This is a genomic window from Metabacillus bambusae (assembly GCF_017497975.1).
In the GTDB taxonomy this organism is placed as follows: Bacteria; Bacillota; Bacilli; order Bacillales; family Bacillaceae; genus Metabacillus; species Metabacillus bambusae.
In genome coordinates this window covers 1-41,038 of sequence record NZ_JAGDEL010000038.1, presented here as the reverse complement: position 1 = coordinate 41,038, position 41,038 = coordinate 1, and the positions used below count along the sequence as shown (strand labels likewise).

Sequence of the window (41,038 nt, the reverse complement as noted above, 5' to 3'; positions counted from 1 at the left end):
CCCAGTGTGGCCGATCACCCTCTCAGGTCGGCTACGCATCGTTGCCTTGGTGAGCCGTTACCTCACCAACTAGCTAATGCGCCGCGGGTCCATCTGTAAGTGATAGCTAGACGCCATCTTTCAATTTCGAACCATGCGGTTCGAAATGTTATCCGGTATTAGCTCCGGTTTCCCGGAGTTATCCCAATCTTACAGGCAGGTTACCCACGTGTTACTCACCCGTCCGCCGCTAATCTCAGGGAGCAAGCTCCCATTGATTCGCTCGACTTGCATGTATTAGGCACGCCGCCAGCGTTCGTCCTGAGCCAGGATCAAACTCTCCAATAAAGTGTTTGACTAGCTCGTGTTGCTGACTTCTGCGTTCGTCACAGGATGTGACAGAACTTAGCAGAAGTTCCTTAGCTTTTTTGTACTATATAGTACGTTGTTTTGTTAATTAAAAATTAACGTTGGCACGCTTGGTTTTGTTTAGTTTTCAAAGATCATTTGTTTGTGTCATTCCACTCAGAAGCGACTTTTATAATATATCAAATTTAAAATATAAAGTCAATACATTTTTTTAATCACTTTGGAAGACATTTGCCTATCAATTCGACAGGAATTTAATAATATAACAGAATCAAATTAAAGTCAACAAATAAATATAAAATAATGATTTTGATAAAGCTCACTGTTGATTTTAGCAATTTGTCGATTGAAACGGATATTAAGACTCCTCTCTGCGGGGAACTCCGGACTGCCTACGGAAAGCGAACATCTGTAGCGGACATCAACTCCCCATTTTAACAGAGCCAAAATAATTAACACCTTTGCAATCGATATTTATTAGCTGTTGGTAATTATCTTTCTATACAAAATAAGAAGAGTCTTGTATAGACCCTCCTTATCGGAAATGATTTAAAGTGTATTTAAATGAAATTAGAATGACTTTTTATATGCATACCACTTTTGTAAATAATATCTACTAATTTACGAGTTTCTTCTATAATATAAGTATTTCTACACTCTTTCTGGTTTAATCTGCATATTTTGCTTTAATAGGCGTTTTTGCCAGACCATTGCAATTGATAGTGTTACAACTAAAAGGATAAGCCCTAAAATGAACGGGTAGGTTATTTGAACATCATATAACATCCCCGCTAATGTTGGTCCTAACACATTTCCGATACTCATATAGGCATTATTCATTCCCATAGCGAACCCCTGCTCGTTCCCTGCCATTTTCGAGATAAGGGTATTCAAAACCGGACGAAGTATGGACGTTGCAAGGAATATTAATAATGAGATTCCAAAGAAAAATCCATAACTTGTAGCAAAGAGCGAAAGAAGAAAGCCAACAGCGGCTACTCCTAAAAAGATATTTAGCACATTACCTTCTCCAAAACGACGTACAATTCGATCTACAACAAAAAGTTGCACGATGACACTAACAATACCTGTTGACGTAATCATAAGTGCAATCTCTTGTGGAGTTGCCCCGAACTGGTTATCAACAAAGAGACCTATAACTGATTCATATGCCATTAAGCCAAAACTCATCACGAGGGTAATAATAAGCGGAATGAAGAATGGCATCTTAACAGATCGAACTATTTTTCTTGCCATTGATTCGTCATCCTTTGGTAAATTAGCCTTTGTAGTAGTTTTTTGTATTTCACTTTCCTTCAGAACAAGAACAGAGAATGCCACTGCAAAAAGTGAAACAATTGCAGAAACTAAAAATGGGATTTTTAATCCAAAATCCGCTAAGAACCCACCAATCCCGGGTCCAACTACGATCCCTAGTGACATTGCTGCAGATACTAAGCTATTACCTTTAGCACGTTGCTCCATCGTCGTTATATCTGCTACATAGGCAAAAATCGCTGGTATTAGTAAGGCTGCTCCAATTCCTCCAATAACACGAGAAGCATATAACAACCAAATAGAATTTACCGCATAAAAAACAAACATTGATAACGTTAAACCTATTAGCCCGTATATTATCATCTTTCTACGGCCATATTGATCAGCCCATTTACCAGCAATTGGAGAAAAGATCAGTTGAGCTCCTGCAAAAATAGCAATCATAAGCCCCGCAGCTGTTCCCCCTTGATTAATTGACTCTAAATATGCTGGTAAGATCGGGATTATAATACCGAAACTTCCTATCGCAATAAACATGTTAATCATTAATATGATCATCTTTTTCCTTTGTTCTGCTGACATGTGTGACAGCCTCTCTTTCTATAATGAATTCTAATCCGGGATATGATCTTTGATTAATATACTTCAAAAGAAACATAAAAAACCTCCCATCCAAATCTGAACAGGAGGCAATGTCATACATCAAAAGAAATAAAAAATAAATTTCATTTTGTCTATATATGCACACTACTAATCCTATCCAGAAAAGATATCGCCAAAACAGATTGATTTTCTGAACAGGAAAAGAGCACTTAAAATCTTATTCCGCATTAAGGGTTATTATCGACCTTAAAAAGTACAGATTATCCCATTCAAAAAACACCAATACAACTTATAACGAATGTTTTTCTTGAAAATAGGATTATAAAATCATGTACTTACTACACCCTTCCGCTTTTAATAACTCTATACTAATCAATATGCTCAACAAAAGTCAAGATAATAATATTGTCAGTCTAACGATAATCATTTCTTAAGTGACCCATCCATTGCTTTTTAAGATTTTACCTATTCGGATTCATGTAAACCTCTTCATAAGGCTGAACAACAACAAAGCCATCCCCCTCAAATTTCATTTGAATCGATTCACCGCTTCCCCGTCCAAAAAATGTTTTTAACGTGATATCTGTTTGAAATTCAGGTTGTAAATTCCCTGACCATGCCACCGTCGCATTCGGATCAGTGATAACAGGTCTTCCTGGTGTTACCTTTAAAGTGAGCGGCTCATAATGGGAGGTAATAGCGACCATCCCTGTTCCCTCACATCGGACATTGAACAAGCCACCAGCCATCATACCTGCAATACGTTTCATAAGTTTAATATCCCATTGTATGCTTTGTTCGAATGCGAGTAGATCATTACCGTTCACAAAGATTACATCGTTTTGTAATTGAAGTATAATCACTTTTTTTCCTTCATCCGCAAGATATAACTTCCCTGATCCAGTTGCTTTCATTAAAGAGGTACCTTCACCAGTAAGCGCCTTTTTAAATGATTTTCCTAGGCCATGCTCTAAAATACCTTCACGTTCAAATTTAATTCTTCCATTATACGCGATCATCGATCCAGCTTTAGCCCAAACTTGACTTTCCAGGTTCACTTCGAGAATACGAGGACTCTCTAATTCAAACAATCCTTCACCTTTATCCTCTTGTTCGGTTTGTTTAATAAATTGATCAATTGAATATTTAGTCAATGCTTACACGTCCTTTCTATACTTGTGTATACGTGTAACCTTCTACTATGTTTCATTTATTTACCTACAATTAACAATTAAATCCACCTAAAAAAATGCTTAACTCCTCTGAAAGCTCGATCCAAGCGAAAACAACAATCATCGTTAAAACATCCTCGTTCTAAATACAAACAGCCCCACCAATTCAGCAAGACTGTTTAGAAAGAGGCTTCACTTTTTTACATTAATCTTAACTACTAATTACTTAACCCCTCATATTCTAGGAGTTCAGTTACCGTTTTAAATTCATACCCCTGTTCATGTAACTCTTTGATAATCCCCTCAACTGCTACCAGTGATTCTTTTCGACTTTCATACATAATATGTAATAAGATAATTGAGCCATTTTCCACATTGGAACGAACATGATCAATGATTTTTTCAGAATCAGCTCCAATATTTTCATCCGTTTCTGGCGCTATATTCCATACGATTGAGGGTCGATTATGTTCTGCTAGGTATTTTGGTAGAAAGATGAACTTTTTCCCATAAGGTGGTCTAAATAGAATCTCTCCTTGATACCCCGCTTCCCTAATCAGTTTATCCGTCTTTTCTATTTCTTCTTTAACAAAGGATGGTGATTTGAATACCATTCTTTGATGGGAATACGTATGATTTCCGACTTCATGTCCTGCTTTTACAATTTTCTGAGCCTCTACGAAATTTTCTTCAATTTCACTTCCAGTTAAGAAAAAGGTAGCCTTTATCTCATTTTTATCGAGTATTTCCAATATGTCATTTGTTTTATCTGTTGGTCCATCATCAAATGTTAAAGCAACAACCTTCTCATTTGTGTCTACCTTATTTACAATTTCACCAAACAATTGATAGCTTGTCGAGTTTATTACTTGCAAAAAGCAATAGCCCAATCCAATGAGTATTCCAAAGACAATGATGGTACCTATTATGCTTTTCTTCATTTTCCCCTCCCATGATGATTTTTCTTACAAAAGAATTAAAGGCTAAGAAAGCACAATGTTTGCGCAAAACTTAGCCTTTAGACATTAAAAATAAACGATATAAATAACAAACACTAATACAATTCGGTAAATTGCGAATGGAACAAGCTTAATTTTGTTAATCAGCTTCAGGAAAAAGCGGATAGAAATTAACGCAAACACAAACGCACTAATGAACCCAGCGATGAAAAATGGCATTGCATCAAGCGTAAAGTACTGCCAGTTTTTCAACAATGATATACCACTTGCACCAGCCATAATTGGAACTGCCATAATAAATGTAAAATCAGCAGCTGCGCGATGACTCATTCCTAATAAAACCCCGCCTGAAATGGTTGAACCTGATCTAGAGAACCCTGGCCAAAGCGATAAGCATTGGATGAATCCAACGGAGAGCGCTTGTTTATAAGTGATTTGGTCAACTGTTTCAATCTTAGGTTGCTTTGGACCAAATATATCTGCTAAAATCATTAAAATTGCCCCCACCACTAAACCTACTAATACTGTTTCGATTGAAAATAAATGTTCATCAATATAATCCTCGAAAAGTACGCCTAATACACCTGCTGGAATCAAACCTACGATAACCTGTGTAAGCTTAAGACGATTTTGATTTGAACCTGATTTTTTGTTTATACGTCCTAATCCTAGTAAATCAATAAATCGATCCCTAAAGACAACAACAACAGCTAATATCGAACCAAGTTGAATTACAATTTTAAATGTATTTGCTACATATTTCGTCAAAAACTCTTCTGACTGTAACCACATATCATCAACAATAATCATATGACCTGTTGAAGAAACTGGCGCAAATTCCGTCAATCCTTCTACTAATCCTAGGATGACTGCTTTTAAAAGTGTTAGAAAATCCATAAATTATTCTCCCTTATAAGTATTTCTTTTTTTTATAAATAGTAGCAGGGCCACAATCATCCCAACCCCTATCAAAACATAAATGATATTTGAGTAAATGTCCATAAAATGAACGATTTCTTCCCATGACTCTCCAAATTTAGCACCAACTGAAACTAAAATGATATTCCATACTAATGTACCAATTGTAGTAAAGAGAAGAAACAACCAAAAGTTTAAACGTGACATTCCAGCTGGAATCGAAATAAGACTTCTTATTAATGGAATGATCCTACAAACAAGCACTGTCCAGTACCCATATTTATCAAACCAGTGATCCGCTCTATGGATATCTTTCTTTTTCACTCGAAGAATATGTCCCCACCGATCTACAATTTTTTCAAGTCTCTCTACATCCAGTAGATTACCAATCTTATACAGGATAGCTGCCCCAACAAGTGAACCAGCTGTTGCAGACAAAACGACCCCTGGTATTGATAAATTTGTAAAGTTCGTCGACATTCCCCCGAATGTAAGTATAACTTCAGATGGAATCGGAGGAAATACATTTTCTAAAGCAATCATAAGAAAGATGCCCATATAGCCAAATTGTTCAATAATATCTGTAATCCAGTTTTCCATTTTAACCTCCTATAGTGGTTGATCAAATCAAGGATTTTTTCAACTTTCTTACATACATTTTTCGGATAAAGAAAAAATAAATAAGCTGCGCGAGAAAGAAACAAACAAGTACAACAATTGTTTCATTTGCAATAGATAAAGTGAAATAGCTTTGTAGAGCTCTAAAAGCAAAAATACTGTGAATAGCTGCGACAATAATAGGGATAAAAAATAATAAAAGTAGTTGTTGTGTGACAATTTTAGTTAACTCTTGATCAGTTAGCCCTACTCGCATAATCGTCAAATATTGTCGTACATCATAATCCATATCTGCATATAAACGGAAGTATAAGAAGCTTCCTGCAGCTATGAAGAAGACTGCTCCAATTAATAAAGCAATAAATAACATCATGTTAAACAAGCTCATTTGTTTATAAAGTAACGTTCCACTAACAGTCATCGCATATGACATGTTTTCTTCATACATGACCTTACCTTCATTTACGAATCTCTCAAGCATACCATTTGTATCCTTGTAATCTTTTATAAAGTAACCAGTAAATAATTCTTTCTTTTCGTTTCCTATTAATTTTCTATATAGTTCATCATTTACGATAAGACCTTCATTTTCAACAAGTTCCCTCGGAATAACGACATGTTCTGTGAAATCGTTTCTTTGCACCTTTATGTTGTTTTGTCCTAATGTATAGGTATAATGGCCAATGTCATTTTCAAAACGATGTGTCGTCATTCCTAATACTTTATTATCTGCTGGTGGCTTCTCATGGAATTTAAATCCTGCCAATAAAGCTACCTTTTTATAATCAGAAAATGAAATCACAGGAAGCTTTTCAAGTGTAGTTCGATCAGACGCTGAAACAACCTCAACGTAGATAATCGGAAATTGTAACGTTGAATAAGTAAACTTGTTTTCATTTAATTCTGTTTCGATTTTTTGTAAATTTTGTTGGTGAGCTAGTTGCCCATCTTTTTCTACATAGCTGATGGCTGCCGGATAATCCACTTCAAATTGTTTATTAATCACATTCATCGATGCTAATGTTCCCACCGCACAAAAAGCCACCGTTGAAACAATTGTTACCATAAAAAACATTCTAGCATTATCCTTCATCCGGTACGCTAAGTTAGAAATGGTGATCATATTTGTTTTCTTCCTGAATATTCCTTTCCTTTTCTGGAACCATTTAATAATAAACACAGATAACTGTGTGTAGAAAAAATACGTTCCAACAATTGTCATGCCTATAACAGGAAGCATTCGATATAACAATGACTCCATTGTCGCCGTAGCGGATAAATAATAACTAGCAAAAAGAAGAACTGCTGCTCCGAACGACAGGAACGAAGAAACCTTCAATTCCTTTTTTGGTTTTTGTCCTGCTTGGAATAAATCGATTAACTTATTTGTCCGAACAAGAATCGTTGTAAAGAGAGAGATGCACAGAAATAGCAACAAAAAAGCGACTATTGTTAAAATTAATGCTTGATAGGATAAATGAAAGGAAAGCAACTTAATATTTAGCATTACAGAACTGATCATTAAAAACAGTTTACCAATTATTAATCCTGAGCCGATTCCTACTATAATTGCCCCTATACCAATAAGCATGTTTTCTAAAAATACGAGCCAATTAAGTTGCCTTTTAGTCATTCCATGCATCATTAAAATTCCAAATTCACGTTTTCTTGTTTTTAAAAAAGTCCCTACAGAATAAAAGACAAAAAAGAAGGAAAAAAAGTACATTATAAATTCAGCTGCTGTCATCAATTGAACAGCAACAGAATTGGTAACCCCTTTCTGGATGTCAGGATGAAAAATGAAGAGTGCATAGACAAAAAAGATCATAACTGAGAAAGCACTACTTAAAAAATAGGCAGCATAGGTACGTTTATTTCGAATGACATTTCTATAAGCGAATTGTGGAAAGGTCATGACTGTTTCCCCCTAACAAAGAAAGCATATCAATAATTTTTTGAAAGAAGGTTTGTCTGTTATCACCACAATAAATTTCGTTATAAAGTTTTCCGTCCTTTATAAAAATTACTCGATTGCAATAACTCGCTGCCACTGGATCATGCGTGACCATTAAGGTTGTTGCACCTTCCTCTTTATTAAGGGAAGATAACGTATCCATCACATCTTTAGATGCTTTTGAATCTAAATTACCTGTTGGTTCATCAGCTAAAATAAGCGACGGTTCGTGAATAATAGCCCGTGCGATCGCCGTTCGCTGCATTTGGCCTCCGGAAATCTCATACGTTCGCTTATCCTTAATTTGCTCGATCCCTAATTTCCTAGCTAAATAGGTAACCTTTTTATCCATCTCTTCAACCCGTACACCATCTAATGTAAGTGGTAAAACAATATTTTCTTCAACTGTTAATGTATCTAACAAATTATAATGCTGAAAAACAAATCCAAGTTCATGCCTTCTAAATAATGCTGTATCCTTACGATTCAGTTGATGAGGATTTTTGCCATTGATTAAAATTTCACCAGATGTTGGCTGGTCAATCGTTGCGATTAAATTTAGTAAGGTCGTTTTCCCACTTCCTGAGGGTCCCATAATCCCAACAAATTCTTCATTTTCAATTGAGAAACTAATATTATCTAAAGCAGTCTGCGCAATATTACCTTCATATATTTTCGTTAAGTGGCTTACTTGTAATATCGACAATTCTTTCACTCCCTGTTCATTCTACCTCATATATTATCTAGAATGGAATGACTCTACCATGTCGTTATATTACAGTTACCTTACAATATTGTAAGAAAAGCGGAAGCGCCTGGTCAGCGGCGTATGAACTAAGAGCACTACTAATCTAGCTCCGGCTTCTTGCATTAGACATCAATACTTTACAATCTAGAACACAATCCGAACAGTCGTACCTGAATTCACATCTGATTCTATTTCTACTCGATGACCTAATTTATCACAAATTTGTTTTACAAGATAAAGTCCCATTCCTGTAGACTCTTGAAACTCTCGACCATTTTCTCCAGTAAAGTATGGATCGAAAACACGTGGGAGGTCACTTTTAGGGATACCAACGCCTTGGTCAATCACCTCTAAAACGGTTTTATTTTCATGCCGACTACCTCGAAACACAATTTTCTTCCCTTTTTCTACTGTATACCTTACAGAATTGGTGATAAGTTGTGAAATAAGAAAAGAAAGCCATTTTTCATCTGATACAACTTTTAATGAAGGATCGATAGTAAGTTCTGGATAGACTCTATTGCGAATAAATAGACGTTTTTGACTGGAAGTTAATTTCCGAACTAACTCTTTCAATTGAATGGTCTCGACATGAAAATCTCTTTCAAACATATCTAGTCTTGAACTAAACAAGACCATTTCAAGCCCCTTTTTTAGACGATCAAGCTCCTCATCAATCGATTCCAAAAGCTCATCATCTAAATCTTGAATACTTAAATGAATAACAGAAATGGGTGTTTTCATTTGATGAACCCATTGATTTATAAATTGGATATGATGATCGAGTTTGTGCTTGTAAGTATATAGCTCTTGTTTATAACTTTGCATTTGTTGTTTTTGAAATCGATCCAAGCTTTCAGGTAATGGTGCTGATTGTAATTGGATATTTACATCACTAAGTGAAGAAAGCGGAGTTGATAATCTCTTGTAAAAAGACCGATTCGTTATATATCGAAGGAATAGGTATCCAATAAATAAACTCGTACTCAAAAAACAAGCGTAAACCATTGTCGCCAGATGATTAAAACCTTCTAACAAAAAAAGAAGGAGCACAACACCAAGTTGAACAAAATAAAAGAAGGTTAATAGAAGGTGATCACGAATAAACAATTTCATGACTCTTTGCTCCAATTCGCTTTCAATTGATACCCTTTTCCTCTAACAGTTTGCAATGCATCATCAATATGACACTGAGCAAGCTTCTTACGTACTCTTGTTATGTAAACATTTAACGTATTATCATCGACAAAGGCTTGATCATCCCAAATTTTTTCTAGCAAACGGTCACGACTAACTACACGATCTGCTTTCTTCATTAATTCTTCAAGTATTCTTGTCTCAGTATGGCTCAACTCGATCTTTTGTTGCCCAAGACGTAATTCGAGCCTTTCTACATCTAAAACCAAACCATTAATATTCACATTCCACCCATTTTGATTTGTTGCATATGAACCATATGCTCTTCTTAAATGGCTTTTTATTTTCGCAAGAACAATTTCATAATCAAATGGTTTTGTAATATAATCATCTGCCCCATTCTCCAACGCCATTACTTGATCCATCTTAGCGTCTCTAGCTGACACAAATAAAATTGGGCATGTCGATATATTTCTAATTTGTCTACACCAGTAATACCCATCATATTTTGGTAAATTAACATCAAGTAAAACAATATGTGGCTCAATCTTTTCAAATTGCGCTAATACTGTAGCAAAGTTTTTAACTGAGTAAGATTCGTATTCATATTTAGTAAGAAAGTCTTCTAGCAGCGAAACTAGCTTTCCATCATCTTCCACTATAAAAATTTTGAACATGATGAGATCTCCTCTACCTTTTATTATTAGTATAGATTAATTTCTCCAGTGTAAGTATAACTTCAATAGGAAGATGATGGAATCTATTTATGTTAAAACTTTAGGAAAATTAGATGGAACACTAAAAAAGAAATGACCTAAACAATGGGGGTATTGGAATGAAGGGTGACTGAAGGAAACATTATATAAGTAACAAAAACCAGTATCTATTAGATACTGGTTTTTGTGTCAGGGTAATGATCAATCAAAGGTACACCAAAAGCAGTTATTATCCTTTTACTTTTTCCTTTTCATTAGGTAATGGCAGAGGATCGATGCTTTGATCATTCGCAGTTAAATCAATTCCATAATCATTTGCGAATACCATGTGCGTATCAACTAGCACACCCTCTTTATTTTCATCTAAATTGAATACTCTTGCCCCTCGAAGTCTATTTCTCTCATTACCGGATAAGCCGTAAGTACCGAAGCCTGTATTACCCGCATATCCAAGCATAATTCCATAATAGTTTCCGCAATAGGTGTTAATATGATCATGGCCACAGAAAACCCCTTTAACGTCGCCTCTATCTAACATCGCCGAAAACAAGCCACTATTCACTGGACCTGGGCATTCGTCTTCATTTCTTTCTCCAACAATATTATGCCTTTTCACTGCAAGATCATGGCTAGCAGATGTTCTACTATCAACGCTTCCATACCACATAAATCGATGTTCCCATAACGGAATATGAATAAACACAAGTGATGGTACTTTATAGCCGTACTGCTTTTCAATTTTTTTCGATTTCTCATAATACCAATTTATTTGGTTAAAACGAAGCCAGTCCCATGTAGGGTATCCCTTAAAATCTTGCCCAGCGATTTGCGACGGTGCATATCTCCCACTATCAAGCAGCCAAAGGTTGAACGCAGCACTTGTGCCTTTTGATTGTCTAATGAGAAGGTTCATATTTCCAGTTCCAGTAATGCCTTTTTCTCCAGGTTCGTTCATATTATGTTTGTAACTCATGTAAAATTTCAGCATATCCTCTTCATACATTCCACTTTTGGCTGAAGAATCTTCATCATGATTTCCAAACGTAACTGCCCATTTAATTTTTCTTTCTTCCATGGGCTGAGCCACATTGTTTAGCGCTTGTTTCATCTCTAATTCCGTATCACAGCCCCCTGTGATACAATCGCCATTAATCACAACAAAATCCGGTTTCTCTGAATCAAGGACTTTTTCCATTAGCTCAATTGTTCTTCGATCAATTCGTTCGTCATCTTGAGTGTCATTAAATTGTACGACTTTAAACTTTCCATTCGAATTAAATTGAAGTTTAGTCTGCTCTTGGCTTTGTGCCTGTACAGTATTAGTCAGCAAATCACCTGGTAATCCTGTTGTCGCAAGTGTTAAGGCAAGTGTACTCATTCCGCCAATTTTCAAAAAGTTCCTTCTGTCTAACCCTTTGTTATGATCCTTGTTACTCATTCCTACCTACCTCCATTTTCTTAATTAATCGGACCTAGTAATCGAAAAATGAAAAAATTTAAGAATTTATTTTCACTTGTCCAACTTAGACCAGCTTAAACTTACTAAGTAAAATAAAATGATTTCACCTTTCTTACCGTACTCTTCTTCTACATAGTAGGATAAAAATATTAATAGACTATTAATCATGCTAGAAAGGTATGTTAAATAAACACAGAAAATACAAAAAACAAAAAAAACACAGAAAGCGACATTCATCCCCTTTCTATTAGAAAACTCTCAAGTTTATCTAGTATGAAAGATAGACAAAATAGATGTTTATTTGTTTTGATTCAACTGTCATTTTTGTTTAATTTACAAAAGTTAATATTTTCGTAGTCTTTTTTTTATATTCAGTTTTTATAATGGATTAAAACAAAACAAATCAAAAATCATGGAATACTTTGGAGGAATAATGAACACATTCTATATGACAGAAAGACAAAAAGTAATAATAAGAGAGCTCGAGATAAAAAATAAAATTAGTGTCGTAGACTTAGCATTAAAGTTAAACGTAACACCTGAAACGATACGAAAAGATTTAAGCACACTTGAAGCGAGAAAGAAATTACGGAGAATTCATGGTGGTGCAATCCAATACTTTGGATTAATTAAGGAACCTCATTTCAATAAGAAAGTCGGAATTTCTCATAATCAAAAAAAATTGATCGGTGAAGCTGCCGCAACATACATTATGGATGGAGAAACAGTCGTACTAGATGTAGGGTCAACAACCTTACATATTGCTAGTTCAATTAAGAATGTTCAAAATGTCACGATTGTGACCAACTCCTTAGCTGCTGCTGAAATTTTAAATAATCGCTTAGAGAACCGCTTATTTGATGGAAAGGTCATTGTCCTTGGGGGAACAACAAATCCGCTACAACGTTCAATTAGTGGCTCGTTAACCAATCTATTGTTAGAGAATTTTTATTTTGATAAAGCCTTTATATCATGTGGAGGAATAAACAAAGATGGAATCTGCGATTTCAATATTGATGAAGCTGCTGCATCTTCAATTATGATCAAAAAATCAAGCCAAGTCTATGTTGTAGCCGATTCCGCAAAAATGAATCAGAGAGCCCTTTTTCACATTGGATCATTTTCATCTATCGATTATGTCATAACAGATTCAGAAATGCCCAACGATTGGTCGAAAGATGCAATGGTTAGCGGACTGCATTGGATAAGTGTAGGTGATTCGCAATGAAAATAGATTACCATGTTCATCTTGAGGAAGGCCCTTATTCATTTCGATGGTTAGAGAAGACATATCATAATCTTTTAACTGGACAACCAATATCAAATATAAGACATTCAAAACAATGGCTTAGCGAATCCTTGCTTTTGTTATCAGAAAGAATCGCAAAAGGTGCATATGATCCAATTTGGCTCGACCTCTATTTAGAGAATGCGAAAAAGAAAGGGTTAAAAGAGGTAGGAATTGTAGATCATCTATATCGCTTTACTGAAAGCAGGAACTACTTCGAAAAACATATTTTGCTTGACGAAAGCCGGTTAGGGTCTTTACAAAAGCAATGGCTCGATCTCGTAATGACAGAGAGTATGGGTGATTTTGTACAAGCAATAGCAGCTAGTAAAGAAAAATGGGAAAAGCAAGGCATCAAACTAAAATTAGGACTAGAAGCTGATTATTTCGAAGCTGGAGAGGATGAATTAGCAGACATACTTGGAAAACATGACTGGGATTTTATCAATGGGTCCGTTCATTTTATTCGTGGATGGGGATTTGATAATCCTCAAACGATGGATGAATTTAAAAAATACGATTTATATGAGTTATACAAGGATTTCTTTCGAATCATAGAAAATGCGACAATGAGCGGCATGTTTGATTTTATCTCTCACTTGGATAATTTAAAGGTTTTTGGATATCGTCCAAATGAAGCTGAATTAATACCTCTATATAAAAAGGTCGTAAAAGCTTTAAAGCAAATGAATGTAGCTACAGAGATTAACGCTGGCTTATATTACAGGTTTCCAGTAAAGGAAATATGCCCAAGTGAAACATTTTTAGATTTGCTGATTGAGGAAAACATTCCCTTGCTTATTTCTTCTGATGCACATTTCCCTGAAGATATCGGTGCTTTCGTTCACGAAAATATTGAGATGTTGCAACAAAAAGGAGTCAAGGAAATAGCTACTTTTGAAAAGAGAAATCGAATAATGAAACCTTTGACATTGTAAAAGTATTCTAAATTGAGGGAACCTAGACCACTTGTGTCTCTTCAATCCTTTTATATTTCATGCACCATTCCATAGACGCTGTATTAGTTGAATAAGGACTCACCGTATTCGGCCAGTCCTTTAGAAAGTATCGATTACATTGATTTTTGCTTTAACGAAACGGTATGTGCAGATTTTTCTCTTCCCCATACGATCGATAAAGCTAGACCCAATAATCCGATCGCTCCAGCAAGATAAAATACAGTAGCAAAATTGATATTCTGACTAACAGCCCCTGCTGCAAACGGCCCAACAAAAATCCCTATTGCATAAATGGCTTGAAACAATCCCATAGCTGTAGCTCGTTTGTTTAAAGGAATCGTTTGAATTGCCATCCCCATTAGGAGAGGGATCGTCATTCCTTGGGCATAGCCATTTAACATTTGTGTTACATATAATATCTCAAGCTTTGTAATAAATGGGATGACAGCTGAAAATAGAAATGTCCCTAAAAATCCTACTAGTAAAATAGACCATTTATTAAAGCGATTTAATAGATATCTCCCTGTAATTATAGGTGCAACCGCATGTGGGATCATAAAGCTAAAAACAAGTACGATTAAACTCTCCTTTGTCGCCCCAATATTTAAAGCATATGTAGGTGTGAACCCAAACATTGTTATAAATAACACTCCATTAGCTAATGCAGATAATAAAGCGACCTTTATGACTAAAGGCTCCTTTATAACATCTCGTAATTCTTTGTATTCAATTTTCCGATTGCTAGTTTGATTCCCCACTTCTTTTACCCAAAACGACATAACAATACCTATACAACCTAAAATACCGCCTAACCAAAAGGGTGTTTTCCATCCCCATTCACTTACAAGGTACCCGCTCAACCCCATACTTATTAACTGGGAAGCCACTGTAACAAACTGAATATTCCCCATTGCTTTCGTCGTTTCTTCAGCTCTAAAGTAGCTTGCATATAAAACTGTAAAAGCAACCCACATTGAAGCAGTAACTCCAGATATCACTCGAGAAGCAAATGCAAAGCTTAAGCTTTCAGTCAACGCAAACCCAAAACAGCTAATCACACCGGTAACAAGCCCTACAATGATAAAAGGCTTACGAATTTGCATTTTATCAGAGATGATTCCAAGCGGAAACCTTAATAAAATCTGCATAATTCCATAGCTACCTGCGATAAATCCTATTAAAGTATAGGCTCCGCCAAGATAATCTAGATATTCAACAAAAATAGGAACATAAATATATAACGAAAACCAATAGATAAACGTAATAACGACGAAAAAAAGATGATAGTATGATGAGATTTTTTGAGTAGAATGGTTAGTGTTCAAGTTTTGTCCTCCTGCTCCTAAAAAACATGACTAGTATTTACTTCTATAATATTAAGCCTTTTTCCTCTTATTGCTCATTAATACAAAACGGACTATAGAAATGTATCTAGATTTCCTTCTTTATTCGAACAACCAAAAAAGATAATCAAGGATAATAATTTTTGAAATTCGAATGATTTTAACTGCAATTTCTTCATTATAATTATGTAATGTAAGATTACGATCATTATCCATATTAATTTCACGACAACTTCGAATGACCTCCATTTGGAGATCCAATATCTATACCTCTAACATCAAACAAATACTGTTATGCAGCTTTCCAGCAAGCTTCAAAAGTAAGTTCAAACCTTTGAATCGAAGCATCTCGTTCAACTTAGGTTGGTCTTATTAGTGTTTTCAAGGATAGAAATTGGTAAATTCACCAGAAAATAATGAAGCTTGTGAACCATTTTTGGATATTTATCTTCGATTTTGGATATTTATCTTCGATTTTAGGGATTTATCTTCGATTTTTCGTTTTTATCTATTTTTAGACAAAAATCGACAAAAAACTGATTATCCTTCGTTAGTTTAACTGATAGACCGATCTTTATTACTCCCTGTGTAACTTCTACTATCATGTTTTTTTGGCCCCTATAAAGACTCTTTGTCTACTTTTAAACAGCTCTATGTCAACACCTCTCTCTGTAAACATTGAACTGAAGTAGGCATCTTTTGTAAGTTTGCTGTAACAATTTTTCCATGTTCTACAGTATTAGACATAGCAAGTTCCTCTTTTTATTAATAAAATACTTCGGCTTCATTATTGTAGAAATAGAAAAGGAGATAAGTGAAATAGCTCCCAATTGTTGAATCATTTTATTTTTCAAGAGTTGTATAACGCATATCCTTACCATAACGACAATAGGATGGTTTCAAGACCTAAAATAAAATTCACAATTAAAAATTTCTTAATTAAGCACTAAATGTAAAGGAGGTTTCTTAAAATGGCGAGCCAAACAGGGGCTATTGTCCAACATGCATTAGATGCTTTGCTAGAAGACAAATCCTTTTTACCTAATTTGCCTGATCGTGCAAGAGAACAAGCATTTACATCATTGGCAGCAATTCTTTCAACTCCAAATCATATACATAAATCCTTCTTACGAATATCTTTAGAAAAAGGGAAAATTATACGCATCCCTGCCTTTCGTGTTCAACATAATGACACTCTTGGTCCTTATAAAGGAGGAATCCGCTTTCACGAATCAGTGAATGAAGATGAAGTTGTAAACCTCGCCGCTTTAATGACGTTGAAAAATGCGCTTCATGAAGTTCCTTTTGGCGGAGGAAAGGGTGGCGTTGTCATTAATCCAAGAGATTTCACTGAAAAGGAACTGCATTTAATATGTGAAAAATATGTTCGGTACTTTAGTGATATTCTAGGTCCTGACAAGGATATCCCTGCACCAGATGTTGGTACAGGGGATCGTGAAATGGACTGGATGATGGCAGAATATAAAAGCATCCGACCAGGAAAGCCATATAGAGGAAGTTTTACAGGGAAGAGTGTTGTAAATGGTGGTTCATTAGGACGAAGAGAAGCTACAGGAAAAGGTGTTTATTTTACCTTTAGCTTCATGCTCTTTGATTTCTTGAAGGACCATAGCAAGTGGCTTTCTGAAATTAATAATAGCTTTGCCAAAACAGCATTAGCTCTCGCTGGTCACTCACTAAATATAGCAGTTCAAGGCTTTGGAAATGTAGGCTCCATAACCGCTCTTGAGGCTTACCACTGTACACATTTAAAAAATAAAGTGGTTGCTGTAAGTGACCGTAATGTTACCTTATACAACTCAGATGGATTAAATATTCCCGCATTAGTTGAGTTTACAACGAACAATGGCGGAGACCTCCCAACTACAGAAGAACAGCTGTCTCAGAGTAAGATTAAAGCAGAGATTCAAGCCCGAGATGAAGTTCTTTATCTTGATATTGATGTATTGATCTTGGCTGCACTTGAAGATCAAATTCACAAAAATAATATGGAGCAAGTAAAAGCAAAAATTATTGTAGAAGGAGCGAATGCACCTGTTACCGGAGAAGCAGATAAGTACCTGAGTGACAAAGGTGTCATTATCGTCCCTGATATTCTTGCAAACGCAGGAGGGGTCATCGTTTCGTATTTTGAATGGCTGCAAGGCCGTGAAACTCAGTTTTACAGTGAAGAAGAAGTATTTAAGCTGCTTTTTGACAAAATGGAAGTAACAATGAATACAATTCTCCCCCAGTTTTTTGATGATCCATTTTCTTTGCGCCAAAACTGCTATATTCATGCCGTTATGAAGTTATGCACGATTTTGTATCGCCAGGGGAAATTGTATTAAGGTTTTTTATGGGGGAGAGAAAATCTCTCCCCCATTTTTAGTGATTCTGTCTAAAAATCCTAATTAAGTAGGTTTTCTACTCTTTTGGCATTAATTTAATCCCGATAAATTTCATTTCAGTCATATCTTCAATTGCATATTTAATTCCTTCTTTACCAATTCCACTTTGCTTAACACCACCATACGGATGATTATCCTGCCTGTATGTTGATATTTCATTAATCCATACCCCGCCCATTTCTAATTGGTCTGCGACACGAATGGCCCGGTCAATATCCTTGGTGAACACCCCTGCTTGTAAACCATATATGGAATCATTGGCTACTCTAATTACCTCATCCTCATTATCAAAGGGGATCACAGATACGATCGGTGCAAATACCTCTTCGGAAACGATTTTCATCGTATGCTCAACATTTGTCATGATGGTTGGGGAGAGAATTGCACCATTTCGGTTGCCACCCACTTCTATTTTGGCTCCATTTTTCACAGCATCATCAATCCAAAGCTTTGCCCGTTCTGCTTCTTCCACTTTGATCATTGGCCCAATGTCCGTCTCTTCTTTCGTTGGGTCTCCAATTGTTAAGGCTTTTGTTTCCATTATAAACTGTTCTAGAAACCTGCCATAAATACTTTTCTGAACATAAATTCGTTGTGCAGAGATACAAACTTGCCCTGAAAAGGCGAAAGCACCTTTTACTAATTCAGTTACAGCACGTTGGATATTACCATCTTCAAAAATAATATTAGGTGAATTTGAACCTAATTCTAGTGTAACCTTCTTAAAGCCAGCTGCTTCGCGAATTTTCCTGCCAACAGGTAAGCTTCCTGTAAAGGTAATTTTGTGTACCTTTTCATGCTCAACAAGAGGACTGCCAACCTCTTCACCAGTTCCCATTAAAAGATTTAACACTCCATCTGGAAGGCCAGCTTGTTGGAATAACTTAACTAGCTTATAAGCTGACACTGGAGTTTTTTCTGCAGGTTTAAAAACAATTGTATTACCGGCTGCGATCGCTGGTGCAATTTTATGCAGAGATAGATTTAAAGGGAAATTAAATGGTGTAATTGCGCCAACCACACCTAATGGGATCCGTTTAATAAACCCCATCCGATTTTCTCCACCAATGGCAGCATCCATTGGGATGACTTCTCCGGTAATATTTTTTGCTAGTTCAGCAGCAAAACGTATTACCTGAACCGAACGTGTAATCTCGTCTCTACTATATTTAACCGGCTTTCCAGCCTCCAGGACAATTGTTTGAGCAAAATCCTCTGCATTTTCCTCTAGTAAATCAGCAGCTTTTCGCAAAATATCTCCACGTTGATGAGCAGGCATCTTTTTCATGGTCGAATGAAATGTTTCAAAGCTATTCGTTACCGCCTCATCAAGATCCGTTATGTTTGCTAAAGCTAATTCCGCTACTATTTCTTGATTGTACGGATTTTTGACCTCAAGTGTCTCACGATTCTTTTCATTTCTCTCTTGACCATTAATAATTGAGCCGAGTCGCATATTGGACCCCTCCTTTCATTTAACAATGAATATCTTTAAGTTTTTCTGTTAATTTCATATTCTCACTATAATCAACCGGACAATCGATAAGAACTGGCTTTTTCATTGAAATGGCCTTTTCTAAAATTCCTTTAAGCTCTTCACCTTTTTTTACCTGTAGAGCCTCAAAACCATAGGATGAAGCGAGTTGAATAAAATCTGGATTTCCAAATTTAATATTGGAAGAACGATTGAATTTTTTCAGCTGATGCCATTCGATTAAGCCATACCCATCGTCTCTCCATAATAAAATGATAATTGGTAGATTAAGACGTTTCGCTGTCTCTAGCTCGGCACCTGTCATTTGGAAGGATCCGTCGCCACAAACAGCAACAACCGTACGATCTGGATGGACAATTTTCGCCCCAATTGCTCCAGGCACAGCAATCCCCATCGATGCGAGACCATTTGAAATCAGACATGTATTTGGTTGATACGTATGATACATTCGAGCCATCCACATTTTATGTGCGCCAACATCAGAAATAACGATATCATCTTCTTTTAAGACAGAACGTAAATCGGCAATGATTTTTTGCGGTTTAAGCGGGAAGCTTGTATCCTCTTTAAATTGTTCTAATTCATTTAGAGCATTTTTGCGAACGTTAGTTACCCAAGCATTGTTTCTTTCTTGAGGTGAAAGGGCTTGTTGCAATTTTTTTAAGTTCTCATTAATATCTCCAAGTACATTTAGTTTCACTGGATAGCTGTCATCTGTCTCAGCTTCCTCTGTGTCAATGTGTAGTATTGGTGTCGCTCCATCAGGATTCCAGTTTTCTGGAGAGTATTCAGCAATGTCGAAACCAATTGCTATAATTAAATCAGAATCCTTAAACCCACAGGTAATGTAATCGTTTCCTGCTAATCCTGCTGTAAGTAAACTAAGCTCATTTGTCCAGGAAAGTGCCCCTTTTCCCATAAATGTATGGACGACTGGAATATTTATCTTTTCAACTAGAGCCCTTAATTGGTCTGAAGCATTACCTCTAGTTATCCCGTTACCAGCCAAAATAATTGGATGCTTCGCCTGTTCGATGAGTTTTGCAGCCTCTTGAATAACCTGATCTCCCGCTTCTGATAACGTGTGTTTTGTTACTTCTAATGGAGAAGAAGCATCAATCTCCATCTCAGCAATATCTTCTGGGAGATCAATATGGGTTGCACCGGGTTTTTCTTGGGTTGCTACTTGAAACGCTTTACGAATCACTTCAGGTACGATTTCACCCTTTTTAATTTGAGCATTCCACTTTGTAACAGGTTCATATATATGGATCAAATCATAATACTGATGACTTATTTTATGTTGACGGTCCAAACCAGCTTGACCAGTAATTGCAACAATTGGATTTAAATCCATGTTCGCATTTGCTACACCTGTTAGTAGATTTGTTGCTCCTGGCCCTAAGGTGGCTAAGCAGACACCAGGCTTTCCAGTAAGTCTTCCATATGTACCAGCCATAAAAGCCGCACTCGTTTCGTGTCTTGTTACGATGAATTGAATACTTGAATCAAGAAGAGCATCCATCATATCAATATTTTCCTCACCAGGCACACCAAAGATATATTCAACACCCTCTTGCTCAAGACATTTAATTAATAATTCAGCAACTTTCATTAAAAACACCCTTTGTTGTATGATTATCTGCTATTTACTATCTCAATTTAGCGTTGTTCATCAAATTTGATAACGAATTGATCTTAGCTTCCTTTGTAAACAATTGTTTGATAAAGATCCTCTAGTGGCCAAACTTCCCCTTTTTCATCTTTATAAACAATATGTTCACGTTTAAAATGAACTGGGGAATCTAGTCCTGCTGCTGCGGCTAGTCTAAACAAACCTTTGCGCATTGTAATCAAATAATTAGCTGTGCGATATTTCTTTTCATCAATAACAAGTGCATTTTGTAATTCTGGGTCAGTTGTTGCGACACCTACCGGACAAGCATTTGATTCGCATTTTAATGCTTGGATACAACCGACTGTTATCATAAAACCTCGTGCGATATTGATCAGATCTGCCCCCATTGCTAAGGCGATTGCTATTCGATCAGGGGAAAACAGTTTACCTGAAGCGATTATTTTCACACGATCTCGAACACCATATTTAATTAAGGCGTTATTTACAAGCGGTAACGCAGATTTAATAGGCAAACCAACACTATCAGCTAATTCCTGATAGGAAGCACCCGTACCTCCTTCACCACCATCTACCGTGATAAAGTCAGGTCCCTTCCCTGTCTCTTTCATGATTCTTGCCAATTCATCTGCTTCATGATGACTTCCAATGACAACCTTCATTCCAACAGGTTTCCCGGTATGGTCGCGGATCCGCTCAATAAAATCAAATAATGAAGGTAAATCACTAAATTCTCTAAAACGATTTGGACTATCAATTGATTTAAATGGTTCGACCATACGGATTCTTGCAATTTCCTCTGTTACTTTTTCACCATCAATATGACCTCCTCTTGTTTTTGCCCCTTGAGCTAATTTAATTTCAAAGGCTTTAACTTGAGGTATTTTACTTTTTTCCAATAATGCTTCCCAACTGAAATTTCCCTGTTTATCTCTAACCCCAAATAAACCTGGGCCAATTTGCATGATAAGATCAACGCCACCCTTTAAGTGATAGTCCGAAATGCCACCTTCCCCTGAATTCATCCATGTTCCTTTCGCAATTCCTAATCCTTCTGAAAGTGCGGTAATTGCGCGATCACCTAATGAACCATAGCTCATTGCTGACATACCAATTTGACCTTTTACTATAAAGGGGTACTTCGTATCCTTGCCTATAACAATTGCATCATCATCATTTAATAAATAGGCAGATGATTCATGTTTCTCTAATTCTTCCTTTTTTTGCGTAAATAAAGGGTCTTTTAATAATAAATATCGATTTGTTGTTACCTTAGTATTTTGGTCCATTTTTAACTCTTCTGTTAATTTTGGAAACATTGAATTTCTTATATAAAATCCTTGTTCTTCAAAATCACGCTGTGACCCAAACCCGATTACATCCCGTTTATATTTAGCTTTTTTTACAATATGTTGATAATCATTACGTGAAAAAGGTTTCCCTTCATTATTATTGTTAAAAAAATACTGACGGAGTTCAGGACCAATTTGCTCTAGAAAATACCTCACTCGTCCGATTACTGGATAATTTCGTAGAATAGGATGCTGCTTTTGCGTTCGATCGACAATATATAAATAAATGACAATCACTAAACATATTAAAAAAATAACGGCTAGAAAAACAAAACCAATAATCGTTAAGACGTTTGCTAAATTCACACTTCATTCCCTCCTAGATAAAAATGGCTATAGGCTTATTAAAGCAGATAAATTGCCTGGATCTTAGACTAGTATTTATTGTTAAGATTCTCGAACAGGGGTAAATTTATCCATGTGATTTCATAAAATCTTATTAAGATTTTGGCTAAAAATAACAAAAACATGCTCTTTATATACCATCTAGTAGGATGAGTGACTATTTTAAATACTTTTATGTATGAGCTCTAAGGTTGTATTTAGTAGGATAAAGTTAAAAAAGACACATCTCATTATATGAAATGCGTCTGATTGCGTTATATCTATATTAAAATTCAGTATCTACTTTTAAATGTTCATCAACAAAATTCATTACAATATCTAGTACCGGTTTTTGAGGGCTATGCGCAGGAGCTGGATATCAAAGCACTTATCTATAGTACAAGAATTTTATAATTTTCTACATATCAAAAAAGGTTACCATCGGCAATAAACCAATCGGTAACCCTTGCTCTTATACATATTGTTTTTATTCCTTTACACGACCAATCGATATTCCTTGTCCAATCTGCAGGATTATGGATTCCAAATTTAGATCACTTGCCATGCGATAATTAAAAGCACGTATGAATGATACTATTACCAACATATATATCGATTACAAATTACGATACCACTGAGCGGCAGCTTCAACTTCTTCCATTGTCAATTGATGACCTCTATTTTCCCAATGAAGTTCTACATTTGCATTTGCTTTCTCTAATAACGATTCAAGTTCAGAAGATTCTTTAGGCGAGCAGATTGGATCATTTGTCCCAGCTGCAATAAACACAGACTTTCCTGACAAATCAGGAAGTTCAATTCCTTTTCTCGGTACCATTGGATGATGAAGAATTGCACCCTTTAATGCATTTTGGTAGTGAAATAATAAACTTGCAGCAATATTGGCCCCATTTGAATAACCAATAGCAATAATATTATCTCGGTCAAAACTATACTTTTCAGCTGCTTCATCAAGAAACTCATTTAATTCCTTCGTACGGAAGATTAGGTCTTCTTCATCGAACACACCTTCAGCTAGTCTTCGAAAGAATCGAGGCATTCCATTTTCTAATACATTCCCTCTAGCGCTTAACACTGAAGCTTTATCATCAATTCTTCCCGCAAGAGGTAGTAGGTCTAATTCATTTCCACCAGTTCCATGAAGTAATAATAACGTTGGTTTCGTTAGATCTTTTCCTTTATTAAATATATGCTTCATTATTTATCTCCCTCCAGAACACGAACCTCCACACTAGGTAACGTTTCTTCTAATTCTTCTCGTTTTGATTCTAGCCATGATGGTAACATGAGTTTATTTCCAATTTCAGTAACAGGTTCATCAACTGAAAAGCCTGGTGGGTCTGTCGCTATTTCAAAAAGTATACCCCCTTGTTCATGGAAATACACTGCTTTGAAATAGTTCCGGTCACGAACTTCAGTCGGATAAAACTCCTTGTCTTGAAGTAGAGCTCTCCATCTTAGCAGATCTTCTTCATCCTTTGCCCTCCATGCGATATGGTGAACAGTTCCAGCTCCCATTAGCCCACGAACCGAAGGAGTTAGTTTAATATCAATTATATTTCCTAGATTCCCTTCAGATCTAAATCTAAGAAATCCCTCTTCATCGCCAATGCATTCGAGTCCCAATATATTTTCTAGAACCTCCGCAGTTTTATTAGGCTGTGCTGAAATTAAAACAGCTCCTCCAAAACCTTTAATTGCATTTTCTGCTTGAATTCCTCCAAAGGTCCAATTATTTATTGGTCCTTCCTTTCTTTCAATAAGTTCAAGCTGGAGTCCGTCAGGATCAGTAAATTTCAAAGATCGTTCACCAAAGCGTTGGGAAAAACTAAATTCAATGCTAAATTTTTGTAAACGTTGTTCCCAGAAATGAATGGATCCTCCTGGAATAATAAAGCTAATAACTCCGACCTGTCCTGTCCCAATTCGACCTTTTAACTGATTAGCCCATGGAAAAAAAGTCATAACAGTTCCTGGTTCACCAGTTCCATTACCAAAATAGAGATGATACACTTCTGGACGATCAAAATTTATCGTCTTTTTTACAAGTCTTAACCCAAGTACGCCCGCATAAAAGTCAATATTTCTTTGTGCATCGTTAACCATCGCTGTTATATGATGGATACCAGGTGTTTTTTGCACTCTCATCTTCTCCATTCTTTTCATAGGTTTTGATTCTAGGAATTAATTTGGTCGCTCTATGGAAAACATCTCACCTATTTTCGCATAATTTGTACCAGCTAATCTGCTCACAGCAGCTAAACCCCTCGGATCAATTCTTCCATTTTCATAAATGCTATTTTCAATATGAAATTGAACAACTTTTCCGATGATAAGATCACACCCAGGTAAGTCCAAGCCTCCCAATTCTAAAGAATGTTCTAAAATACATTCCATTCGAATTTTGGCTTCTTTTACACCAGGTACCGAAATTTCCTTACTATCAACAGGAGTTAATTTGCCTAGCTCCACTTCACTTTGATCAGGAGGAAGATTCGCTGCTGTTTTATTTACTTTTTCAACATTTTGTTCATCAACTATATGAATGACAAACTCCTTTGAATCGATGATATTTCTCGCTGTATCCTTTTGTCTTCCCTCTGACCGTTGAATTGATAATGAAATCATCGGGGGATTTGAAGATACGATATTAAAGTAGCTAAATGGTGCCCCATTTAAAACACCATCCTTTGAAAGTGTTGTGACAAAAGCAATAGGTCTAGGTATTATGCTACCTATTAGAAATTTATAGTTTTCTCTTTCGGTATTATTAGTAGGGTCAATTGATAGCAAAGAAATCACTCCTTCACGTAAAGTGAGACTTCCATCAGGAGGTGTTTTTCCTACTGATGGTGTGATGAGACTTATCGGATCTTCACAGGAAGTTTCCATCAACTATCTAATTTATTAATCAAATCTCGATAGAGGGGATTACTGCCCGTTATGATTGGGATAAAATTAATCTAACTCTCTTACTTCAAATGGTAGTAAACCTCGTTCAATCTGCCCTCTAAATTGTTCATACTTTTCAGGTAACATTAATTTATCTCCCATTGTCGCTACGGATTCATCGTGTGCAAATCCAGGAGGATCTGTTGCAATTTCAAATAGAATTTCCCCATGTTCTCTAAAGTAAATGGCATTAAAATAGTTTCTATCTTGTACAGGAGTTACACCATAGCCATTTGCTGCAACATATTTTTGCCAATTCAATTGGTCTTGGTCATCAATTGCTCGCCATGCAATGTGGTGTACTGTTCCTATCCCCATTTGCCCACGTCCTATTGATGTTAATTTTAAATCAATTACATTTCCGATTTCTGCAGAAGAACGAAAACGGATAAAGTCCCCTTCCTTTGAAATAAGTTCGAGTCCCATAACCTTTTCTAATAATTCCGCAGTTTTATTTGGCTGAGTGGATAATAGAGTTGCTCCACCAAATCCTTTTATAGCAACTTCTGGAGTTAATCCTCCAAAGTTCCATGAATTGGCTTCCCCTTCTTCCCTTTCAACAATTTCCAAGTGAAGCCCATGTGGATCATCAAATTCCAAATATCGTTCCTCAAATCTTTCCATAACAGTAAAAGGGACATTGAATTTTTCTAGTCTTTTTTTCCAGAAGTCCATTGCACCTTTTGGAACAACAAAAGACGTAACTCCGACTTGACCGTCTCCTATAACTCCTTGACTAGCTCCAGCCCATGGAAAAAAGGTAATGATTGTTCCTGGTTTTCCACCTTCATCACCAAAATAAAGGTGGTAAGTACCTGGGTCATCAAAATTGACGGTTTGTTTTACTAAACGTAGACCTAAAACACCTGCGTAGAAATCAACATTCTCTTGAGGATGACCAACTATTGCCGTAATGTGGTGAATACCCATTGTTTTTTTACTCATTGTATTTTCACTCCTTTTTAAAAATTAATTAGTTTCTTTTAAATATAGGCTGTTTTCTAAGAGATTGTTGCTTTTAAAACAAAAACTAATTCATGTTGATTGGAGCGGAAGTGCGAGACTCCTGCGGGAGCAGCGGGACAGGTGAGACCCCACAGGCGTTTACGCCGAGGAGGCTCACCGCCCGCCCCGCGGAAAGCGAGCATCTCTCGCTGCAATCAACCAAACCGCATTACTTGGAAAATTGCAACAAAGTTTGGGAAACAGCCTAAATATAAGTAACAAATTCGTTCACTGGTTTACAATACCCTCTTGGTTTTCGACTATCTACTTTCTCTTTCCCACTTGTAATCATTATCAACTTTGTTTTGATCATTTATTTTTAGTATATTTTTGACAGCTTCAGCATCAAACTCAATAATAAGACAGGTATCCCATCCTTTGTTCTTAACGGTTATATATTTTCAATTAAAGTATTTTTACTTCGAGATATTTTAGAATAAAAAAGCATCGAGACTATATTGACCAGCACCTATTAAAGCTATACCGATAGCAACTGCAAGCAAGGTTAGATTATATTCGTAACCATTTGATGTTGCCCATAACCCATTTGGAGCGTGCACCTTAACAATAGCCATTAACATAGTTCCTGCAATCATAATTCCAGCAAGTGGAGTTAAAAATCCTAAAGCAAATAAAATTCCTCCAATAAGTTCTACTAATCCCGCGAACAGAGCCATAGTTACTCCTGGCTTCATACCAATTGATTCAAACCAACCACCTGTCCCTTTTAATCCATAACCACCGAACCAACCAAACAATTTTTGAGCACCGTGACCAATAAATAAAGCACCAATTACCAATCTAATTATTAATAATCCAATATCTAACATAATTAATTTCCTCCAATTTATTTATTTTATCTCGATTTCGAGATATATGAATATAAAAAATTATTTTTCCAATCTTGCTTTTACTTTCTTCAAAAGAAAGACCAAATCCTCTACCTCATTAGGGTGCAAAGAATTAAAAGCATTATCAACTAATTCCTCATGTTCTGGCATTAATATATTCATTAATTCAAGACCATTTTCAGTTAATGTTACATGGACAACTCTTCGATCATCAGGACAAGCATTCCTTTTTATTAGACCTTTTTGTTCCAATTTATCAATAACATATGTCATTGAACTACTTGAGATTAGAATACTTTTAGCAATTTGCTGGATTGTTTGTTTACCTTTATGAAAAAGTACCTCTAAAACTGAAAACTCCGTAATACTTAAGTTGTTTTGAGCCGTGTCATCCCTTATTTGTTCCTGAAATGCTCTTGCGGTTTGCATTAGCAATAAAAATGGATGATTAGTGCATTTTCTTTCCATGAGACACCTCCTTATAATTTTATCTCGAATTAAATAATCTCGAATATGAGATAATTTTAATATCTATTTTATCTTTTGTCAATAGCTTTTCGAATGTCTAAAAAACTTTTACAAATTAATAAATTGTTGATCAATATTTAGATTTATTGCTTTAGGTAAGTTTCTATTAAATTCTCATCATTTATTTTTTGAAGCATCTATTTCATCTTTTTAAAAAAGGCTGTTTTCGCAAACTTTGTTGCTATTTACCAAGTAATGCGGTTTGGTTGATTGCAGCGAGAGTTGCTCGCTTTCCGCGGGGCGGGCGGTAAGCCTCCTCGGCGTAAACGCCTGCATGAGTCTCACCTGTTCCGCTACTCCCGCAGGAGTCTCGCAATCCGTTCCAATCAACTTGAATTAGTTTTTGTTTTAAAAGGAACAATCTCTTAGAAAAGAGCCTTAAAAAATAAAAAAGGATACCATCGGCAATAAACCAATTGGTATCCCTTCAATCAATATCATTTAGTAGGCTCAAACTTAACCACTAATCGTAATAAGAGACGAATTGAATCGGTAGAAACTATTGACGGTTAAAAAACATTCCTGTTATTCTAAGTCCATTGCTGAGTACCGTCATTAGGCGAGGCATCTGTGGTGGAGACACCCTGCTCCCCAGAACAATGCACTTTTTTGATAAAAATCACGAAAATCTAAATTAGTTTCTGCAACCAATAAATCTTAAATTTTATATCATCCTGATAGTTGGAGGCGTTTTTTTGAATGTTATAGTAAAAAAATTTAAAAGAATGACTTATAAACAAATTCTTTTTTACACCATACTAACACTTTGTTTTGCCGTCTCAATTGTTTTTGTTAATCACAATTATTCATTCTATGAACGTCCTATAGCCAAAGTCATCGAAACGAACTTGGAAGATACAACTGAAAGTATTGATATCCATGATAACGAAGATAAGATATTTACTCAGAGTATAATAGCCGAAATGAAAAATGGAGAAGAAAAAGGACATCTTATCCATTTAACTAATGAGTATTCATCATCCGGAGGCTATGATCAAGAATATCATGTTGGAAATGATTTGTTTGTTTCGATTGATACAAACACAGTACAAAATACAGAGTTAACTGGAACCATAAATGACGTAAAACGTGATAAATATGTTTTGATTATTGCATGGATTTTTATCTTCACTTTACTTTTCGTTGGAAAAAAGCAAGGGTTGTTTTCTATTATAAGTTTGGCAGTTAATGCCATTTTATTATCATATTCATTAGATATTTATCTGAATACATCAAACATGAGTTTGTTATTGATATGCAGTATAAGTGTTATTTTATTTACTTGCATTTCTTTGTTACTCGTTAACGGTTTTAATGAAAAAACATTTGCAGCTATTGTTGCGACCTTGTTAGGAACTTTTATTTCGTTGTTAATTACCTATCTTGTTATGTGGTTAACTGCCGAAGAAGGACTTCGATATGAAGAAATGCAATTTCTAACTCGGCCTTATAAAATGGTGTTTATGGCAGGGGTATTAATCGGATCTTTAGGAGCCGTAATGGATGTAGCCATTACAATGTCTTCTTCTATCTTTGGGTTATATGAAAATAATAATAACATCCCAATAAAAGCACTGAAAACGTCAGGATTGGATATTGGTAAAGATATTATGGGAACCATGACAAATATATTGTTTTTTGCATATATAAGTGGTTCCATTCCAATGCTTATTTTATATTTGACGAATGATTCTCCATTGGCGTTTACACTTTCCATGAACCTTTCATTGGAATTAGCTCGAGCCTTAGCGGGTGGTATTGGAATCGTGTTAACGATTCCGATAGGTTTATATACGTCTATTTTTTTCGTTAATCGAAAGAGGGCAAGATTATGAATGTATTAGTATTACTGGCAGCCATTTTATTTCTATTGATGATCCTTATTGGTGGAAAAAAAGGGGCACGATCTTTTATTGCTTTATTTTTAAACTTTGGTGTACTCTTTCTTACTATACTTTTTATGACAGACCCAAATGTTGATCCGATTACCTTAACAGTGATTTCATCTACAGTGATTAGTTGTATCACTCTATTTTATATTAATGAAGTGAACCGTAAAACAACAACTGCATTCATTTCAACTATTATCACCATTGTTATTTTACTCTTTTTTATTGTTATCGTGACAGAAAATTCCATGATTCAGGGGTTTGGTGAAGAAGAAATAGAGGAGCTTAGCATGTTTTCCATTTATATTGGAGTAGACTTTGTTAAAGTTGGAGCTGCCATGATTATCATGAGTACAATAGGTGCGATTACTGATGTTGCCATTTCGATTGCATCTCCAATGCGCGAAATATCTCATCATAATCCATTAATTAGTAGGAAAGATTTATTCACATTTGGATTAAGTATTGGGAAGGATATCTTAGGAACAAATACGAATACGTTATTTTTCGCCTTCTTTGGAGGCTATCTGGCATTGCTTATATGGTTTAAAGATTTATCTTATTCTGTTGGGGAAATAGTAAATTCAAAAGTATTTAGTGTTGAAATGATAACTATACTTTGTGCCGGAATTGGTATAGCTCTGGTTATTCCAATTACTTCGTTTATAACTGCATATTTTTTTGTGAAAACAAGAGACAATAACCTTAAATAGGCTTTATGATAATAAAGTGCAAACTACAATGTATTCATTTTTGAAATACGAAAATGCCACATCTTGAAGATGCTGTAGGTGCTTTATAGGTTAAGCTAATATCTGTAGAAATTGCGTTTTTTGAAGAACCTTTTGTACCATATCCAATAGTTGGTCACAACTAAGTGTTTTGCTGATAAATAGAAGGAAACCCCATCTTCCATAATGGTAAGGTTGGGTTTTTCTTCTAAATCATTGGAGAACTATTAATGGTATATTACCAGTTAACCTAAGTACAAACCTTCACAATCTTTTCTAGACATTAACATAATAATGGTTTAACTTATTTTTTAATAGATATTTATTATTTCAGTTGAATTAGGATCTTCAACACTCGCGCCAATTTGTTGAAGAAGTGACTGTATTTTATCTAGAATAGATACATCTATCAGTTGAAAATGAATCGTGCTCGCGAACTGTTGTACAGTAATCGTTATTCAATTAAACAAATCGCGGACATGCTTGGATATCCTGATCCATATAGCTTCTCGAAAGCGTTCAAAAAATATTACAAAATGCCGCCTTCTCAGTTTGTTTAGTGATTTCGCCACTTTCTACTCCAAGGAGTTTTAAAGAATCCATAATAGTCACAAAACAAAAAGATAAGTTACAATAAAACTATTTTTTTGGGTGGTAAATGGTAAAAGAGGGACTTGAGTCAAGTAAAAAGCGTGGAAAACAATTAGATAGACCTAAGTTAGATTTTTAACTTTTATTGGTAATTATCTGACAGACTAGAGCAGGAACCGTCTCAATAGGCCAAAATGGTTAAAAGGCTCGTTAGAATAGTAGCCTTTTATTTTATTGGGAACAAGCTAGATACATCCTTCCGGTTCGTAACTTATTTAGTTAAACTTTTTTCGAACTGCAGCTATTCCTAACAAAAGCAATGGAATAAAAAGCCCGAATATTGAAAAGTACAATGGCCATACGTCTAGAACATGGGTAGATATATAGACGATATTTGGACTGACTATAAGGGAAAGGACATAAATAATCATCCCTAAAGGGAAGACAAGCACCCGATAATCTTTCAGTTTCAATATTTGGGCCAGACTTAAATTAGATACATAAAAGCAAATGGTCAGTTTAAAAAAGATAGAAATAAACCACATAATTGCTACGATGGCTTCTATCCTCTGAACAAAATTCCCTATATTTATTTTTTGGGCCAGAATATAGCTTGGGTTTAAATATCTCGATGTTTGATCTGCACCCTCAACCAGAATAGCTAGAGCCGTCAGAACGATTAACACTATCCCTCCCATCAATGTTCCCATAAAAAAGGCCTTTCCTGCTTTTTTTGGATGATTCACATAAGGGAAGATCATCAAAAAAATACACAGCTCGAGGAAAGGAAACCCGATAAATAGAAATGCACTCTGTAATACAGGCTTCATTCCCTCTTCAAGGATTGGCTGAATTTTTTCTAGTTCAATTTGAGGAGAAATAAAGATGACAAGAAAAAGAAAAAGAACAATAAACAATGGGAATAAAATTTCTCCCGCGCGCGCTAATGTTTCAAGCCCATAGCGTGTTCCCATCATGACAATAGTAAGATAAACAAAGTGGATAGCTTCAATTGGCGTTTCCGGCATGATTTGCGTTGTCATGAAATCCCCTATATTTCGAAGGACGAATGCACCTAGAACAAATGGATAGGTGAAAAATAGAAGAGAGATGGCTTTTCCAATCCATTTCCCAAGTATCTTTTCAATATATTCAACTAAAGTCATTTCCGGAAATAAACTTCCTAGTGTTTGATATAACCAAACTAACAAAAGTCCTACTGCCAATGCAAAAATTCCAGCCAACCAAGCATCCTGTTTGGCTTTCGCAGCAAGCATGGAGGGGACCAATATAAGAGAGCTTCCAGTCGTAAACAAAAACACCAAAATGGTAAATTGCCAACCCCAAATTTTACCTTTTTCCAGCATCCTCATTCACTCCTTTCCTTACGCTCTACTTCCAGAGCCAGCGCTTTTGTTTGTATAGGTATCATTTCATTATTAAATCACTTAGGGGCTTACAAATTGTTATAATCAAATCAAAAGGATTGGGAATATTTACATCAAACCCTTGAGCAATACTTAACCCGCTCCCACAAAGTAGCAAAAGTAAAAAAAAACCTAATTCTTTTTTCTGCTTTTTCTTCAAAAGCGGCGGTACTTCCAGAACAATGATCAAAATCGCTATGAGAAGTATTCCTAAAATGACCCACATATTGAACTGCCCCTTTATTGTTCTAGTTTTGGTTAATTCTACTTTAATCGATCTAACGTTTTATACAAAAAAGCCTAGTTTATCTGTTCATTCGCTTTTGTACCTTTTGCGTACGAACGTAACCGTTAACAATATTAAAGGCAATAACAGTCCGAAAGTCGATCCATACATCGGCCAGATTTCGGTATCAAATGTTTGTAAATAAATAACATCCGGATGCATTACTAACGTTGCCGGTATCATAATCATTCCGAACGGAAGTATTAAAAAACGATAACTTTCTAACTTTAACATTTGTGCGAACCCTATAACGGATCCGTAAAAATAGATTGTCATTTTAATAAAAACCGAAAGAATCCACATTATTGCAATGATTACCTCAATTCGTTGTACGAATTTGCCAACATTAATTTTCTGAGCTAAAACATAACTGGGATATAAATATCTTGCAGTATGGTCAGGACCAAGCACCAAAATACATAAAATAACCATAATGAATAATATTATTCCTCCAATACATGCACCAATCAAAAATGCTTTACGACCCTTTTTCAATTGATTAACACGAGCAGGAAAGATCATTAGCAAAGCAACAAAAGGTATAAACGTAAAACTCCAAAAATGTAAGATTGACAACATTATCGGCTTTGTCCCTGACTCGAATACTGGCTCTACGTTCTTCCACTCGATCTGCGGGGAAATAAAAATCACTAGAAAGAAAAATAAAAATAAAAACCAAAAAATGAAAATTTCTGCGGAACGAGCTATCACTTCAAGGCCGAGCCAAGTTCCCATCATAACAACGCTAAAAAAGAGGATGATGATAAATTCAATCGGTGTTTCAGGCATCCATTGCGTTGTCATAAAATTCGCTATATATATAAGTAAAGCTGACGCATTATGAAACAGAAACAAAACGATGGTAAAAGAAATGAATAAACCAAGCCATTTACCAAACGTATGTTCAACCATTTCGACAAGGGACATATTGGGAAAGAAACCTGCCAAAGCATTGTATAACATGATAATTAAAGTTCCCACTCCTATACCTAATAGCGGTACTATCCAGGCATTCTGGTTCAACTCGGCAGCAAGAAGGGACGGCAACACCAAAATTCCTGAGCCAATTGTAAATAAGATGACTAATACCATAAATTGGCGTACCGATATTTTACCTTTGTCTAGCATTTTTTTCACACCTTCTCTGTTCCTTCTTAAGCGTTCAAATAATCACTTTACAAAAAGAAATTACTCCTTTATTTTTTCATTAGGAGAATTTCCTATTTTACCTATCCTGCGAATCTGTACGTCTGCTTTTACTTCTACTGGCATGTCGGCAAATTTTTCATCCCATTCTTTTTTAACCTTCTTCCAATAGTCGGGATTCGAACGGTGAATTGCCTCACCAAAGCCAAACACATCGACTTTAAATTCTTCCTGGACCGACTTTATCGATGATTCAACTAACTTTTTCACATCTTTATTCGATTTCTTTTCCAAATCATCTATCGTTTTCGTTTTCGTCAAATCAAGCTTCTTACATTGAACATCGCCAACATTTCCTTCAATCTTAATTTCAACTATTCCTTTTGGTGATCCATTTTCCACTTTGGCTTTCAGATCAGTTTTCGTTCGAATCACCTCAATTGCTACATCCCCTTTTCCTTCTGGACAAGGGACTTCACCAATCGTACTTTTTACATTACCCAGAACGTAATTAACCGCTTTACTCTCACTCTCGTTCAACCAGCCAATTAGTTTTTCCCCTTTAAACACGGCAAGCTCTGAATACTGTAAATCAACATCTGGATCAATTTGTTGAACATTATTTAATTTTTCTCCCTCTTGTACATCCCCTCTTATCTGAATTCCGCTTAAACTAGGCTGCATTCCCTCGCTCACAAGTTCCGATATCAGTTCATCCAATGTCACGGCTACCGTAGGCGCCCACGCTTTCTCGGACGTTTCGAGAGATGTAAACAGTTTGCTTGCGGGAATATCTTCTAAAGCCGGCAATACTTTCAGCGCGTTTTCCGCTTTCATATCTTTCGCAACCGCTACGTAAAAATCGGTTCGCAGTTCATGATCCCTTGATAAAAAATCCAAGACTTCACCAATTCCATCTTCAGCTAATTCTTCTCCAATTACGAGAATTCGCAAATGGGGAAAATAAATTTTTCTAGGCGAAATCGTTGTCATTCTTCTTGCCGCCTCAAAAACCGTGGTTCCTTTTTCCGTATAGGTTATAACTGGTAATTTCTGGCCGGCAGCTCTTGTAGCCGCAACCGCTCCTGGAATGACGACCTGTGCGGTAAGAACATATTGATCCTCCGATTTATCGATCGCCAATCCGACCGTGATGGCGAGTTCATTCAATTCCCGTCGGTTCCAACAACCGGACAAAAGGTTAAGTAAAAGGATGATAATAACAAGCACTCCGATTTTTCTTCTCACTTCCGAGCCCTCTTTCTTAAGTTCTCAAGCATTTTGTTACTTCCTCATCTATTTCAATAAACTCATTATTAAATCACTTAGTGGCTTGTAAATTATTGCGATCCAATCGAGAGGATTTGGAATATTTAAATCTAAACTCTCTGCAATACTTAACCCGACCCCAAAAAGAAGCAGCAGTGAAAACACCCATGATTCCTTTTTCTGTTTTTTTTCCAAGAGTGGTGGTACTTCTAGAACAATGATCAAAGTCGCTACGAGAAGTATTCCCGCAATAACCCACATAACGAATTGCTCCTTTAATTTTTCTAGGAAAGAATTCCGGTCTAAACGAAGTGTTGCATTCTCACATCAACCCTTACTTCTACCGGCATGACTGTAAATCGTTCATTCCCTTGATTTGATCTTCGTACAATCCTATTTTTGTTCCCGTTGCTCCGGCTTTGGTGAAGGAGTATCTTCCCGTTCGACATTTTTCTGGCTAATTAAGCGAGGACGTGAAAATAATCCCCAACGCGGTAAACGGAGAATAGCATCCTTTTGATCCTCTGCAATAAACGGAGCGAACGGAGTCATATATGGCACACCAAACGACCGTAAACTGCATAAGTGAAGAATAAGAGCAATCAAGCCGACTATTATCCCGAATAAACCAAAAGATGCAGCAAGTCCCATAATGACAAAACGCAACATTCTTACCGCAATGGCAAGATTGAAAGAACTGACAATAAAGCTTGAAATTGCCGTAATCGCCACGACAATGACCATTGCTGCGGAAACAATGCCGGCTTCGACCGCCGCCGTTCCAATTACTAGTGTCCCAACAATCGAAACCGCTTGTCCAATCGTTCTCGGCATTCGAACACCAGCTTCCCGCAAAATTTCAAAGGTGATTTCCATCATGAGCGCCTCTATGAAAGCAGGAAAGGGAACCCCCTCATGTTGAGCAGCCACGTTAATAAGCAACGGAGTCGGCAACATTTCTTGATGAAACGTCGTGACGGCGATGTATAACGATGGGCCGAGTAGAGCAATAAAAAATCCAATGTATCGAAGAATACGGAGAAGCGTAACAATATCCGCCCGTTGATAATAATCATCCGCTGTCTGAAAAAATTGAATAAACAGTGCCGGCACTATAAGAGCATGCGGGGCCCCGTCAACAAATATGGCGATACGCCCCTCCAATAGGGCAGCGGCTGTAACATCAGGACGCTCTGTATTGAAAATAGTAGGGAAGGGTGTGTAAGCCTCATCCTGAATCAACTCTTCAACATAGCCGGTTTCCAAAATGCTATCAATTTCGATACGATCGAGACGCTTCCGAACTTCATTTACCACTTTGTCGTTGACAATTCCATTTATATATGCGATTGAAACGTCGGTTTTCGTCACTTTCCCAATTTTCTGCGTTTCCAACCATAGGTTGCGATCATTGATTTTACGTCGCAACAAAGCAGTATTGGTGCGTAAACTTTCGGTATAAGCTTCTTTTGGACCGCGTACCGTATTTTCGGTTGTGGCCTCCATCACGCCGCGGTCTTTCCCTCCCTGCATTCCCATCGCAAAACCTTGTGTATAACCGTCCAGTAAAAGGATAACATTACCAGAAAATAGATAGGTAAAAAGAGTGTTGTAATCGGTTAAATCTTTTAAATCTCCGACCGCCAAAACAGAATTTTTTAATAGCAAAATTGGGTTCTCATCAGAAGACAACTTTTTGTCGATATCGCTTTTCTGTAAATCTAACATTAAAGATTCCAGAATGAAATTTTGAATCGAGGGTACATCAATTAAACCTTCAATATAAACGATCCCTGCCTTTAGCTTCCTTTCTTTACCAATTAGAATTTCCCGGATGATTAGATCACTACTTTTGCCGAGTGCTTCTTTTATTGTTTGTATATTTTCTTCAAGATTTGATTTTAACCCGTCCCTCTGTGTTGACTCTTGTGTTTGATTATTTTGCGAAGGCAAAGATTGCTTCCAACGATTTGTAAATGTTTTTTTAAAATGTCTCATAATTCTCCCTCTGACACTTTTTAATTATTATTCCCAACATTAATTGGTAATACCCCCTACATTTACAAAGCATTGTCTACTTTTCTAACATTGATGTTTTATCTCTTTTTTAATGCTTAGGAAATTATATATGGCATGAACTGTGGATAAGTACTTTGACATCCAGCTTCAACATTTGACATGCGTATTTTTAGAATACATATATTTTTAAGCTATTTTTTAAAAATTGTTATAAACTATTAGCTGGTTTTACTTGAATATGGTGTTTATTCAACAATGACTTGTTAATAATGGAGAATGAAATGGTACCTTTCAAAGGAAGGGGAAAAAGAGATGTTGGAAAATGGGAAAATTGGTGTACAACAATTTATGATTCTTGTGATTTTATTTACTGTTGGTACCTCTATCTTACTTGTACCATCATTACTTGTTACTGAAGCGAAACAAGATGGATGGATAGCAGGTATCCTTGGAGTATGTGTAGGTTTATTATCGGTATGGTTATACAATACTTTAGGGAACCTCTTTCCTAATAAGACCTTGGTTGAATATAGTGAAGAAATTCTTGGAAAATGGATAGGGAAAGCGATATCTCTTTTATTTTTTAGTTTTTCTTTTACCCTTACGGCTCTCGTTTTGAGGAATTTAGGGGATTTCATGACAACTCAAATTATGCCGGAAACACCTATTGAATCCCTTCATATTATTTTTTTATTTATTGTTATTATGGGAACTCGTTTGGGACTTGAAGTCTTAGCACGTGCTGCAGAGATTTTATTCCCATGGTTTATCAGCTTTTTTCTTTTGCTTGTTTTTTTTCTTTTTCCCGAAATCAAGTTCGAAAACATTCAGCCTATTTTGGAGGAAGGAATAAAACCAGTACTGCGGTCAGCTGTTCCGTTTATTGAGTTTCCTTTTTTAGAACTTGTTATTTTTTTAATGATTTTTCCCTATGTTAATCGGACAAAAGAAGCTAGCAAAGCTTTTTTAGTAGGAACTACGATTGGAGGAATCATTTTAATCATATTAACGGGGTTGGCTATTTTGGTAATAAGTGCAAATTTAACTTCGAGGGATATGTATCCAACCTATGTATTAGCCACAAAAATAAACATTGGTAACTTTTTACAACGAATTGAAGCCATTGTAGCTGTACTGTGGTTTATTTCAATCTATTTTAAACTGACGATTTGTTTTTATACATCAGTTTTAGTCCTTGCTCAAACATTGAAGCTAAATGATTATCGACCACTCACTTTGCCTTTAGGAATGATTCTGATTGTCTATTCTCTTGTAGTGAGTCCAAATATAGTCTATAACATTACAGTTACTCCAAAAGCAATGATACCTCATGGATTAATAGTTGGTTTTTTTCTCCCTTTATTGTTGTTGGGAGTAGCTTTATTTCAAAAAAAACGTCAATCTAAGACGGGATAACGGTTTTTTTTGTAGTTTTATTTCTAATATTATCTTTTAGTTATGAATGGCTTCCACTAACATGGTTTAGGTCTCTTAAAAAGAGCCACCGTTATAAATGGATTTCCATCACTTTCCGCGGGGCGGGCGGAGAGCCTCCTCGGCGTAAACGCTGCATGAGTCTCTCCTGTCCCGCTGCTCAGGCAGGAGTCTCGCAATCCGTTCCAATCAACCTGAAATAGTTTTTGTTTTAAAAGCAACAATCTCTTAGTAAAGAACCTTTTATAATAAGCTATTGTGTTATCACAGAAAGATAGTAACCGCAGAGTAAATCAATAACAAGCACATAATTAACCGAAATGACTTGTCATGTTTGGTGAAAAAGTTTTTGAATAGTGAGCCAAACCCTGACCACAGAAGCAATGCTAACCAGCCTAGAAAAATTGTTAAAGTTAAATAGAAAACAATGGATTTAATAGAATGATTGAACGGCAGAATAAAAGCACTCATCACTGTTAAAAAGAATAAAATGCTTTTGACATTTATAATTTGAAAGATAAAACCTGATAAAAAGGAAGATTTCACATCAGTAAAATTCTCCTTGGAACTTCTTGATAGACCAACCTGCCAAGCCAAATAGAGTAGATATATTGCACCGGCAATTTTAAAATATGGCTCTATAATAGGAACTAAATTGTATAGACCGGTTGTAAATACTCCACTCATAATCCCCAGTACCGCAAATCCTGCCAAGATGCCAATCATGAATCTCCATGACCCTAAAAAGCCAAATCTCCTCGCTTCATTCATCATTAAGATGTTACTTGGACCCGGGGTAATTGATGTAATAATCACATACGAAAGAAACGCTAATATACTCATAGATTCACCTTCAAATTTACTAATTTACGATCGAACAGCTTTTATTGTATGATGATTATAACTATAAATAAAATTGAAATTTAAAAATTCATTATCATTTTTTTCGATACATCATACAACATAAGGAGAAACGATATGGAAATTAGACACCTTATAACATTTCAAGCTATTGTAGAAATAGGAAGTTATACAGCGGCTGCTACGAAGTTAGGTTATACTCAATCTACACTAACCTCTCATATACAGGCCCTTGAACGAGAGATTGGTGGGGAGCTTTTTACTTATGTAAATAGAAATTTGCAACTTACTCATTTAGGTAGGGAATTAATACCTTTAGCGGAGGATTTACTTTCTACTCATGAACAGATTAGGAACATGCGAAGCACCCACGAGGTTAAGGGTGTACTAAAGGTGGCTGCACCAGAGTCTTTAACAATCTCTAGGTTAGGTCCAATAATAAGAGAATATTCCTTAAAATATCCTAATGTTAAATTAATATTTACCAACGGTACATGTGGGCAAAACCAAATTGACTTAATGAGTGGACGAGTAGATGTTGCATTCATGGTCTATCCAGAAATAAAACCTGAAAAGTGCATTCATTATTCGTTAATTGAGGAAAAAATCGTTCTTGTAAATGGAAATAGCGGTCCAGCACATTTTGATGAATATAAAAAAAATAACACCAACCATTATTTCATTACAAATGAAGAAGGCTGTAGTTATCGGTCAATGTTCGAAAGATATCTTTTAAAGCATGGCATGCACAACTTTCAAACAATGGAGCTATGGAGTATAGAAGCAATCAAACAGATTGTAATGAGTGGACTTGGATTTTCTGCCTTGCCATACATTACAGTTAAAGAAGATGTAGAGAATGGTAGTCTAAAAATCTTAACTCATTCTGAAAAATTCGAATCAATTTATTCTCATATGCTGATCAAAAAGAAAAAGTGGTTATCTCCAGCGGTAGAGGCTTTTGTGGAACTTGTTAGAAATTCGATTAGTAAAACTGATAAAGAAATGTTTGTTCAAGATCAAGAAATAGAATTAGTCAAGCAACGCTAAAAAACCTTCCAAAACTCAACAGTATTTTCCATGAACAGCATTATTATAGGTCATTACCTAGCTTGTTTATAATTGTTTCAGCTTTTAAAAAGGAAATAAGCGCTAATCCTTGTTTAAGGAAAGCGCTTGATTGTTGGTCTTATCCCCGTCAAGTAGACAATTAATAAAAGGTTCACTTATTAGGCAGCCTTAGCTCTATATTCAGTAGGGCTAAGGTTATTTAATTTTTTTTGAAAACGTTTATTGTTATAAAACTTAAT

Annotated in this window: 38 protein-coding genes, 1 rRNA gene and 1 pseudogene; 8 read left to right on the top strand and 32 right to left on the bottom strand. The window is 35.9% G+C overall.

Annotation, left to right across the window (positions count from 1 at the left end; translation table 11 throughout):
• The 11 genes from I7822_RS28065 to I7822_RS28015 form a co-directional block, all read right to left on the bottom strand.
• Positions 1-327 (bottom strand): 16S ribosomal RNA (locus I7822_RS28065); the annotation flags it as partial.
• Positions 328-999: 672 nt separating this feature from the next.
• Positions 1,000-2,208, bottom strand: a complete 1,209-nt coding sequence (locus I7822_RS28060; protein WP_207982328.1) for an MFS transporter — start codon at positions 2,206-2,208, stop codon at positions 1,000-1,002.
• Positions 2,209-2,690: 482 nt separating this feature from the next.
• Entirely contained in the window at positions 2,691-3,383 is a 693-nt protein-coding gene (locus I7822_RS28055) for an AIM24 family protein (protein WP_207982327.1), read from the bottom strand.
• Positions 3,384-3,619: 236 nt separating this feature from the next.
• Positions 3,620-4,342, bottom strand: coding sequence for a polysaccharide deacetylase family protein (locus tag I7822_RS28050; protein ID WP_207982326.1), 723 nt, complete (start codon positions 4,340-4,342; stop codon positions 3,620-3,622).
• An 84-nt stretch (positions 4,343-4,426) separates the two neighbouring features.
• Complete coding sequence (locus I7822_RS28045) at positions 4,427-5,257, bottom strand: undecaprenyl-diphosphate phosphatase (RefSeq protein WP_207982325.1); 831 nt, start codon at positions 5,255-5,257, stop codon at positions 4,427-4,429.
• A gap of 3 nt (positions 5,258-5,260) precedes the next feature.
• Positions 5,261-5,878 carry a DedA family protein gene (locus I7822_RS28040; RefSeq protein WP_066328952.1) on the bottom strand — a complete coding sequence of 206 codons (618 nt, stop codon included), beginning with the start codon at positions 5,876-5,878 and terminating at the stop codon, positions 5,261-5,263.
• A gap of 22 nt (positions 5,879-5,900) precedes the next feature.
• Positions 5,901-7,811: an FtsX-like permease family protein gene (locus tag I7822_RS28035; protein WP_207982324.1), complete on the bottom strand. Its 1,911-nt coding sequence runs from the start codon at positions 7,809-7,811 to the stop codon at positions 5,901-5,903.
• Positions 7,786-8,556 carry an ABC transporter ATP-binding protein gene (locus tag I7822_RS28030; RefSeq protein WP_207982323.1) on the bottom strand — a complete coding sequence of 257 codons (771 nt, stop codon included), beginning with the start codon at positions 8,554-8,556 and terminating at the stop codon, positions 7,786-7,788. Before I7822_RS28030 ends, I7822_RS28035 begins: the two co-directional genes overlap by 26 nt.
• 186 nt (positions 8,557-8,742) lie before the next feature.
• On the bottom strand, positions 8,743-9,714 hold the full coding sequence (locus I7822_RS28025) for a sensor histidine kinase (protein WP_207982322.1): 972 nt from the start codon (positions 9,712-9,714) through the stop codon (positions 8,743-8,745).
• Positions 9,711-10,412 (bottom strand): response regulator transcription factor, encoded by a 702-nt coding sequence (locus tag I7822_RS28020; RefSeq protein WP_207982321.1) that lies wholly within the window; start codon positions 10,410-10,412, stop codon positions 9,711-9,713. The genes I7822_RS28025 and I7822_RS28020 overlap by 4 nt, the downstream gene beginning before the upstream one ends.
• A 268-nt stretch (positions 10,413-10,680) precedes the next feature.
• Positions 10,681-11,889: a metallophosphoesterase family protein gene (locus tag I7822_RS28015; RefSeq protein ID WP_207982320.1), complete on the bottom strand. Its 1,209-nt coding sequence runs from the start codon at positions 11,887-11,889 to the stop codon at positions 10,681-10,683.
• Positions 11,890-12,343: 454 nt separating this feature from the next.
• On the opposite strand from I7822_RS28015, the gene I7822_RS28010 reads away from it, so the two are divergent.
• Positions 12,344-13,138 carry a DeoR/GlpR family DNA-binding transcription regulator gene (locus I7822_RS28010; RefSeq protein ID WP_207982319.1) on the top strand — a complete coding sequence of 265 codons (795 nt, stop codon included), beginning with the start codon at positions 12,344-12,346 and terminating at the stop codon, positions 13,136-13,138.
• The gene (locus I7822_RS28005; protein ID WP_207982318.1) at positions 13,135-14,136 is read left to right on the top strand and encodes a histidinol phosphate phosphatase domain-containing protein; all 1,002 of its coding nucleotides are present in this window, start codon (positions 13,135-13,137) and stop codon (positions 14,134-14,136) included. Before I7822_RS28010 ends, I7822_RS28005 begins: the two co-directional genes overlap by 4 nt.
• A 134-nt stretch (positions 14,137-14,270) precedes the next feature.
• Here the strand turns inward: I7822_RS28005 and I7822_RS28000 are convergent, their stop codons facing one another.
• The 3 genes from I7822_RS28000 to I7822_RS30365 all read right to left on the bottom strand — a co-directional run bounded on the left by I7822_RS28000 (position 14,271) and on the right by I7822_RS30365 (position 16,105).
• Positions 14,271-15,482 carry an MFS transporter gene (locus I7822_RS28000; protein ID WP_207982317.1) on the bottom strand — a complete coding sequence of 404 codons (1,212 nt, stop codon included), beginning with the start codon at positions 15,480-15,482 and terminating at the stop codon, positions 14,271-14,273.
• Positions 15,483-15,602: 120 nt separating this feature from the next.
• Positions 15,603-15,761: a hypothetical protein gene (locus tag I7822_RS27995; RefSeq protein ID WP_207982316.1), complete on the bottom strand. Its 159-nt coding sequence runs from the start codon at positions 15,759-15,761 to the stop codon at positions 15,603-15,605.
• A 215-nt stretch (positions 15,762-15,976) separates the two neighbouring features.
• On the bottom strand, positions 15,977-16,105 hold the full coding sequence (locus I7822_RS30365) for a hypothetical protein (RefSeq protein ID WP_279382030.1): 129 nt from the start codon (positions 16,103-16,105) through the stop codon (positions 15,977-15,979).
• Between the two features lie 366 nt (positions 16,106-16,471).
• Here I7822_RS30365 and I7822_RS27990 point away from each other — a divergent pair, with 366 nt between their 5' ends.
• Positions 16,472-17,851: a Glu/Leu/Phe/Val family dehydrogenase gene (locus tag I7822_RS27990; protein WP_207982315.1), complete on the top strand. Its 1,380-nt coding sequence runs from the start codon at positions 16,472-16,474 to the stop codon at positions 17,849-17,851.
• A 76-nt stretch (positions 17,852-17,927) separates the two neighbouring features.
• Here the strand turns inward: I7822_RS27990 and I7822_RS27985 are convergent, their stop codons facing one another.
• The 10 genes and pseudogenes from I7822_RS27985 to I7822_RS27945 form a co-directional block, all read right to left on the bottom strand.
• Positions 17,928-19,367 carry an aldehyde dehydrogenase family protein gene (locus I7822_RS27985; protein WP_207982314.1) on the bottom strand — a complete coding sequence of 480 codons (1,440 nt, stop codon included), beginning with the start codon at positions 19,365-19,367 and terminating at the stop codon, positions 17,928-17,930.
• A 19-nt stretch (positions 19,368-19,386) separates the two neighbouring features.
• Complete coding sequence (locus I7822_RS27980) at positions 19,387-21,021, bottom strand: acetolactate synthase large subunit (protein ID WP_207982313.1); 1,635 nt, start codon at positions 21,019-21,021, stop codon at positions 19,387-19,389.
• 83 nt (positions 21,022-21,104) lie between these two features.
• Complete coding sequence (locus I7822_RS27975) at positions 21,105-22,700, bottom strand: FMN-binding glutamate synthase family protein (RefSeq protein WP_207982312.1); 1,596 nt, start codon at positions 22,698-22,700, stop codon at positions 21,105-21,107.
• A gap of 634 nt (positions 22,701-23,334) precedes the next feature.
• On the bottom strand, positions 23,335-23,937 hold the full coding sequence (locus I7822_RS27970; protein ID WP_207982311.1) for an alpha/beta hydrolase: 603 nt from the start codon (positions 23,935-23,937) through the stop codon (positions 23,335-23,337).
• Complete coding sequence (locus I7822_RS27965) at positions 23,937-24,881, bottom strand: ring-cleaving dioxygenase (RefSeq protein WP_207982310.1); 945 nt, start codon at positions 24,879-24,881, stop codon at positions 23,937-23,939. Before I7822_RS27965 ends, I7822_RS27970 begins: the two co-directional genes overlap by 1 nt.
• 42 nt (positions 24,882-24,923) lie before the next feature.
• On the bottom strand, positions 24,924-25,532 hold the full coding sequence (locus tag I7822_RS27960) for a flavin reductase family protein (RefSeq protein WP_207982309.1): 609 nt from the start codon (positions 25,530-25,532) through the stop codon (positions 24,924-24,926).
• A gap of 165 nt (positions 25,533-25,697) precedes the next feature.
• A complete protein-coding gene (locus I7822_RS27955; RefSeq protein ID WP_207982308.1) occupies positions 25,698-26,636 on the bottom strand; it encodes a ring-cleaving dioxygenase in 939 nt (312 codons plus the stop codon).
• Positions 26,637-26,901: 265 nt separating this feature from the next.
• Positions 26,902-27,091 (bottom strand): annotated as a pseudogene (locus I7822_RS30100) (nitroreductase family protein); the annotation flags it as partial.
• A gap of 36 nt (positions 27,092-27,127) precedes the next feature.
• Positions 27,128-27,526, bottom strand: coding sequence for a DoxX family protein (locus I7822_RS27950; RefSeq protein ID WP_207982307.1), 399 nt, complete (start codon positions 27,524-27,526; stop codon positions 27,128-27,130).
• 60 nt (positions 27,527-27,586) lie between these two features.
• Entirely contained in the window at positions 27,587-28,015 is a 429-nt protein-coding gene (locus I7822_RS27945) for a MarR family winged helix-turn-helix transcriptional regulator (protein ID WP_207982306.1), read from the bottom strand.
• A 755-nt stretch (positions 28,016-28,770) separates the two neighbouring features.
• Here I7822_RS27945 and I7822_RS27940 point away from each other — a divergent pair.
• The 3 genes from I7822_RS27940 to I7822_RS27930 all read left to right on the top strand — a co-directional run bounded on the left by I7822_RS27940 (position 28,771) and on the right by I7822_RS27930 (position 31,255).
• Positions 28,771-29,910 (top strand): YibE/F family protein, encoded by a 1,140-nt coding sequence (locus tag I7822_RS27940; protein WP_372442256.1) that lies wholly within the window; start codon positions 28,771-28,773, stop codon positions 29,908-29,910.
• Positions 29,907-30,677: a YibE/F family protein gene (locus I7822_RS27935; protein WP_207982305.1), complete on the top strand. Its 771-nt coding sequence runs from the start codon at positions 29,907-29,909 to the stop codon at positions 30,675-30,677. Before I7822_RS27940 ends, I7822_RS27935 begins: the two co-directional genes overlap by 4 nt.
• Before the next feature lie 422 nt (positions 30,678-31,099).
• On the top strand, positions 31,100-31,255 hold the full coding sequence (locus I7822_RS27930) for a helix-turn-helix domain-containing protein (RefSeq protein ID WP_307847913.1): 156 nt from the start codon (positions 31,100-31,102) through the stop codon (positions 31,253-31,255).
• Positions 31,256-31,561: 306 nt separating this feature from the next.
• Here the strand turns inward: I7822_RS27930 and I7822_RS27925 are convergent, their stop codons facing one another.
• The 6 genes from I7822_RS27925 to I7822_RS27900 form a co-directional block, all read right to left on the bottom strand.
• On the bottom strand, positions 31,562-32,653 hold the full coding sequence (locus I7822_RS27925; protein ID WP_207982303.1) for a GerAB/ArcD/ProY family transporter: 1,092 nt from the start codon (positions 32,651-32,653) through the stop codon (positions 31,562-31,564).
• A 61-nt stretch (positions 32,654-32,714) separates the two neighbouring features.
• On the bottom strand, positions 32,715-32,939 hold the full coding sequence (locus I7822_RS27920; RefSeq protein ID WP_207982302.1) for a hypothetical protein: 225 nt from the start codon (positions 32,937-32,939) through the stop codon (positions 32,715-32,717).
• Between the two features lie 87 nt (positions 32,940-33,026).
• Positions 33,027-34,127, bottom strand: coding sequence for a GerAB/ArcD/ProY family transporter (locus tag I7822_RS27915; protein WP_207982301.1), 1,101 nt, complete (start codon positions 34,125-34,127; stop codon positions 33,027-33,029).
• Between the two features lie 60 nt (positions 34,128-34,187).
• Complete coding sequence (locus I7822_RS27910; RefSeq protein ID WP_207982300.1) at positions 34,188-35,393, bottom strand: Ger(x)C family spore germination protein; 1,206 nt, start codon at positions 35,391-35,393, stop codon at positions 34,188-34,190.
• A gap of 48 nt (positions 35,394-35,441) precedes the next feature.
• Positions 35,442-35,675: a hypothetical protein gene (locus tag I7822_RS27905; RefSeq protein WP_207982299.1), complete on the bottom strand. Its 234-nt coding sequence runs from the start codon at positions 35,673-35,675 to the stop codon at positions 35,442-35,444.
• A 132-nt stretch (positions 35,676-35,807) separates the two neighbouring features.
• Positions 35,808-37,412 (bottom strand): spore germination protein, encoded by a 1,605-nt coding sequence (locus I7822_RS27900; RefSeq protein WP_207982298.1) that lies wholly within the window; start codon positions 37,410-37,412, stop codon positions 35,808-35,810.
• A gap of 333 nt (positions 37,413-37,745) precedes the next feature.
• On the opposite strand from I7822_RS27900, the gene I7822_RS27895 reads away from it, so the two are divergent.
• Positions 37,746-38,849 (top strand): GerAB/ArcD/ProY family transporter, encoded by a 1,104-nt coding sequence (locus I7822_RS27895; RefSeq protein ID WP_207982297.1) that lies wholly within the window; start codon positions 37,746-37,748, stop codon positions 38,847-38,849.
• 282 nt (positions 38,850-39,131) lie between these two features.
• Here I7822_RS27895 and I7822_RS27890 read toward each other — a convergent pair whose 3' ends face one another.
• Entirely contained in the window at positions 39,132-39,710 is a 579-nt protein-coding gene (locus I7822_RS27890) for a LysE family translocator (protein ID WP_207982296.1), read from the bottom strand.
• 135 nt (positions 39,711-39,845) lie between these two features.
• Here I7822_RS27890 and I7822_RS27885 point away from each other — a divergent pair, with 135 nt between their 5' ends.
• Positions 39,846-40,778, top strand: coding sequence for a LysR family transcriptional regulator (locus I7822_RS27885; protein ID WP_207982295.1), 933 nt, complete (start codon positions 39,846-39,848; stop codon positions 40,776-40,778).
• A 179-nt stretch (positions 40,779-40,957) separates the two neighbouring features.
• Here I7822_RS27885 and I7822_RS30790 read toward each other — a convergent pair whose 3' ends face one another.
• Positions 40,958-41,038, bottom strand: a complete 81-nt coding sequence (locus I7822_RS30790) for an IS3 family transposase (protein WP_372442159.1) — start codon at positions 41,036-41,038, stop codon at positions 40,958-40,960.

What these genes read in the sequence shown, in the direction of transcription:
- I7822_RS28060 (WP_207982328.1), bottom strand. Translation starts at nt 2,208, where the DNA reads ATGTCAGCAGAACAAAGGAAAAAGATGATCATATTAATGATTAACATG.
- I7822_RS28050 (WP_207982326.1), bottom strand. Translation starts at nt 4,342, where the DNA reads ATGAAGAAAAGCATAATAGGTACCATCATTGTCTTTGGAATACTCATT.
- I7822_RS28045 (WP_207982325.1), bottom strand. Translation starts at nt 5,257, where the DNA reads ATGGATTTTCTAACACTTTTAAAAGCAGTCATCCTAGGATTAGTAGAA.
- I7822_RS28040 (WP_066328952.1), bottom strand. Translation starts at nt 5,878, where the DNA reads ATGGAAAACTGGATTACAGATATTATTGAACAATTTGGCTATATGGGC.
- I7822_RS28035 (WP_207982324.1), bottom strand. Translation starts at nt 7,811, where the DNA reads ATGACCTTTCCACAATTCGCTTATAGAAATGTCATTCGAAATAAACGT.
- I7822_RS28025 (WP_207982322.1), bottom strand. Translation starts at nt 9,714, where the DNA reads ATGAAATTGTTTATTCGTGATCACCTTCTATTAACCTTCTTTTATTTT.
- I7822_RS28020 (WP_207982321.1), bottom strand. Translation starts at nt 10,412, where the DNA reads ATGTTCAAAATTTTTATAGTGGAAGATGATGGAAAGCTAGTTTCGCTG.
- I7822_RS28015 (WP_207982320.1), bottom strand. Translation starts at nt 11,889, where the DNA reads ATGAGTAACAAGGATCATAACAAAGGGTTAGACAGAAGGAACTTTTTG.
- I7822_RS28010 (WP_207982319.1), top strand. Translation starts at nt 12,344, where the DNA reads ATGAACACATTCTATATGACAGAAAGACAAAAAGTAATAATAAGAGAG.
- I7822_RS28005 (WP_207982318.1), top strand. Translation starts at nt 13,135, where the DNA reads ATGAAAATAGATTACCATGTTCATCTTGAGGAAGGCCCTTATTCATTT.
- I7822_RS30365 (WP_279382030.1), bottom strand. Translation starts at nt 16,105, where the DNA reads ATGATAGTAGAAGTTACACAGGGAGTAATAAAGATCGGTCTATCAGTT.
- I7822_RS27990 (WP_207982315.1), top strand. Translation starts at nt 16,472, where the DNA reads ATGGCGAGCCAAACAGGGGCTATTGTCCAACATGCATTAGATGCTTTG.
- I7822_RS27985 (WP_207982314.1), bottom strand. Translation starts at nt 19,367, where the DNA reads ATGCGACTCGGCTCAATTATTAATGGTCAAGAGAGAAATGAAAAGAAT.
- I7822_RS27980 (WP_207982313.1), bottom strand. Translation starts at nt 21,021, where the DNA reads ATGAAAGTTGCTGAATTATTAATTAAATGTCTTGAGCAAGAGGGTGTT.
- I7822_RS27970 (WP_207982311.1), bottom strand. Translation starts at nt 23,937, where the DNA reads ATGAAGCATATATTTAATAAAGGAAAAGATCTAACGAAACCAACGTTA.
- I7822_RS27955 (WP_207982308.1), bottom strand. Translation starts at nt 26,636, where the DNA reads ATGAGTAAAAAAACAATGGGTATTCACCACATTACGGCAATAGTTGGT.
- I7822_RS27950 (WP_207982307.1), bottom strand. Translation starts at nt 27,526, where the DNA reads ATGTTAGATATTGGATTATTAATAATTAGATTGGTAATTGGTGCTTTA.
- I7822_RS27945 (WP_207982306.1), bottom strand. Translation starts at nt 28,015, where the DNA reads ATGGAAAGAAAATGCACTAATCATCCATTTTTATTGCTAATGCAAACC.
- I7822_RS27935 (WP_207982305.1), top strand. Translation starts at nt 29,907, where the DNA reads ATGAATGTATTAGTATTACTGGCAGCCATTTTATTTCTATTGATGATC.
- I7822_RS27925 (WP_207982303.1), bottom strand. Translation starts at nt 32,653, where the DNA reads ATGCTGGAAAAAGGTAAAATTTGGGGTTGGCAATTTACCATTTTGGTG.
- I7822_RS27920 (WP_207982302.1), bottom strand. Translation starts at nt 32,939, where the DNA reads ATGTGGGTCATTTTAGGAATACTTCTCATAGCGATTTTGATCATTGTT.
- I7822_RS27915 (WP_207982301.1), bottom strand. Translation starts at nt 34,127, where the DNA reads ATGCTAGACAAAGGTAAAATATCGGTACGCCAATTTATGGTATTAGTC.
- I7822_RS27905 (WP_207982299.1), bottom strand. Translation starts at nt 35,675, where the DNA reads ATGTGGGTTATTGCGGGAATACTTCTCGTAGCGACTTTGATCATTGTT.
- I7822_RS27900 (WP_207982298.1), bottom strand. Translation starts at nt 37,412, where the DNA reads ATGAGACATTTTAAAAAAACATTTACAAATCGTTGGAAGCAATCTTTG.
- I7822_RS27895 (WP_207982297.1), top strand. Translation starts at nt 37,746, where the DNA reads ATGTTGGAAAATGGGAAAATTGGTGTACAACAATTTATGATTCTTGTG.
- I7822_RS27890 (WP_207982296.1), bottom strand. Translation starts at nt 39,710, where the DNA reads ATGAGTATATTAGCGTTTCTTTCGTATGTGATTATTACATCAATTACC.
- I7822_RS27885 (WP_207982295.1), top strand. Translation starts at nt 39,846, where the DNA reads ATGGAAATTAGACACCTTATAACATTTCAAGCTATTGTAGAAATAGGA.